The following is a 57671-nucleotide window of genomic DNA, read 5'->3' as shown; positions in this document are numbered from 1 at the left end:
ACCGTTAAGATACCAATTGAGAACTACGAATTTTAGAAAAAGTTTTATAAATATTTTATATCTATGTTAACTTTGTGTTAAATTAAATAGTTGTAATAATTGTATAACAATTGAGAAAAATATCCTTATAGCCTTGGGCTTGAGGATGTTTTTTTATTTTAAAATGCCTTAAGTGAGAATAAAATAAGATAGTTATGTTAACTTTTATTAACATAACTATAATAAAAGGTTAACTTTATTAGGATATTATGAAACTATACTAAATTTACATCATTGAAGAGTAAGAGGAGGGCTTAAATAATGAAAAAAGTAAGCTTGAGGGCTATAATGGCTGCACTAGCAATAGTAACTATAAGCACAGCTTTTACAGCCTGTGGAAATAATGAAAGCATAGGGAATACTGAAACCTCTGGATTAATTACGTTAGCAGGATCTACTGCACTTCAACCATTAGCAGATCAATCTGGAAGAAAATTCAGTGAAAAGTATCCTAATGCCTTAATTAATGTTCAAGGAGGAGGTAGTGGTACTGGAATAAGATTAGTTTATGAAGGGACTGCTGAAATAGGAAATTCTGATGTATATGCTGAAAAAAAGTTAGATAAGGAAAAGGCAAAGGAACTAGTTGATCACAAAGTGTGCGCAATAGGCTTTGCTGTAGTTGTAAGCAATGATGTAAAAATTGATTCTTTAACTAAGTCTCAAATACAAGATATATTTTCGGGAAAGATTACTAATTGGAAAGAAGTGGGAGGAGAAAATCAGAAAATTGAGGTTTTTCATAGATCAAAGGGTTCAGGAACTAGAGCAGCATTTAAAGATACCGTTATGGGCGGAATTGAGGAAAATGATGCCGTTGGACAAATTCAGGATTCTAACGGAGCTGTTGAAAAATCAATGGAGTCTACAAAGGGATCTATAAGTTATTTAGCTCTGTCAGCATTAACCAGTGATACAGCTAAGAAAAATATAAGGACCTTAAAAATTGAAGGAATAGAAGCAACTAAGGAAAAAATAACTACTGGTGAATATCCCTTCTGGTCTTATGAGCATATGTACACAAAAGGAGAAGCTAAAGACTTAACAAAGACATTTTTAGATTATATGGTAAGTGATGAAAATAAACCTATAGTTGAAAAAATGGGATATATTCCAATTAGTGATATGAAAATTAAGTAATTTAATTTAAAGCTAGAAAGCGTAATGGTTAAAATTATTCTTTCATATTAAGATAAAAAATATTAAGAGGTTGATGATATGGAAAAAAGGAAATTTTCACATAAATTAAAAACTGAATATCTAGGTAGAGGTTTTGTAACATGTTGCGGATTACTAATTGTATTTTTAACACTCGCTATTTTAATTTTTTTAAGTTCGAAAGGATTAAGTACTTTTATAAAGGACGGCTATTCTTTGAGAGAGTTTCTTTTTTCATCTCAGTGGCAGCCAGATAATAAAAATCCTAAATTAGGAGCATTGATATTTATAGCAGGATCTACTTTTGTTTCTATAGGTGCTGTAGTTATAAGTGCACCGATAGCTATAGCGTTAGCAATTTTTATGCACTATATTTCACCAAGGTTAGGAGAAAAAGTGGTACAGCCAGCATTAGAATTGTTTGTGGGAATACCTTCTGTAGTATACGGTTGGATTGGACTAAGTGTGTTACTGCCATTTTTAAAAGGTATATTTGGGGGAACCGGTTTTAGTTTAATAGCTGGTATTTTAGTTTTAAGTGTTATGATATTGCCAACAATTGCCAGTATTTCTGCAGATGCAGTTAAAATTATACCCAAAAGCTATGTAGAGGCTTCTTATGGACTAGGTGCTACAAGATGGCAGACCATAAGTAAAGTAATAGTACCAGCTGCTAAAAGTGGAATTTTAACAGGAGTAGTCTTGGGGCTTGCAAGGGCTTTCGGAGAAGCCTTGGCAGTACAGATGGTTATAGGAAACTCTATAAAGTTTCCTAAGAGTTTATATGATTCAACATCCACATTAACTAGTATCTTAACTATGGATATGGGAAATACTTTTACAGGAACTATGTGGAATAATGCGTTATGGTCCTTGGCCTTACTATTATTAATTATATCATTTGTATTTATTATAATACTAAGGTCTATCGAAAAAAGAGGTGAGATTAAATAATGAATGCTAGATTAAAAGATAAGGTTTGGACTGGTGTTTTATATGCGGTGTCTTGTTTTGTAGTACTACTCCTGGTGTCTTTAATAGGATATATATTGATAAAGGGAGGTAATTTTTTAAGTCCATCCTTTTTATTTGGTAATCCTAAGATTGGAGAAGCTGGTGGAGGAATTGCACCACAACTTTTTAATTCTTTTTATATGTTGATTGTATCACTGATTATTTCAATCCCCTTAGGCGTAGGAGCTGGAATATACTTAGCAGAGTATGCGAAAGAAGGAGTTGTATTAAATACAATAAGGCTATGCATAGAGACAATGGCATCATTACCATCTATAGTAGTAGGTCTCTTTGGCCTTTTAGTGTTTGTTAATATGACAAAATGGGGATTTACTCTTATTTCAGGAGCGTTAGCCATAACTGTGCTAAATCTACCTTCACTAACACGTGTAAGTGAAAATGCCATAAGAGCAGCAGCAAAATCTGTTAAGGAAGCTAGTTTGGGACTTGGAGCTACTCAATGGCAAACAATAAGAAAAGTAATACTTCCTTCTGCAATTCCACAAATTCTAACAGGAGTTATATTAGCTGCAGGAAGAATATTTGGGGAAGCAGCAGCTCTACTTTATACTGCTGGGATGAGTGCTCCTATGCTTCGTTTTAACGATCCTAGTTTAGTTACAAAATCATCAGCATTTAGCTTGTTTAGACCAGCTGAAACACTTTCAGTATATATTTGGAAACTGAATTCTGAGAGTATGGTTCCAGACGCATCTATAATAGCTAATAAAGCATCAGCAGTACTTGTGGTTATGGTTTTAATATTCAATGTTTCAGCTAGAATATTAGGTAAAAAAATATACGAATCCTATACAGGTAAGAAGTAAGGAGGACATTAAATGGGTATAATACAAACAAAGGATCTTGATTTATACTATGGAACCACACAGGCTTTGAAGAAGATAAATCTGGATATACAAAAAAATGCAGTTACAGCATTGATAGGACCTTCTGGTTGTGGTAAGTCTACATTCTTAAGAACTTTAAACAGAATGAATGATTTGATTGAAGGCGTAAAAATAGAAGGAGAGGTTCTCTTCGAAGGAAAAAACATATATAAGGATTATGATGAGATTGAGCTTAGAAAAAGGGTAGGAATGGTATTTCAAAAGCCTAATCCCTTCCCTATGTCTATATATGATAACATAGCTTATGGACCTAGGGTACATGGTGTGAAGGACAAGAATAAGCTAGATGAATTAGTAGAAAACAGCCTAAAAGGTGCTGCTCTTTGGGATGAGGTAAAGGATAGGTTGAATAAAAGTGCATTAGGAATGTCCGGCGGCCAACAGCAAAGGTTATGTATTGCAAGAACTCTTGCAGTAGAACCAGAAGTATTACTTATGGATGAGCCGACTTCAGCACTAGATCCTATATCTACCTTAAAAGTAGAAGAACTTATGGATGAGCTTAAGAAAAAATATACTATAGTAATAGTAACTCACAATATGCAGCAGGCGGGAAGAATATCAGACTATACAGCCTTCTTTTTAAGTGGAGAAGTAGTGGAGTTTGATAAGACTGAAAGTATTTTCTATAAGCCAAAAGATAAAAGAACAGAAGATTATATAACAGGAAGGTTTGGATAAAAATTCTTTGTTTGGATTAGACTACTTATAGGACTCCTGCTTTCAATGGCAGGAGTCCTATAAGGTAAAAGTTGAATTAATCAGTGCCATCTAAGCAATAATCATAAAAAAATTGGTAAATAGTATAATATTATTAAAGTAGATACTATACTTATATGTGATTAGGTATAACTATCTTTCAAAATAATTAGAAATATGTAATAATGAAGAGAAGAATAATTAAAAAGAGGTGAGTATAATGACAAGAATAGGATTTGACTCCGCTTTAGAGGAACTTCACAACGATTTATTAAGAATGGGCAGTATAGTTGAAAAACAAATTCACCAGTGTATAGAAGCTTTAGTTAAACAGGATGAGGCCTTAGCAGAACAAATAATAAAAAATGATGATTTAGTCGATAAACTTCAAAGAGAAATCGAAGATAAGTGCATTAAACTAATAGCTAAAGAACAACCTCTTGCTATAGACTTGAGAACTATAGTTACTACTTCAAAACTAGTTACTGATTTAGAGAGAATGGCAGATTATGCAGTAGATATAGCCAAAATAACAATAAGGATGAAAAATGAAAAGTATGTTAAGGAATTAATTGATATTCCTAAGATGGCTGAAATAGTTAAGGTTATGATTAGAAAAGCATTGGACGCTCATGTTGCAGGAGATGTAGAAGCAGCTTACGAGGCATGCAAAATGGATGATGAAATAGACCATTTATATAGAAATATCTTTACAGAGATGCTGACATTAATGTCAAAAGGTCAGGAAAATGTCGGTCAAATTACTCAACTACTATTTGTTTCTAAGTATCTTGAAAGAGTAGGAGACCATGTAACAAATATCTGTGAATGGACTATATATCTAGTAACCGGCGAACAAATAGACTTAAATGAATAGAGAAAGTTAATTATATAATAAGCTTAGTAGGGGAAATCGGTATTGAATAAATATCGATTTTTTCTTTGTATAGAATTATATTATGCAAGAGTTTTCAATATAGTAAGATTAAAAAACTTTTAAGTTATACTTAAGTTTATAAAAATATGTTTTGATTTTATTGCTAAAATATTAATATTTTCAGGCGAAAAAAGACAAAAAAGTGCACTTCTAAGAAAATGAGCGACAAAAAAGTCTAATAAAAATTTGTCTTGAAAAGGTTTTCAAGAGGCGAGTTTTGTTAATTTAATGTTTTATTTTTAAAAAATTTATGTTATACTTTATGAGGTCGAAAAAGAATACTTTCAAATTATCAGGAGGGATAAAATGTTTAGTTTGACTCCAAAAGAAGACAAGTTTTTTGAACTTTTTATTGAAACTGCAAATATTGCTTATAAGGCTTCCAATTTATTAGTGGAGTTTTTGAAGGATCTAGATAATGCAGAGGAAAATTTGAAGAAGATTAAAGAGGTGGAGCACGAAGGAGATAAAAAGCAGCATGAGATACTTGAACAGTTAAATAAAACTTTTATAACACCATTTGACAGAGAAGATATCTATGCTATAGCAAAAGACACCGACGATATTATTGATTACATAGAGTCTACAGCAAGCAGATTTGTGATGCTTAATGTAAATCGCTGCACAGAAGAAGCAGAGATGTTAAGTAGACTAATTGTTAAGTCTTGTGAGGAAATAATAGTTCTTATGCAAGAATTAAAAAATATGAAAACAAGTAAGGAATTATCTAAGAAGATAATAGAGATTAATAGAATAGAAGAAGAAGGAGACAAGGTCTCAAGAACTGCTATAAAGGACATCTTCAGAGGAAATATGGATGTGTTGGATATTATAAAATGGAGAGAGATATATCAATATCTTGAAGATACATTAGATGCTTGTGAAGATTTAGCAAATGTCATTGAAGGAGTAGTAATGAAAAATGCTTAGTAGTACTATTATTTTAACAGTTACTATAGTTGTCATTGCTTTAGTCTTTGACCTGATAAACGGCTTTCATGACAGTGCCAATGCAATAGCTTGTTCTGTATCTACAAGAGTTCTAACATTAAAGCAGGCGGTAATTATGTCAGCTGTGTTAAACTTTGCAGGAGCCTTTATGAACGTGAAAGTTGCAAAGACTATTGGAAGTGGAATAGTAGATCCTAATAGTATTACCCAGCAGGTAATAATAGCTGCTTTAGTTGGAGCGATTATATGGAATTTGATAACTTGGTATTTTGGGATTCCAAGTAGTTCTTCTCACGCCCTAATTGGAGGCTTAGTAGGATCAGCTATAATGTTTAAAAAGTCTTTCATTATAGTGAATTGGGCTAGTCTTTTTTCTAAGGTAATATTATGGTTAATATTATCACCGGTAATAGGTTTCTTCATAGGATTTGTATTTATGAATATAATAAATATGTTTCTAAGAAAGACAAGACCTGCAACAGTAACAAAGGTGTTTTCAAAGCTTCAAATAGGCTCAGCAGCACTTATAGCCTTAAATCATGGAGGCAACGATGCACAAAAATCAATGGGTATCATTACTATGGCTTTAGTTAGTGCTGGTTTCTTGCCAGTATTTGCAGTACCAGATTGGGTAAAGATATCTTGTGCACTAGCAATGGCATTAGGTACAAGCATGGGGGGTAAAAAGATTATAAAAACTATGGGATCTAGAATGTCGAAGATAGCTCCAGTCAATGGGTTTACAGCAGAGATGGGAGCATCCTCAGTAATCTTTACCGCGACAATGCTTAATGCTCCAGTAAGTACAACTCATATAATAACAGGTTCAATAATGGGAGTTGGAGCATCAAAAAGACTTTCAGCAGTAAGATGGGCTGTTGCTAAGGAAATTCTTACAGCTTGGGTGATAACTATTCCAGCCTGTGCTTTAATTTCAGCGTTAACCTTAATGTTGATAAATTTAATATAATTTGTACATAGCACCCTTCTGTTACAGAAGGGTTTTGTTTTTACATTGACTAAATAATAGGATTAGGGTAATATTACTAGATGTATAGCTGTAAAAAGGGGTTGAATATATGAAGAATCAAATTGCGGTAGTAAAACCAGGAAGTATTGCAGAAGAAATGGAAATAGAGGTAGGAGACCTTTTATTAAGTATAAATGGAGAACCGGTTAAAGACATAATAGACTATAAGTTTTTAATATCCGATGAATTTGTTAACATTGAAATAGAGAAAAAGAATGGTGAGGTTTGGGAGTTAGAAATAGAGAAGGATTATGATGAAGATTTAGGAGTACAGTTTAAGGAAGCCATATTAGACAGACCTAGAAGCTGCCATAATAAGTGTATATTTTGTTTTATAGATCAGTTACCAGCAGGAATGAGGGAAACTCTTTATTTTAAAGATGATGACTCTAGATTAGCCTTTCTACAAGGAAACTTTGTTACACTAACAAATATGAGCGAAGAAGATATTGAGAGAATAATTAAGTATAAAATCAGTCCAATAAATGTATCTGTTCATACTACGAACCCTGAGCTTAGAATGAGGATGACAAACAATAGGTTTGCTGGCAATGTTTATGAAAGAATAAAAAGAATGGCAGAGGCTGGCATAAAGATAAATTGTCAGGTAGTTTTGTGTCCAGGTATAAATGATGGCGATGAAATCGAAAAAACAATTGAGGATTTATATAAGCTGTATCCTCAGGTAGAGAACTTAGCAGTAGTGCCAGTAGGAGTTACTAAGTTTAGAGAAGGATTATTTAAACTGGACTTATACAATAAGAAAACAGCATCAGAACAACTTGACAGAATTTCTAGACTACAGGATAAATACATAAAAGAAATAGGAAAACCTTTTGTAAGATTATCTGACGAATTTTATGTAGTAGCAGATAGAGAAATTCCAGATGCCAAGTTTTACAGCGGTTTCAAGCAGCTAGAAGATGGTGTGGGAGTAATAAGGATTTTTAGAAATTATATTAAGGAATCACTTTCAGATTTAAAAAGGGAAGTAAAAGGTTCCTTTACAATGTTAACTGGTGCTTTAGCCTATGAAGAAATAGCAAAAGCCGCTGAAGAAATAACGTCAGCAAATCCTAAAATTAAAATAGAAGTGAAAAAGATAATTAATAACTTTTTTGGTGAAACTATAACTGTAGCAGGTCTTATAACTGGCAGTGATATTATAGAGCAATTGAAAGATGAAAAACTGGGAGATTATATCATGATACCGGATTGTATGCTGAGAAAAGGTTACGAGCTGGCATCAAATGACGAAAAAATTTTTTTAGATGATATTACTGTAGAAGGACTGTCAAAGGCCTTAGATAGAAATATTTTAATATGTGATTATACAGGAGAAGATTTAATCCAGATAATCAATGAACATTGTGAGGAGGAATAAATAATGGGAAAACCGATAGTAGCAATAGTTGGAAGACCTAATGTAGGAAAATCTACATTATTTAATAAATTGGCAGGAAGGAGAATATCTATAGTAGAAGATACTCCAGGAGTTACAAGGGATAGAGTATATGCAGAAGCGGAGTGGCTAAAATATAACTTCACTATGATAGACACTGGTGGTATTGAGCCTGAAAGTGAAGATGTAATAATTTCTCAAATGCGCAGGCAGGCTCAAATCGCTATCGAAACAGCTAGTGTAATTGTGTTTATAGTAGATGGTAAGGAAGGACTTGCAGCTGCAGACAGAGAAGTAGCTCAGATGCTTAGGAAAAGTAAAAAGCCAATTGTACTAGTAGTTAACAAAATAGATAGTCTAAAAGATGAAGATAATGCTTATGAATTCTATAACTTAGGAATTGGTGATCCTATTACAATATCTGCTGCTCAAGGACTTGGTCTTGGAGATATGTTAGATAGAGTAGTATCTCATTTTGATGAAATATTAGATGAAGAAGAAGAAGAAGACCTTATAAAAATAGCCTTTGTAGGAAAGCCTAATGTAGGAAAATCTTCTCTTATCAACAAACTTCTAGGAGAAGATAGAGTAATAGTAAGTGATGTACCTGGTACAACAAGAGATGCTATTGATAGCTACTTAGAAACAGAAGAGGGTAAGTTTTTACTAATAGATACCGCTGGACTCAGAAGAAAAAGTAAGGTTAAAGAAGAAATTGAAAGGTATAGTGTTATAAGAACCTATGCAGCTATAGAAAGAGCTGACGTATGTATATTAATGCTGGATGCAACCCAAGGCATAACAGATCAGGATGAAAAGATAATAGGATATGCTCATGAAATAAATAAAGCTATTATGGTTATAGTTAATAAGTGGGATTTGATTGAAAAGGATACTAAAACCATGAATGAGTTTACTAAGTCCATTGGAAGGAGCTTATCCTTTATGTCCTATGCACCATACCTATTTATTTCAGCAAAGACTGGTCAAAGAATACATAAGGTACTGGATATGGTAAAGGAGTGCCATGGCAGTTATACAAAGAGAGTAAAAACTGGTGTATTAAACGATGTGATTAGTAAGGCTGTAATGATGAAGGAGCCACCAGTTGTAGCTAATAGAAGATTAAAAATATACTATGTTACTCAAACAGGAGTAAAGCCTCCAACTTTTGTATTCTTCGTTAATGATCCTCAAAACCTTCATTTTTCCTATGAGAGATATCTAGAAAATCAGCTAAGAGAAAACTTTGAGTTTAAAGGTACAGGTATCAAATTGGAGTTTAGAGAAAGGAAGGAATAGTTATGTGTTCTAAAATAGCCTTTTTAGGTGGAGGAAGTTTTGGAACAGCTCTAGCAATAATGCTTGCTAAAAAAGGGATTGAAGTTAAAATTTGGGACAGAAAACAACAGGTAGTAGATGATATTAATATAAAAAGAGAAAATATAAAATATCTGCACGGCGCTGTGGTGCCGGCAGGTATAACAGCATCTACGGATATAGAACAAGTAGTAAAAGATAGTGAGTATATTGTGCTAGCAGTTCCGTCTCATGTAATAAGAAGAATTTCTAGTGACATTAAGAAATTTACTAGCAGTAATCAGATAATAGTAAGTATAGCTAAGGGTATCGAGCAGGAAAGCGGTAAAAGGCTTTCAGAGGTGATTAAAGAAGAACTTGCAGATAACCCTGTGGTAATACTTTCTGGTCCTAGTCATGCTGAAGAAGTAGCTCAGGATATACCAACAACAGTAGTAGTAGCTTCGGAGAATTTAGAAGCTGCAGAGAAGGTTCAGGATTTATTTATGACAAATAAATTTAGAGTCTATACTAATGAGGATTTAGTCGGTGTTGAAATAGGTGGAGCTGTTAAAAATATTATTGCTTTAGCTGCAGGAATATCTGACGGTATAGGGTATGGTGATAATACTAAGGCTGCCCTTATGACTAGAGGTATAAGTGAAATTGTAAGAATAGGAATAAAATTAGGTGGCAAAATAGAAACTTTTGCAGGACTTACTGGAATAGGAGACTTAATTGTTACTTGTACGAGTATGCATAGCAGGAATAGAAGAGCAGGTATACTGATTGGTAAAGGGGCTACAGCAGAAGAAGCAACGAAAGAAATAGGTATGGTAGTAGAGGGAATAAAGGCATGTAAAGCATTTTATGGCTTAAAAGAAAGACTTGGAATATCTATGCCTATAACAGATGTTTTATATAAGGTGCTTTTTGAAGATAAGGACCCCAAGTACGGTGTATATGAACTTATGACTAGAGATAAGAAAGACGAAGCATATTAATTTTTTTTTCTAATAGTAATAAATTACCCCCACTGAAAATATATATATACTGTTAACATTAAGATTATTGGGGGTAATATTTTGGAGAACTTTGATATATACCAAGATATAGCAGAGAGAACACAGGGCGATATATATGTAGGAGTAGTTGGTCCAGTAAGAACTGGAAAGTCTACTTTCATTAAGAGATTTATGGAGCTTATGGTAATACCTAACATTGAGAATACTTATAAAAAGCAGAGGGCAAAGGATGAGTTACCTCAAAGTTCATCAGGAAAATCTATTCATACTACTGAGCCTAAGTTTGTACCTAATGAGGCAATAGAAATAAATCTAAATGAAAATACTAGATTCAAAGTGAGATTAGTAGACTGTGTTGGATATATTGTTAAAAGTGCCCTAGGATACATGGAAGGCGAACAAGCCAAAATGGTTACTACACCTTGGTATGATTATGAAATACCTTTTGAACAAGCAGCAGAGCTTGGAACTAAGAAGGTTATAAATGAACACTCAACTATAGGTCTTTTAGTAACTACAGATGGATCTGTAACAGATATAAGTAGAGATGACTATGTTGAGGCTGAAGAGAGAGTGGTAAGTGAACTTAAAGCTATAAATAAGCCATTTATAATTATACTAAACTCACAAAACCCTGGTAGCCCTGAAACCACAGCTCTAAAGAGAGAGTTAGAAGAAAAATATGATGTGCCTGTCCAAGAAATGAACGTACTTAATATGAAGCAGGAAGATATTACTGGAGTTTTTCAAAGAGTTCTTAAAGAATTCCCGATCAAGGAAATAAACATTGATATGCCTGAGTGGATAGAAAAATTAGAATGTTCCCATTGGCTAAAACTAGATTTTATTAACCTTGTTAAGGATATGTGTAAGAACATATATAAAGTTAGAGACATAGGTAAATCTTTAGAGGGATTTAAGGATGTAGAGTTTATTGGGGTTTCTAATATTGATGAAATTAATATGGGAGAGGGTACCGCAAGAATTAATCTAAGACCTAAATCAGATTTATTCTATAAAATATTAAGTGAAGTTTGTGATGCTGAGGTCTCCGGTGAAAGTGATTTACTGAACATAGTTAAAGAAATGCATAAGGCTAAGATTGAATATGATAAGGTAGCTATTGCGCTGAGGGATGTAAGAGAAACTGGATATGGTTTGGTAGCACCTCAACTTTCAGAAATGAAATTAGAGGAACCTGAGATTGTAAAACAAGGTAGCAGAACGGGCATTAAGCTAAAAGCTAGCGCTCCTTCACTTCACTTCATAAGAGCGGATATTGAAACAGAGGTTTCTCCTATAATGGGCACAGAAAGAGAAAGCGAAGAGATGGTTAAATCCCTTCTTGAACAGTTTGAAAGTGACCCATCAAAGATATGGCAGAGCAATATGTTTGGTAAATCCTTAGAAATATTGGTAAAAGAGGGACTTCAAAATAAGTTGTACAAGATGCCTGAGGATGTACAGCTTAAGATACAGAAGACCCTTCAAAAGATAATAAATGAAGGCAACGGTGGATTAATCTGTATTATATTATAAGTTAATAATTACTGATATAATATAATCACCATAAAGCCTGTGAGCCATTAGGTTCACAGGCTTTATGGTGTGAAAAAATGCAGGAAAAGGCAATTTCAATAGAAAATAAGAATAAATTTAATAAAAACCATGAAAAATGATGGATATTAGATTATAATAGAAGAATAGGAAATTAAGGAGGAATATTAATGAAAAAAGTTGCAGTGGTCTTTAATGGTGGGACCATATCTATGAAAGTTGACCCAAGAGTTCAAGCAGCAGTGCCAAGCTTAAGTGGAGAAGAAATAATGGCTATGGTAACTGGAATAGAAAAATATGCAGAAATAGAATCACATAATTTTTCTAATGTGCCAAGTCCTCATGTTACTCCTTTAGACATGATGGATTTGTCTAAATACATAAAAGACTTGTTAAAAAGAGATGACATAGTAGGGGTAGTAGTAACACATGGTACAGATTCACTAGAGGAAACTGCCTACCTATTAGATTTAACTATAAAAAGTGAGAAACCAGTAGTGGTTACAGGTGCTATGAGAAGTAGCTCCGAGTTAGGTTATGATGGACCAGCAAATCTTTCGGCCTCAATTTGTACAGCTATATCAGATGAAGCACGAGGCAAAGGTGTTTTGGTATGTATGAACGGGGAATTAAATTCTGCTTCAGAAGTTACGAAGGCCAACTCAATGAGCCTAAGTGCATTTCAGAGCCCTTCCTTTGGACCAGTAGGTATTGTAGATAATAATCAGGTTATTTTTTATAGAGAGAGTTTAAACAGACAGTACATAAACACAGAAAACATAGAAACCAAGGTATCACTGGTAAAGTGTGTTTCTGGAATGGATTCAAAGTTTATAGATTTTTGTATAACTGAGGGAGATAGAGGAATAGTAATTGAAGGTATGGGTAGAGGTAACGTACCTCCAGCCATGGTAGAGAGTATTAGGGTTGCAGTTGACAAAGGTATGGCAGTTGTATTAGTGTCACGATGCTATGAGGGTAGAGTTCTAGACACTTATGGATATACTGGTGGTGGCAAGAACCTAAGAAACCTAGGAGTTATATTTGGAGATAACTTACCAGGACAGAAGGCTAGAATTAAATTAATGCTGGCACTAGCGCATACGGATAATCTAGGTGAGGTTAAAGAAATTTTCGAAAAGGGATTATATTTAGTTTAAATGGGTATCATTATTGTATAATTTTTATTATAAACTAAATACTAAATTAATAATATATTTGTAATATTTCTGTAAATGCATTTATTCTTTGTACTTATGCTATAATCTTTATATTATAGTTGAATAACAGAGTTTAAGCCTATGTTTAGTAATTGTAAATTTATCTTGAAATTATTATTAATATTTATGTATAATTAGTATGAATTGACAAGGCAACATGGAAGGATGAAATAATAATGATTAAAAGTATGACAGGTTTTGGAAGGGGAAGTATAGAACAAAATGGGCGTAGTTTTACAGTAGAAATAAAAAGTGTTAATCATAGATACTGTGATTTAAATGTTAAAATGCCAAAAAGCTTAATGGCTCTTGAAGACAGGATAAGAAAGACAGTTCAAGAGAAAGTAAGCAGAGGAAAAGTTGATGTATTTATTATTCAGAATAACTATGAAAAGCAAGGAGCTAAAGCAGTATTAGACGAAAAGCTTGCAGATAGTTATGTTCAATGCTTGAATAAAATAAAAGATAAGTATGAGATTAAAGATAATATTTCAATTTCGCTTATTACTAGGTTTCCAGACGTAATAACTTTAAAGCAGGAAGATGATGACATAGAAGAAATGTGGAAAATTCTATCTAACCCCTTAGAAGAAGCGGTTCAAATGCTTGTAGAAATGAGAGAAAAAGAAGGGGTAAAGCTCCAAAACAATATACTTTCAAAGTGTGACTATATTAAGAATTTACTGGATAAAATAGAAGAGAAGTCTCCTTTAGTAGCAAAAGAACATAAAGCAAAGCTTACAGAAAGACTTGGAGAGTTACTTGGGGATTTTCAAATTGATGAAAGCAGAGTGGCAATGGAAGTGGCTATGTTTGCTGATAAATCCTGTATAGATGAAGAGATAGTTAGATTGAATAGCCATATAATTCAATTGAAAGAAACCTCTGGCTTAAATGAACCTGTGGGTAGAAAACTTGATTTTATTGTTCAAGAAATGAATAGAGAAGCTAATACAATTGCCTCAAAGGCAAATAATTTAGAAATTACAAATTTTGTTTTAAATATAAAAAATGAAATTGAAAAAATTAGAGAACAAATACAAAACATTGAGTAAGAGCTAGGAGGAAATATATGAGTATCAAATTAATAAACATTGGCTTTGGAAATATTGTTTCAGCAAATAGATTAGTTGCTATAGTTAGTCCAGAATCCGCTCCAATAAAAAGGATAATTCAAGAAGCAAGAGACAGGGGAATGCTTATAGACGCTACATATGGTAGAAGAACAAGAGCTGTTATTATAACAGATAGTGACCATGTAATACTTTCAGCAGTGCAGCCTGAAACTGTAGCACATAGATTATCTTCTAAGGAAGAGGAAGATGAAGTTGAGGTAGATGAATAATGCAAAAGAAAGGTCTTTTAATAGTAATATCAGGACCTTCAGGAGCCGGAAAAGGTACTATATGTAAAGCGTTATTGGAACAAAATGATTTTTGGCTTTCTGTATCTTCAACTACAAGACAGCCAAGAAAAGGAGAGATAGAAGGAACTAACTACTATTTCTTAAGCAGAGAACAATTTGAAGATAGAATTGCTAAAGAGGATTTTTTAGAGTATGCAGAAGTATATGGAAACTACTATGGCACACCAAAATCTAAAGCCTTAGAAGCTATAGAAAAAGGTCAGGATGTAGTGCTTGAAATAGATATTCAAGGTGCTCTAAAAGTTAAAGATACTTATCCAGAAGGAGTATTTATTTTTATACTTCCTCCTTCTATGGAAGAACTAAAAAAGAGAATTATAAATAGGGGAAGTGAAACCCCAGAGTCTCTGATGACAAGATTTAAATCGGCTTACAAGGAGATAAATTACATATCAAAATATAACTACGCAGTTGTGAATGACACTGTGGAGGAAGCTGTTCAAAAAATTGAAAGTATAATTGTAGCTGAAAGATGCAGAGTAGATAGAGTGAAAGAGAAAATATTAGATTCAAAGGAGGGCATTATTCATGAACAACTCTATGATTAATCCATCTATAGTAGATTTGCTAACAAAAGTAGAAAACAGATATACATTAGTTACTATGACAGCTAAAAGAGCTAGACAGATAATTGAGGGAGAGGAGCCTTTAGTAAGAGTAACTTCAACAAAACCTGTTACAATAGCAACAAATGAAGTAAATCAAGGAGCAATTACTTACGAAACTGTAAAAGAAGGTATTAAATAATGGTAAAAGAAAAGAAGACTGTTGTAGTAGGAGTTACTGGGGGAATTGCTGTTTATAAGGCTTTAGATGTAATAAGCAGATTAAAAAAGAAGAATTTTGAGATAAATGTTATAATGACAGAATCTGCTGCAAAGTTTGTAACTCCTCTAAGTTTTCAGAGTTTGAGTCAAAACATTGTTAATTCAGATATGTTTGCTGAGCCAAGAGCTTGGGAAATACAACATATTTCTCTTGCTAAGAAGGCAGACTTAGTGCTGATAGTTCCTGCTACAGCCAATATTATAGGGAAGGTTGCAAATGGAATAGCAGATGATTTGTTATCAACTACTATTATGGCAACTAAAGCCCCTGTAATTTTTGCTCCTGCAATGAATACAAATATGTATAGTAATGCTATTGTTCAAGAGAATATCCATAAGCTTGTCAAGTTTGGATACAACTTTATAAATCCTGCCAGTGGAAGATTAGCCTGTGGAGATGAGGGCGAAGGAAAACTTGCAGATACAGAATCTATAGCTGAATATGTAGAAAGTATGCTATATGATAAAAAGGATTTAAAGGGAAAAAAGGTTTTAGTAACAGCTGGGCCAACAATTGCAGCAATTGATCCTGTAAGATTTATAACCAATAGATCTTCTGGAAGAATGGGATATGCCATAGCAGAGGAAGCTAGAGATAGGGGAGCTGAAGTGTTACTCATATCTGGTACTTCAAAACTTAAAGCACCGTTAGGGGTAAAAGTAGTTAATGTTAGCACTAACGAAGATATGTTAAGAGAAGTCTTAAAACACTATGTTGATCAAGATATAGTAGTTAAAGCCGCTGCGGTAGCTGACTATAAACCAAAACAGTATTCAGATAAGAAGATAAAGAAAGCAAATGATGATCTTAACTTAGAACTAACTAAAGATAATGATATCCTTAAAAAATTAGGTGAATTAAAAAAAGAACAAATACTTGTAGGTTTTGCTGCAGAAAGTAATGATTTAATTGATAATGCGCAGAAAAAACTTAAAAATAAAAACCTTGACTATATTGTAGCAAATGATATTACCAGTTCTGATACAGGCTTTGCTTCAGAAGATAACAAAGTTACCATACTTTGTAGAGATGGTAGAAATCTTCCTTTAGAAAAGATGTCAAAGAGACAAGTAGCAAGAAAACTATTTGATATAATAAATGAAAAATAGATTTGATAGAGAGGGGCTGGAACTTACACTTTTGTAAGAGAATGCCTCTCTTATTTAGTATGTTATTAAAGGGTGATTAAGTGTATAAATACGCTGGAATAATAGTAAATAATACATCAATACAATTAGATAAGCCATTTACGTACAGATTACCGGTTAGTATGTATGGCAAAATAGATATTGGATATAGGGTGAAGGTTCCCTTTGGAATGGGAAACAAAAAAATAGACGGATTTATAGTAGAGCTATATGATGAGTATAAAGGTACAGGAAGAATTAAGGAAATAGCAGAAGTATGCGAGGAGTTTCCGTTGTTTACAGATAGGGATTTAATACTCATAAGAGAGATGAGAGAGAAGTACCTCTGCACATATCTTGACTGTATTAAGGTTTTCATTCCAACTGGTGTTTTTAAAGGAATGAAAAATAAAAGAGAAAGCCTTGTATACTGTGGAAATATGCCAGAAGGTAAGTTTAGTAAAGAAATTTATAAAAACATATATGAAATAGTAAAAAATAATGAAGGTATCTTTACTAAGAGCGGATTAAGTAGAGAATTTAATTTATCTTTATCTTCAATAAATACTATGATTAAAAATCAAATACTTTTAGTACAGGATAAAGTTATAAATAGATATAATGAAAGAATATATGCTCAATACTTACCTAAAAATTTAAACAAGGAACAACAGGCAGCTGTAACCAGAGTATTAAGTTCAAAAAAAAGAACATTCTTATTACATGGAATTACCGGTAGTGGAAAAACTGAGATATACATGCATCTAGTAAGTGAAATGATAAATCAGGATAAAGAAGCAATTATATTAGTGCCAGAAATTGCCCTTACACCTCAAATGGTTGAAAGATTTAAGGGAAGATTTGGAAAAGATATAAGTGTATTTCATAGTAAGTTATCCGATGGTGAAAGATATGATGAGTGGCTTAGGATAAAAATGGGTAAAGTAAAGGTAGCTATAGGGGCTAGATCTGCAGTTTTCTTACCTTTTAATAATCTAGGATTAATAGTTATAGATGAAGAACATGAGGGAAGCTATAAATCAGATAGTAATCCTAAATATCATGCTAGGGAAATTAGTGAGTTAAAGTGCTCCATAAGTGGCTGCAAGCTGGTTTTAGGTTCTGCTACCCCGTCTATGGAAACTTACTATAGAAGTAGAAAAGATGAGATAGAGTTAATCACTTTAACAAATAGAGCTGATAACGCTGAATTGCCAGAAGTAGAGATAGTAGATATGAGAGAGGAGCTTTTAAACAACAATAAATCTATTTTCAGTAAAAAACTGCAGGAGGCTATTGAGGATAGGTTAAAGAAGAAAGAGCAGATAATACTCTTTTTAAATAGAAGGGGATTTTCAACTTTTGTTTCCTGTAGAAAATGCGGATATGTATTTAAATGTAATAACTGTGATATATCACTTACATACCATAGTGAAGGTAAAAAGTTAATGTGCCACTACTGTGGAGAAAAGCAGGCAGTGCCTAATAAATGTACCAAGTGTGGCAGTAAGTATGTTAAATATTTTGGAGTGGGAACAGAAAAGATAGAGCAGGAAATTAAGAACTATTTTCCATCAGCAAGAACTTTAAGAATGGACTTTGATACTACAAGAGGAAAAAATTCCTATGAACAGATATATAATACTTTTAGGGATGAAAAGGCAGACATATTAATAGGGACTCAGATGGTGGCTAAGGGTCTTGATTTCAAAAATGTTACTTTAGTAGGGGTTATTGCAGCGGATTTGTCTTTAAATCTTCCGGATTTTCGCTCTGCAGAGAGAACATTTCAGCTTATAACCCAGGTTTCAGGGAGGGCTGGAAGAGGAGAGAAAAAGGGAGTAGTCGTTGTTCAGACTTATAATCCAGAAAACTTCAGTATTAGATACGCTGCTTCTAATGATTATGAAAGCTTTTACACAGAAGAAATAGAACTAAGAGAGAATATGGAGTATCCGCCTTTCTCCGATATCCTTCTTATAAATATGAGCAGTAAAAATGAGAATTTATTAATAAAAAGTATACAAAATGTTGGTATATTTTTAAAAAATAGACTAGAAGAAAATGATAAAATTAATATGTTAGGCCCATGTCCCTGTGAAATCTCAAAAATTAAGGAGTTATACAGGTGGCAAATTATTTTTAAAGGAAAAATAGATAAAGAGTTTGGTGAAAATATAAGAAAAACAGTTTATGAATTACTAAAAGATGTTTATAATGATATAAGGGTGAGTATTGATGTAAACCCAAATAGTTTATTGTAAATAATTAGATTGTCTTAGAAAAATTTGGAGGTAGATATTATGGCTTTAAGAAATATAAGAGAATACGGAGATGAACTATTAAGAAAGAAAAGTAGAAAAGTTGATGTTATAGATGAAAGAATAATAACCTTATTAAGGGATATGGAAGAGACTATGTATGCTGCAGATGGAGTGGGTCTTGCTGCTCCGCAGGTAGGGGTACTTAAGAGAGTAGTAGTTATAGATGTAGGTCAGGGAATAATTAAATTAATAAATCCTGAAATTATAGAAACAGAAGGTAGTGAGATTGATACAGAAGGATGTTTAAGTGTTCCTGGTGAACAAGGAGAGGTGGAACGACCTTATAAGGTTAAGGTAAGAGCTTTAAATGAAAAGGGAGAGGAAATTGAGATAGAAGGAGAGGGTCTTTTAGCAAGAGCTTTTTGTCATGAAATAGACCACTTAGATGGTGTATTATTTGTTGATAAGACCATAACCAATGAAGGAGGAAAATAAAATATGAATATAGTATTTATGGGTACTCCTGATTTTGCAGTACCTTCCTTAAAGAGGCTTATTGAAGAATTTGGAGTAACCGCTGTATTTACTCAGCCAGATAGACCAAAGGGCAGAGGAAAAAAGCTATCTATATCTCCCGTAAAGGAGGTAGCAGTAGCACATGATATACCTGTATATCAACCAGAAAAACTAAAAAATGATCAAGATGCACTGCAAAAATTGAAGAACATAGAGCCGGACTTTATTATTGTTGTAGCTTACGGTCAGATACTTACTAAAGAAGTACTAGATATGCCTAAGTATGGATGTATTAATCTCCATGGTTCCTTACTTCCTAAATATAGAGGGGCAGCGCCGGTAAATTGGGCTATTATAAATGGAGATAAGGAAAGTGGAAACACAACTATGTTTATGGATGTGGGACTTGATACAGGAGATATGCTTCTGAAAAGCAGAGTAGAAATCACTGAGGATATGACTGCAGGAGAGCTTTATGATATTCTAAAGGAAGATGGAGCACAACTGTTGGTAGACACAATTAGTGGTCTAAGGGATGGAAGTATCCAAAGAGAAAAGCAGGGTGAAATGCCTACGGATTACGCTAAAATGCTGGATAAAGAGATGGCAAGAATAGACTGGAACTTAAGTAGTGTTAAGATAAAGGATTTCATAAGAGGTTTAAACCCATGGCCTATTGCGCACACACAAATTGAAGAGCAAAACATGAAGATATATGAAGCGGTAGTTTTAGATGAGAAGTCACAAGAAGAACCGGGAACTATAGTAGATGTATCTAAAGAGGGGATAAAGGTTAGTTGCGGAGAAGGAGTGCTATTACTAAAAACTGTACAGTTTCCAGGTGGAAGGCCAATGGCTGTAAGTGAGTATATTAAAGGACATGAAATTAAAAAAGCTGTGATATTAGGGGAATAATTTTAAGGATGCTGAAATGGAAATAAGAGATTTTAGGATATTCAGTATGATTTTAAAGTTAAAGAAAGGCACTTTTATAGTGTAAAACTAATTAGTATTTACTTTGTAATTGGAGGTGTAATAATGTATTTTGATAGTAGTTTTATAATATTAATTCCTGCACTTATTATTGCAGCTTGGGCCCAGTTTAAAGTGTCTTCAACTTTTGAAAAGTATTCTAAAGTTGGAAGTAGTGGAGGATATACAGGAGCACAAGTGGCAAGAATATTATTAGACAGTTATGGACTATATGATATACCTGTAGAGCTTACACCTGGCAGACTTTCAGATCATTATGATCCTACAAGAAGGGTTATGAGACTTTCGGAAGAGGTGTATTATGGAAACTCCGTGGCTTCTATTGGAGTAGCAGCACATGAAACCGGCCATGCAATTCAGCATAAAGAACGTTATGCACCGTTGGTTATAAGAAATTCCATAGTTCCAGTTGCGAACTTTGGATCAAATGCCTCTTGGATACTATTTTTATTGGGAATGGTTTTTGGATTGAAAGGGCTAGTAAGTATAGGAATACTTCTTTTTACAGCAGCGGTAGTTTTTCAGATCATAACTCTACCAGTAGAATTTAACGCATCCAATAGGGCGCTTAAAATATTAGAGTCTAAAGGAATACTTTATGGTAGTGAGCTTGGAGGAGCTAAGTCAGTTTTAAGTGCAGCAGCAATGACTTATGTAGCAGCAGCTTTAACAGCAGTAGCTCAATTATTAAGATTAATATTTATAAGCAGAAGTGATGATTAATGTAAATTATTTTAAAGATGAGGTAATAGAATGAACAATGCTAGAAAAACTGCAGTAAAGGTACTGGGAGAAGTATTTAATAAAAATGCTTACTCAAATATAGTATTAGGTAGAGAGCTAAATAAATCTGATTTAAATGATAAAGATAAGGGGCTAGTTACGGAAATAGTATATGGGACGATAAAGTACAAATATACTATTGACACTATACTAAACTATTTTATAAAAAGTAATTTAGAAAAATTAGAAATAGATGTTCTAAATATACTTAGGATATCTATCTATCAAATGTTATATTTAGATAAGATTCCGGAATTTGCAGTAGTAAATGAAGCGGTAGAATTAACTAAGATAAAATCTCCTAAAGCAGCAAAGCTTGTAAATGGAGTTTTAAGGAACTATTTAAGAAACAAAGATATAGATTATCATAATAAAAACAGCAAATTAGAAGAACTAAGTTTTAAATATTCATTTCCTAAATGGATGGTTAAACTTTTTTTAGAGAGCTATGGCATAGAAGAAGTACAAAAGATACTTAGTGGATTAAATATGGTTCCAGCAGTTACAGTGAGAATAAATGCTTTGAGAACAGACTACGAAGAAGCCTGGAAGAAACTTGCGGATAATGGATATGATATAGAAGAAGGGAAAGTATGTCCAGAAGCTATTCAGATAATAAAAGGAAGAAACATTGAAGATAATCCTCTATTTAAAGATGGATTAATAACTGTTCAGGACGAAAGTGCAATGATGGTTGCTCCATCTATGGATTTAGAAGAAAATATGATTGTTTTAGACCTGTGCAGTGCACCTGGTGGTAAAGCTTGTCATGCAGCAGAAATAATGAATAACACTGGGAAAATACTGGCTTTTGATATTCATGAAAACAAGTTATCTCTAATTAGAGATAATGCTGAAAGATTAGGAATAAAGAATATTAGTTGTGCTGTACTTGATGCTGCTAAGTATTCCAGTAAATACAAAGATGGAGCAGATAGAGTACTAATAGATGTACCTTGCTCTGGTATGGGAATAATAAGGAAAAAGCCGGAAATCAAGTGGACTAAGGATAAGGAAGATATTAGAGGTTTAGTTAAGATTCAAAGAGATATTATGTTAAATGCTGCTAAGTATGTTAAAGAAGGTGGAAAACTTATTTATTCCACTTGCACACTAAATAAAGAGGAGAACGAAGAAAATATAAGATGGTTTTTAAAGAAATGTCCAGATTTTAAAGTAGAACCACTTTATTTTGGTAATTTGGATAATTTAATTTACCATAAAGAAGGAGTAGTAACTATTCTTCCAGATAAAAATATGGATGGATTTTTTATTGCTAAAATGATAAAACATGGGCAGGTGTAATCAGTGTACAATATTTTAGATTTTAGTCTTGATAAGCTAAAGCAATGGATGAAAGATAATAAAGAGAGTGAGTTTAGAGCAAAGCAAATTTTTGATTGGATATACAAGAAGAATATCTGGAACTTTGAGGATATGAGCAATATTCCTAAAAATATAAGGGAAAAGCTTAATAACTCCTTTTATATAGAAATACCTCAGGTAGTAGATGTATATAAATCTAATTTAGATGACACTTTTAAATTCCTTTTTAAATATAGAGATGGTAACATTATTGAATCTGTAGTTATGAAATATAAACACGGAAATTCTATATGTGTTTCCACTCAAATTGGCTGTAGAATGGGCTGTAAATTTTGTGCTTCTACATTAGGTGGAATGATAAGAAATTTAACTAGCGGAGAAATATTAGCTCAGGTTTTAAAAGCTCAGCAGGAAATAGAAGATAGAATATCAAATATTGTGTTAATGGGAAGTGGTGAACCTTTAGACAATTATGATAATGTAATGGAGTTTTTAGATATAGTAAGAGCTGAATATAGTGTTAATGTAGGACAGAGACATATAACCTTATCTACCTGTGGAATTGTTCCTAGAATTAAGGAGTTAGCTGATAAAAATCTTCAGATAACCTTGGCGATATCTCTTCATGCACCAAATGATGATCTAAGAAGGAATATGATGCCTATTGCCTATAAATATTCTATAAATGAAGTTATGGATGCTTGCAGGTATTATATTAATACTACGAAAAGAAGAGTAACCTTTGAATATGCCCTGGTAAGAAACGTAAATGATAATAATGAATGTGCCAAGCAACTAATAGATTTACTAAAAGGTCTATTATGTCATGTTAATTTAATACCTGTAAATGAGGTAAAGGAAAATAATTTTAAAAAGTCTTCCTCTGATAACATTAAGAAATTTTATAATATGTTAATAGAGGCCGGTATTGAAACTACTATAAGACGAGAAATGGGTTCGGATATTAGTGCTGCTTGTGGGCAACTAAGAAGAAGCTATTTAGAATCAAAAAATGATTTAAAAGGGGTGTAGATTATGGTGGGGATCCTATCGGATATAGGGAATATAAGAAAAATTAACGAGGACTTCGTAGATTTCTATAGGAATGATAAATTTAGCATCTATGTTGTAGCTGATGGAATGGGGGGACATAATGCCGGAGAAGTTGCTAGTAAACTAGCTGTAGAGACTATTATTTCTTTTATTAAATCATTGGATAATATCGATGATATGGAAGATGTTCTGAAAAAAAGCATCCAATCTGCAAATGATAAAATTTTTGAATTAGCTAAAAATAACGAAGCATTAGGCGGAATGGGGACAACTATAACTGCCTGTTTAGTAAAGAGCAAACAAATGATTACAGCAAACGTAGGGGATAGTAGTTGTTACATTGTAAAATACGATGGCATAACAAAGATAACAAAAGACCATTCCCTAGTACAACAGTTAATTGACGAGGGCAGTATAACAGAAGAGGAAGCAGCTAATCATCCAAATAAAAATATAATAACTAGAGCATTAGGCACTAATCTTTCTGTAGAAATAGATACCTTTAAAGTGGATTTATCCGATGTTAAAAAGGTAATAATGTGCACTGATGGTTTATCTAATGGAGTAAGTACAAGTGAAATGTATGATATAATAATGAATGATGATAACAGTAATGCCTGCAGAAGATTAGTAGAACTTAGTAAGATAAAAGGTGGCAGAGATAACATATCAGTTATTGTATTTGAAGGAGAGTGTGAAGATGATAGGAACCATGCTAGGAAATAGGTATGAGTTATTAGAGAAGATTGGAGAAGGTGGGATGGCTTTAGTATATAAGGCTAAGTGCCACCTGTTAAATAGATACGTTGCTGTAAAGATACTAAAAGAGCAGTACAGTGATGACAAGGAATTTGTGGAAAAATTTAAAAGAGAAGCTACTGCGGCGGCTAGTCTTTCAGACAATAATATAGTAAATATCTATGATGTAGGTACCCAAGGAGATGTTAACTATATAGTAATGGAGTATGTTAAAGGCAAAACTCTAAAGCAGATAATTAGAGAAGCAGGTAGGGTAGAGCCAAGTAAAGCAGTAGATTTTGCTATTCAAATAGCTAAAGCTCTTGAGTGTGCTCATAAGAATAACATTATACATAGAGATATAAAGCCTCATAATATACTTGTAACGGAAGAAGGTTTGATTAAAGTTACAGACTTTGGAATAGCTAAGGCATCAAATTCAGTAACAATAACTAATTCAAGCAAGATAATGGGATCAGCTCATTATTTTTCTCCTGAACAGGCAAGAGGAAGTTTTGTTGATGTAAGAACTGATATATATTCTTTAGGAATAGTAATATATGAAATGGCTACAGGAAGGGTTCCTTATGATGCTGATAGTCCAGTATCAGTAGCTTTAAAACATATACAAGAGCCTGTAGTTCCTCCGAAACAAATTAATGGAAATATTCCTGAAAGCTTAAATAAGTTAATATTAAAGGCTGTAGAAAAGGAACCTATAAAGAGATACCAAACAATAAAGGATATGCTTTTGGATTTAAGAAAAATTGAAAGTAATAGAGAATTCAAAATCTCTACAAATGATTTTGACGACGATATGACAAGAATAATGGATCCTATAGTAATAGATGACAACTATAGCAAAGAAAACAAGAATGCTGAAAATCCAAAAAAACCTAAAAGAGGTATAGATTCTAGAAAAAGAAGAACCATTATGGGAGCAGCTATAGCTATATTAATTATCGTGATAGGTGCAGTTTCAGGTTATTTTGCTTACAGTAAATTAGGAGGCTCTAATGGAGAAACAGTTGTACCTAATATAGTTGGTATGAAGCAAGAAGACGCTAAAAGACTAGTAGAAGAGAAAAAGCTAAAATTTGTAGCTGTTGTTAAAGAAAAAAGTGACAAACCAGAAGGAACTGTCCTTAGAACTTATCCGGAAGAAGGTACCAAAGTAAAGGTGAATTCAGAGGTTAGAGTTAACATAAGTGGAGGTCAGGATACTTTAGGAGTTCCAAACCTAGTAGGGGTGGATTTAGAGACTGCTAAGGATATAATAACCAGCAGCGGATTAAAGCTTGGTAATGTAGCGTATAAATATAGTGACACAGTGACAATAAACTCTATAATAAGCCAAAGTCCAGAACCAGACTCAAATGCAAATTCAGACACTAAAGTAAGCTTGGTGGTAAGTAGGGGACCAGAGGTTAAGTATATAGCAGTACCTGATGTCAGCGGAAAGAACATAGAAGAAGGAGCATCAGCAGTGGCTAATGCTGGGCTTAAAGTATCTAGAAATCCAGTTAACACTACAGATAAAGCATTAGACGGAAAAATCACCAGTCAGAGTGTAGGAGCTGGTCAGCAAGTAAAGGAAGGCACAACAATTAACTTAAGTTATTATAAATATACTGAGCCAGTTAAAAAACCAGAGGATAACACACAAAAGGGAGATAATAATAATCAGCAGCCTGGAGATACTAATGGTAAACCAGACGGAGGAAATCAACAAGGAGGAGACAAAGGACAAAATAACGGAGGCTCTGGAACAGGTGGAACTAACACAGAAGGTCAACAGGGCGGTGAAAGTAATAATACTACTGACAAAAAACAAAGCACTGTGAAATCAGGCCAATAACATTATTTAGTTTCAGATGAAGGTTTTTCATCTGAAACTAAATATTACCCAAAATTAAGTATATGCAAAATTGTTTATTGAGCATAGTAAGCTAAAAGGTGAATTTTATGTAGAGGAATATTTGAAGGAATAGGGACGGTAAATAAAGTTTTAATTTATATAGGAGGAAATATGCAGGGAACTATAGTAAAGGGTATAGCTGGATTCTATTACATAAAGACTGATGAAGGAGTAGTTGAGTGCAAAGCTAGAGGAAAGTTTAGGCTTGATGAACTTACTCCAATGGTAGGGGATAAAGTAGAAATTACAGTGAAGAATGGAAAGGGAGTAATTGACAAAATCCATTCAAGAATTAATGAATTAATTAGGCCGGCAGTTGCAAACGTTACTCAAGCTTTAGTGGTATTTGCTTTAAAAAATCCTGATGTAAATCTAGATTTGTTAAATAAATTTTTAATAAACTGTGAGTTTAATAATCTTAAAGCAGTAGTGTGTTTTAATAAGTTAGATTTAGTTTCCTATGAGGAAAAAAGTGAAATAATAGAAATGGTAAATAAGTCTGGATATGAAATATTACTTTTAAAAGCAAAGGAAGGCTATGGCATAGATGAGATTAGGGAAAAGCTTAGGGATAACGTTACAGTTCTTTGTGGTCCATCAGGAGCTGGAAAATCTACAATTTTAAATTCAATAGCTGGAAGAGAACTTATGGAAACCGGTGAAATAAGTGAAAAACTTAAGAGAGGAAAACATACTACAAGGCATAGTGAGCTTATAGATATAGGAGATGGTTTTGTAGTTGATACACCTGGTTTTTCCTCTTTTGATATCGATTTTATATCAAAGGAAGACTTACAACATTGCTTTCCTGAGTTTGAGGATTATATAAATAAGTGTAAGTTTAGGGGATGTCTTCACTATAAAGAACCTAACTGTGCTGTAAAGCAAGGTGTAGAAGAAGGTAATATAAATAATAATAGGTATGAATTTTATATAAAAACACTGGAAGAAATCATAGCCAATAAGAATAAACAATGGTAAAATTATTTAAAAGATTAAATGATAGATGTCATGTTTATTTAATGTGATGGAATCTATTACTAAGGAGGAAAAAATTATGATAAAGATAGCACCTTCAATATTATCTGCAGATTTTTGCAAACTAGGAGAAGAGGTTAGAGATTTGGAAAAGCATGGTGCAGACCTCATTCACATAGATGTTATGGATGGAATGTTTGTACCTAATATATCCTTTGGGTTGCCTATAATAAAGAGTATAAGAAAAGTGACAAAGCTTCCTTTTGATGTACATCTGATGATAGAAGACCCTTCTAGATATATCGAGGATTTTGTAAAGGCTGGAGCTGATATAATAACTATACATTATGAAGCAGATAGACATATTGATAGAACTATAAACTATATAAAAAGCTTTGGGGTAAAGGCTGCAATAGCTTTAAATCCAGCTACACCTGTAGACAATATAAAGCACTTAATACCTGTTTTAGACATGGTTCTTATAATGTCTGTTAACCCTGGATTTGGTGGTCAAAAATATATAAAATATTGCTCTGAAAAAATTAGAGAAATAAAAGAGCTTAGTGATAAATTAAATCCAAGTCTTATGATAGAAGTTGATGGTGGCGTAGGTAAGGATAACATTAAGGAAGTAGCACAATGTGGCGCTAATGTAATAGTCGCTGGTTCAGCTGTGTTTAAAGACGGAAGGATAGAGGAAAACATAGAGGCACTAAGAAGGGAAGTTTAGTATGAAAATAGTTATTGTATCTGGTGGAACGCCTCCTTCTTATGAGTTACTAAAAAAAGAGTTGAAAAACAGTGACTATTTAATTTGTGCAGATAGTGGTGGTAACTGTTTATACAAATACAATATAGTTCCTGATTATATTATGGGAGACTTTGATTCTATAGACTCAGATGCATTGGACTTTTTTTCAAAGGAGAAGAACTGTTCTATAGAGAGGTTTTCCAAGTATAAGGATTGCACTGACACAGAACTTGTATTAAATAAGGCCATTGAAATTGGGGGAAGAGAAGTTGTATTGTTAGGATGCACTGGTAGCCGAATAGATCATTTGATGGGCAACATTGGTATGTTGTTAAAGTGCTTGAAATTAGGAATAAAAGCATCCATAAAAGATAACTATAATTCTATATATATAACAGATAAGCCTATTAGGATAAAGGGTATAAAGGGAGAGGTGTTTTCACTTCAAGCTTATAGTGATTGCGTTAGTTCCCTAAATATCAGTGGGGCGAGATACAAGCTTGTTGATTACAATCTAACCTTAGGGGATCCACGAACAGTATCAAATGAATTTTTAGATGACTATGTAGAAATCAACTTTAAAAGTGGAATCTTACTCATATTTTATAGTAAAGATTAACTACTAATAATAAAATATTTTAATTATTAAGAGTGTTAGGATTTTAAAATTCTAGCATCTTTTTTATAAAGAAATGCACAAAATTTATGGTACTATCATAAACTATTAATATATTTTTGGTTTTTACAAATTTACTACTGTGCAGGGGTAAGATTTTTACTCTTCTATAAGTATATGTTATAATGTATTTAGGTAACGTTTACATATGATTTTTAGTAAAAACAAAAATAATATGGTAAAAATATAGGGGTTTTTATGGGGGATATAAAAGTGTTTAATTATTATAAGAGAATTGCTCAGTATGCTAATGATTTAGAGAATGATGGAAAGGTTAGTAAGGCTAATCAGATAAGAGAGATACTTAAGAATGAGAACAGATGTATTCTTTGTGGTAGCAAAATGATATTTAGTAATGGGTTTTGGAGCTGTAACAATTGTATAATAGGTAATTGTGCTAAAATTGAACAACAACAGGACTGCAACTAAACTTAATTTTGTCACAAGTTGGTATTTGTCTGATAACTGCAAGAATAAAATTGAAAAATTAACAGGGTAATAAGAATTAAAATATTAATATAGTGAAAAATATATTTATGAAAAGAGGTGATATATATGCCAACAAAAGCAGAAATTAAGAGTAGAAATGATAATAAAGGAAAAAATTCTAAGACTGCTAATCCTATTACTAAGGACGTAGATCCAAATATGAGAAAACCAGTTAGGGGACTTCCTGAAGTTTAATATATACTTACAAAATTAAAGAGCCACCCAAGGCTCTTTTTTAGGTATTTATAAATAAAATATAAGTAGCATTCACTATTTATAAAATCTCTCATATTATAATCTTGAAGGGAAGGAGGTAGAGAATATGAAAATAGCTGTAGATATAGGTCATAACTGTGCTCCAGATACAGGTGCCGTTGCTATAGGAAACGAAAATGTTATGGTTATGGATGTAGGAAGAAGAGTTATTTCTAAACTTAGGGCTTTAGGTCATAATGTGTTACTTGTTACACCTACTGATTGCTCTAGTGTTTCAAATAGTCTGTGGCAAAGAGTTAGCAGTGCTAATGGTTGGGGAGCTGAATTATATGTCAGTCTTCATGAAAATGCAGGAGGAGGCCATGGAGTAGAGGTATGGATTGGTAGTGAAAGAAGTCGTGCAATTGCTCAAAATATAGTCAATAATATAGCAGCATTAGGTTTTAGAAACAGAGGAGTAAAAGTACAGGGTAAAGATGGACCGCATTTATACGTGTTGAATAATACTATAATGCCTGCACTTTTAGTGGAAGGTGCTTTCGTAGATTCTGCGGAAGATATGCGAAGATTTAATGCAGAGGATATGGCTAATGCTATTGTACAAGGAATAACTGGACAAACCATATCTGGAGTAAGTTTGTCAACAGAGCCTTCGACTCCAGCAACTGCTGGGGGCGGTACAACTTTCTCTACCACCGATGAGAGTACAAGAAGACTTCAGGAATATCTTAATAGCTTAGTTAATGCAGGGATTACTGTGGATGGGATATATGGCTCGGCTACTAGAGCTGCAGTAGTACGTTTTCAAAACATCATGGGATTGACAGCAGATGGTATAGCTGGATCTAATACTTGGAATGCTATAAAAGCAGTATTGGCTAGGCCGCTAAGTAGAGTTGGAAGTAGAGGCTATGCAGTAAGATGGATACAGTGGCGCGTAGGAGCCGCTGTAGATGGCATATTTGGGAATGGCACAAGACAAAAGGTAGAGGTGTTTCAAGGAAATCGTGGACTGAATCCAGACGGAATAGTGGGAAACCTAACTTGGCAGCAGATGTTTAAATAAAAATGCAAATAGGAAACAAGCATTTAGTTTTCTAAATGTTTGTTTCCTATATACTTTTTTGTAACTAAATAAATAAATCAAGCATATAATATTATAAAGCAATTTTGGGGGATAATAGTGTGTCTAGAAGAGGTGAAAAAAGAAAGGCAAGAAAACTAGGGCTAATGGCTGCATCTATTGGAATAGGAATAGTGATAACAGTTATTATCCCTCTTTGGGGATGGATAGTAGCTGTAGGTGGAGCATTAATCTATTTTGGATGGTATTTAATAGGGCATAATAAATAAAGGGGGGAATTTAATGAAAATTATTGCTTTTAAGCTTCCAGGATTTTTATCTAACTTTATAAAATTCTTTAGGAGAAAGAAATAACATAAAAGAAAATAATCCGCCACTATTTTAATAGTGGCGGATTATTAAGTATAAAAAGAAATAAAAATGCAATTGTTAATCAACTGCATTTTTTATTCCTTTTTATTATATAGCACGTTGAACCTTACCGGAACGTAGGCATCTTGTACAAACATGTATAGTTTTTGGTGTTCCTTCAACTATAGCTTTAACTTTTCTTATGTTTGGAGCCCAAGTTCTTTTGGATTGACGGTGTGAGTGGCTGTATTGAACGCCAAATACAACACCTTTATTACATACTTCGCACTTTCTTGACACTGAAAACACCTCCTTACCAAATTGTGAAGATAAAATCTTCTCAATTCAAACATTTATTATTTTACCACAGAATACATAATTCGCGCAAGTATATAATAAAATAAAAATAGTAAAAATAACATTATAAATAATATATTTCCTTGAATTAATAGGTTATTTAATATAAAATATGTTATATGGTGTTATAGTAAGGAGGGTTTTATATGATAGGTAATATTACCAATGAAAATGGTTATATTAATTTTTCAGAGGAAGTAGTAGCTAATATAGTTGGTATTTCTACTATGGAATGTTATGGCGTTGTAGGTATGGCATCAAAAAATGCTAAGGATGGGCTTTGGGAATTAATAAGAGGCGAAAATTTAAGTAAAGGTGTAAAAGTTCGTTCAAAAGATAACGAATTATTTATAGAATTATATATAATGGTTGAGTACGGAACAAAAATATCTGTAATAGCAAATAATATCATTCAGAAGATAAGATATAATTTAGAAAACTATACAGGACTTAAAGTTTCTAGTATCACAGTAAATGTTCAAGGTGTTAGAGTCTAGGAGGTAGTACAAAAAAATGGAATACTTAAAGATAGATGGGCAGAGCTTTTACAATATGGTTGTAAATGCTAGCAATAAACTAGAAGAACAGAAAGAGTATGTAAATTCCTTAAATGTTTTTCCGGTTCCAGATGGAGATACAGGGACTAATATGTCTATGACCTTTAGAACTGCAGTATCTGAGATAGAAGGAATGAATACTGCAGAAGTAGGGGATATTGCAAAAAAATTAGCTAAGGGAGCTCTTATGGGTGCAAGAGGTAATTCTGGAGTAATACTCTCACAGATATTTAGAGGAATTGCAAAGGGCTTAGAAGGCAAAAAAGAGGTAGAGGCAGAAGATTTTGCCAACAGTTTAATGGAAGGTTCAAAATCAGCTTATAAGGCTGTAATGAGACCAACGGAAGGTACAATTTTAACTATCATAAGGGCAGCAGGAGAAAGCGCTATTAAATCTACCCACACTGATGTAGCTGAACTTTTAGAAGAAGTTTGTCAGTATAGTAAGTCTATTTTAAATAAGACCCCCGAAATGTTACCTGTTTTAAAGAAAGCAAAAGTGGTAGATGCAGGTGGTATGGGATTATTAATAATATTACAGGGAATGTATGAGGCGTTAAAAGAAAATATGGAATTAGTCCATATTAAGGAAGCTAAGGAGCCTATAGCAGAATCTGCCGCTAAAAATCTTGGAGAACAGGATATAACTTATGGATATTGTACTGAATTTTTTATCCGCTCAAGTAATTCAGATATAGATAGATTTAAGAATGAGCTAGAAACCATGGGTGACTCTATGGTAGTGGTAAATGATGAAGACATCATAAAAGTACATATCCATACAGATGATCCAGGTTGGGTTCTATCACAGGCTATAAAGCTAGGTGAACTTTCCAGAATAAAAATCGATAATATGAGAGAGCAACATAGACATGTATTAGATATAGATAAGAAGCCATATAGAGAGGAAAAGGCAGTTGATAGTGAAAGTGAAGACATAAATACTGAAACTAGTGAAGTGCCTAAAAAATATGCCTTTATATCAGTGGCTATGGGAGAAGGAATTAAAAATATATTTGAGGATTTAGGGGTTGATTTCGTAATTGAAGGCGGCCAAACAATGAATCCAAGTACACAAGATATATTACAGTGTATAAATAAGATAAATGCAGAGAATATATTTGTGTTACCAAATAATAAAAATATAATTATGGCTGCTAACCAAGCAGCAGAGTTGTCAGATAAAAATGTAAAGGTAATAGGTACAAAAACAATTCCTCAAGGGATTACAGCAGTGACTGCTTTCAATCCAGACTTAGCACTACAAGATAATATACATGCTATGGAACAGGGGATTAACGCGGTTACCAGTGGTTCAGTAACTTATGCAGTAAGAGATACTGAAATGGATGGAAATAATATAAGCGAGGGAGATATTCTTGGACTTATAGAAGGAAAAATCCAGGAAGTAGGAGAGGATATGTTTGCCGTATGTGAAAACATTATTCATTCAGCAGTTACTGAAGATAGCGAGCTGATAACTATATTCTATGGAAAAGATTGTGATGAAGAAAAAGTTAATGAATTTGTGAAGAAACTTGAAGAAAAGTATCCAGATGCAGATGTGCAATGCTATAACGGTGAACAGCCTTTATATTACTTTATAGTTTCTGTTGAATAAAAAAGCCTATAAGGCTTTTTTATTTTATTGCAGAACCGAACTGATGTGTTGTATATTAGGATAGAAGCTATAATTAGGTTTTACCTTCATTGTTAATCAAGTAGTACATCAATTTAATTACAAAATACGAGGTGAGCGAATGAATATATACAGCAGTATAAGGGATTTAAGGGGTGTTGGTCCCAAGACAGCAGAAACTTTAGAAAAATGCTGTATTTTTAGCATAATAGATTTACTTTTGTATTTTCCAAGGGACTATGAAATGATTTCCGCTTGTGACTCTTTGCAGGGAGATAAAAATTATGGCAAAGTTATAATCAAGTGTGAAGTTGTAAGGATAGAAAAAGATATTAGAACTAAAACTGGAAAGGTACTTACTACTATAGTTTTTAGTGATGGAAATAGTGAGTTTAAAGGAAAATGGTTTAATCAACCTTATATAAAGAATTATTATAGGTTAAATAAGGAATATACCTTAATGGGTAAGCTTCAGGAGTTTAGAGGTGAAATTATACTTTCCAATCCTACATTAGTGAAAGAAAAAGTTAACATCTCCACTGAGGAGAAGATAATCCCAAAATATCCTTTAAGGTCAGGGATAACAAATAATCTAATGATAAAATTAATAAGTCAAGTTCTTCAGGAGGTTGAAATAGAAGAAAATCTTCCTATGTGGATTATAAATAAGTATAAATTATGCAGCTTAGATAGAGCTATGAGAATTATACATAGTCCTAAAAGTTCTGAAGAATTACATGAAGCAAGTAAAAGATTAAAGTTTCAGGAACTCTTTACATATTCTTTAAAAATATTAATGCTTAAAGATTATTTGAATAAGAATAAAAACGGGATTTCTTTTAAAATCCATGAGGAATTGAAAATGTTAAAAGAACAGTTGCCTTATGCCTTAACAAAGGCACAAAGTAGGGTGGTAAGGCAAATACTGGTAGACCAGAAAAAAGAAATACCTATGAACAGATTAGTCCAGGGGGATGTAGGAAGTGGCAAGACTATTGTTGCCCTTATATCCATATTTAACGTGATAAAAAACGGGTATCAAGGAGTAATGATGGCACCTACAGAAATATTGGCTACTCAGCATTACTTAGAAGCTGAAAAACTCTTCAAAGATTTTAATATTAACATTAGACTTTTATGTGGAAGCACTACTGTGAAAAACAAAGAAAAAATAAAACAGGGATTAAAGGATGGAGAGATAGATTTAGTAATAGGTACTCATGCACTTATAGAAGATGACGTAGAATTCATGAATTTAGGAATGGTTATAACTGACGAGCAGCATAGATTTGGTGTAGCTCAGAGAAGCAGATTAAGCAATAAGGGTAAAAATATAGATACACTAGTGATGACTGCAACACCTATACCTAGAACCTTGAGCCTCTATCTTTATGGAGATTTGGATGTATCTATTATAGATGAGCTACCACCTGGAAGACAGATAATTGACACCTATTATATAAATAAAGCTGGTAAGGATAGAGTTTATAATTTTGCATTAGAAGAGATAAAGAAGGGAAGACAGGTCTATGTAGTTTGTCCTCTGGTTGAAGAAAATGAAGAACTAAAATTAAGTTCTGTAGAAAATTTATATAGCGAATTAAAGGAGAAATACTTTCAAGACACGGAAATTGAGATATTACATGGTAAAATGTTACCTAAACTGAAGGATGAAATTATGAATAGATTTAAAAGGGGCGAGACCAAAATTATAGTGTCTACTACTGTTATAGAAGTGGGGATAAATGTGCCTAATGCTACTTTAATGATAATAGAAAACGCAGAGAGGTTCGGATTAGCACAACTTCATCAATTAAGAGGGAGAGTAGGAAGGGGAAAGCATAAGTCTTACTGTATCTTAGTTGCTGACGTTAAAAACGACATAATAAGAAGAAGAATGGAGATAATGAAGAGTAGTAATGATGGATTCTTTATTGCGGAACAGGATTTAAAAATTAGAGGTTCTGGAGAAATATTTGGAGTGAGACAGCATGGGGACAGTAGTTTGATTTTATCAGATGTGATAGATGATATAGAATTATTAAAGCTGGCAAATCTTGAAGCCAAAAGACTTATTGAAAGTAATGCAGAAAATGACATAAAAGTTAAGGAAGAAATTCTAAGGAAGATTGAACAGAGTTCAAGATTTATTTGTTTCAATTAAATAGTAACTATAGGAATCAGTTGCTGTATACTAATGCAAACTATATGTGTTTTTAAATATTTCAAACAAAATGCATAGTAAAATAGGACTATACTAGAGTTACTTTGGTATATATAAAATAATTTTGTATAATGAGGACATATGTGTTAAAATATTAAGGAAAAATCGCTATAATTTAGGAGGAGAAGCTATGAGAATTATTGCAGGTCTTGCCAAAGGCAGAAAACTTTTGTCACCAATTGGAGCAGGAACTACGAGACCTACTTTAGATAGAATAAAAGAATCGATGTTTAGTATAATACAAAATAGAGTATATGGTTCTAGAACTTTAGATGTTTTTGCAGGAACAGGAAGCTTAGGTCTAGAGGCTGCAAGCAGAGGGGCTAGGGAATGTTATTTAGTAGACAAAAGCCCTCAAACTTATCCTTTTCTTGCTAAAAACATAGAAAATCTAAAATTTGGACATATATGTAAGAGTTTAAATATGGATTCATATAAGGCTCTGGAGGACTTAGGAAGAAAAGGCTTAGTTTTTGATATAATTTTTCTTGATCCTCCTTACTTAAAAAATATGATTCCACCAGCAGTGGAAATTATAGAAAGAGAAGAATTGCTAGATAAGGAAGGGATTATTGTAACTAAAATTGATTCTCAAGAGGAGTTATATGAAGGTACAGATAACATAATTCTTTTCGATTATAGAAAATATGGTAATACAACGGTGTGCTTTTACAAGTACAAGGAGGACTAGCAAATATGAGAAAAGCTGTATATCCAGGAAGTTTTGACCCAGTAACAAATGGACACTTAGATATAATAGAGAGATCTGCTAAAGTATTTGATGAATTAGTGGTAGGTGTGCTTGTTAACCCTGATAAGAAAGGTCTTTTTTCTATAGAAGAGAGAGTTGAATTGATAGAAAGAGTAGTTAAGCATATTCCTAATGTAAAAGTTGAAAGCTTTAGTGGTCTTTTAATAAACTTTATGAAGGAAAAAAAGGCTAAGGTTATTATAAAAGGGCTGAGAGCAGTTGCGGATTTTGAATATGAGTTTCAAATGTCTTTAATGAATAAGAAACTAGATTCTGAAGTAGAAACTGTTTTTATGATGACTAGTGCAAAAAATTCTTATTTAAGCTCCTCTTCTGTAAAACAGGTTGCTATGTTTGGGGGATGTATTAAGGACTTAGTTCCTGATGAAATAATATCTGATATTACAAAAAAGGTTAATAACCTTTAGGGGGAAATGCTATGGATGCTATTAAACTATTAGAATATCTTAGGGAAATTCTGGACACATCTGCAAAAGTTCCTATGACAGCAAAGGTTGTTGTAGATAAAAAAGAAGTAATGGAAATAGTTCATAAGATAATAAAGTCTCTTCCTGATGAACTGAAAAAAGCTCAATGGGTAGTAGAGGAGAAGGAAAGAATATTAAGTGAAGCTATTCAAGAAGCGGAAAATCTAAAGAAGGAAAGCTTAAGCTTATTAAAGAAACAAATAGAAAATCATGATATTACAAAAGAAGCAAATATGAGATCGGAAGAGATAATATCCTCTGCACAAAGAAGTGCAAAGGATATCAGGTTAGGAGCTAGAGATTATGCAAGTGAAATTCTAAATCAGTTAGACAGAGAGCTTACAGACAAAAGTAAACAAATGCTACTAAGCCTTAAAAACGATATGCAGGGATTTCTAGCTGATCTAGAATCAGATGTTAATATAAGAACAGATTTAATAAGAAAAAATATTAAAGAGTTAAGAGACATGAAATAGATTTTTAAGTTTAAAAAATATCCATGGTAAAACTAAAACAATAAAGGTTATTAAAAAAATATTTTCTATAGTAGCAGCAGGAGTGTGGTTATATACAAATGTCTCTTTAGAATAATATAAGGTAGATAAGTGATAAAATAAAAGGCTAATTAATGAGCAAAATAGTCCTTGTACTATTTTTCTTAAAGTATACTTTTTCATAGATATATCGAATTTATAGGTAAAGGAATAAACCTGCGAAATAATTGATAATCCACTAAAGGTAAATAAAAAGCTTACTATAGCTATTTTGGTATATATAGATGCATTTGAGGAGGAGATTAAATTACAACCATTTGTCATCTCTATTATTCCTAAGATAGAGCCTTCTATAATACTTTTAGGTACACTTATAATATTAGCCAGTTGCTGTACAAGTACACTAAATAACTGATTATTCTTAAGTATATCGATTATAACTGAATATGCAGTTACAAAGCCACCTATTGATAAGCAAGTTTTAATAGAGTTTTCGACACTACCTTTAAGTACGTTTCCAATATTCATATTAGAGTAAATATGATTTCTTTTGGGAACGTCTTTTTTGTTTGTTATATTTGAAGGTATTAGAAAACTCATAGCTATACAGGAAATTAAGTTGGATAAAAGTAATATGTATCCTATATGGGAGCTTTTTAACATGGATATACCTACTGAACCCAACATAAATAACGGACTAGCGTTAGAAGCAATATTAAGAAGCCTTTCAAAGGTTTTTAAATCTATAACATTTCTTTCATATAAATCACTGGCATACTTAGCTCCTAAGGGATATCCACATAACACACTTATTATTAAAACAAAACTGCAGCTTTTAGGCAGTCTAAGAGGCTTGCATATGGCGCTGCCTAAAAGTCTAGAATATATGTAAACTCCATCATAAGACAGTATAATGTTAGACACCACCAAAAATGAAAATAAAGAAGGAAAAACCTTATAGAAAAAAAGAAGAGCTCCATTTACAGCAGCATCTATACAAATCTTTGGTGCAGCTAATATTTGCAATATAAGCAGAGAACAAACAATTGTAATAAAGATATTTTTATTCTTTAGCAGATAGGCTAGTAGTATAATAATTATTAACACTATCAAGTAAAATATAATTTTCAATTCCAATCACCTACTTCTTAAATTGAGAATTAAGAGTTAAAAGCCCAAAATAAATTTCAATTAAGAACTTCATAACTCTTAATTCTATAGACGTAAAATTAATTTACTAAAATTATATTGTGAAAGTAGGTTACTTATTCTAGTTTAATTTTGTCTCATAAAATTAATTTAAGTTTTTGTAAATAGGAAAAAACTAACGATTTATTAACTAGTGATAATAGGACTTGTTAAGTAGTCAGAATTAGGATGAATACTATTATTTAGCAGGCTATAAAATCTTGTTGCTAGTATATCTAGCTTAAGAGTATCATCAAGAGTTTTAGGTAATTTTGTGTATATAGGAATTGAGGATTTTCGTTTTGCTTCTTTTAGTATCTTTAAACCAGTACTATTGAAACCTAACACCCTAGCATAGGGGCAAGGTCTCTTTCTTAAAAGAGCAGTATCAAAGTTTTCAAACCCTACAAAGTATTGACACAGAATTCTGCTGATTCTAGTGTAGGTATATCTTTTGCTTTTTACCAAGCTTATTAGTTCCTCATAACTATTAGCAGTTTCTAAAAATTTTACTATTCTATTATCTATTCCCTCTGAAACATCAGGAAGGTTTTTTATAAGGTTTCTGTGCAAAATAGTCTTGTATTTTATGTAAGGAAGCATAGAGTCCTCAGAAACAAAGTTATAATTATTTTTAAGTAAAAATAAAAGCGAATCATATACCTTTTCAGGTAAATGATTTTGTAAACCAGATAGACTTTTATTTTCTTTTATATATTTTCTAATTGAGGAAGCACTTGAAAAAGTATCACTTAAAGCTGTACTTGTATATGAACCTCCTTGTCTTTTGATAGAGAAAGGTTCTATATTACTATTTAGCTTTAGAATGCTTTTACAGTATTCTATACCTAGAATATTGTTAGAAGAAGATAAGATTTGCTGTAAGTCTGACAAATCTTTATTATCGGAAAGCTGAAGAAATTGAATTAATGCCCTGCTTCTAGCAACTGGAAAGGATAAACCTAAGTTTAACTGATCCTTTAAAATTATTCTATACTCCTCTGGCTCTGATAATAGTATACTAGCAATTTGAGATAGTCCAGCTGCATCACCATATTCACTGCCAAAACATATGCAATTAGTTATACCTAAACTATCTAATAGAGATATACCTCCATAGGCAAAGATTTCAGCTGAAGATAAACTATAGATGGTAGGAAGCTCTATAACTAAGTCCACTCCATTGAGTAAAGCAGATTTAGCTCTATTCCATTTATCCACCATAGCAGGGATTCCCCTCTGCATAAAACTTCCGCTCATTACAGCGATGATTCCATCGCAGTTTGTGATTTCTTTTGTCTTTTCAAGATGATATAAATGTCCCTTATGAAAAGGATTATACTCTACTATAACACCTGTAACCTTCAATTCATTTCCTCCTCAGTGTGCGAAATTTTTTATTGAATTTATAACTATACATAAATCAATTATATGTTTTATTTTAAATTATATCTATATTCTAATCAGATAAAAGGCTTATAGTCAGTATTTTAAGTTAATAGAAAAAATTAATAAAAATTAGATAAATATTCCTTAATAAAAAAAAATTTCAAGAAAAATTATAAATTCTACATTTTTTTATTGAAAAATACATAAAAAAAGGATTATATTATAAGTGTATGCAATTTTAGTTTAATTTTATTGCGAAGGGAGAAACAAAGATGGAATTAATGGAACAAATCTGGAAAAAGGCGCAAGCGGATAAAAAAAGAATAGTTTTGCCAGAAGCAGAAGAGGAAAGAAATCTTCAAGCTTGCGGAAAGATAATGGAGAATGGACTTGCAAAGGTAGTACTTGTAGGAAGCGAGAAGGTAATTAGAGAAAAAGCAGCAGTTCTCGGAGTTAACCTAGAGGGAGTAGAAATACAGGACCCAGAAACTTCAGAAAAAACAGCTGTGTATGCTAATGAGTTTTACGAATTAAGAAAGAAAAAAGGAATGACTCTAGAAAAGGCAGATAAAATTGTCAGAGATCCATTATACTTTGGAACAATGATGGTTAAGCTAGGAGACGGAGATGGCTTAGTTTCAGGAGCTATACATACTACTGGTGACTTGCTAAGACCAGGACTTCAAATAGTTAAAACTGCACCTGGGATATCAGTGGTTTCAAGCACGTTTATAATGAATGTACCAAACTCAGAGTACGGTGACAATGGATTACTTCTTTTTGCAGACTGTGCAGTTAACCCAAATCCAACAGCAGAAGAGTTAGCTTCAATCGCAATAAGCACAGCTGAGACTGCTAAGACTCTTTGTGGAATGGAACCAAAGGTTGCCATGTTATCCTTCTCAACTATGGGTAGTGCAAGTCATGAATTAGTTGATAAAGTAACAAAAGCAACTGAGCTTGCTAAGTCAATGAGACCAGATTTAGACATAGACGGAGAGCTACAACTAGATGCTGCAATAGTTAAAAAGGTAGCAGACTTAAAAGCTCCAAATAGCAAAGTTGCAGGAAAGGCAAATGTTTTAGTATTCCCAGATCTTCAAGCTGGAAATATTGGATATAAGCTAGTTCAAAGATTTGCAAAAGCTGAGGCAATAGGACCAGTATGCCAGGGATTTGCTAAGCCAATTAATGATTTGTCAAGAGGTTGTAGTGCAGATGACATAGTAAATGTTGTAGCTGTAACTGCAGTTCAAGCACAAGCTCAAGGAAAATAATAAATAAATTTATTTAAAAAGCTAAAGTTTAAGCGTATCGAAGGGAGAATAACAATGAAAGTATTAGTAATAAATTGCGGAAGTTCATCACTAAAGTACCAATTAATGAACATGGAAAATGAGAGTGTATTAGCAAAAGGTCTTGTAGAAAGAATAGGAATAGAGGGTTCAGTGTTAACTCATAAGGTTAATGGTGAAAAAGTTGTAATAGAGCAGCCAATGAAAGATCATAAAGTAGCTATAGGATTAGTACTTGATGCTCTTGTTGATAAGAAACATGGAGTAATAAACGACATGTCAGAAATATCAGCAGTAGGACATAGAGTTGTTCATGGCGGAGAAAAATATGCAGGTTCAGTTTTAATTGACGAAAAGGTTATGGAAGCATTAGAAGAATGCGTAAAATTAGCTCCATTACATAACCCTCCAAACATAATAGGAATAAATGCTTGTAAAGAATTAATGCCAACTACACCAATGGTTGGAGTATTTGACACAGCATTCCACCAAACTTTACCAGAAGAAGCATATATGTATGCTTTACCATATGAATTATATACTGAGTATGGTGTAAGAAAATATGGATTCCACGGTACTTCACACAGATTCGTTTCAATGACAGCAGCAAAAATGATGGGCAAAAAACCTGAAGATGTAAAAATGATAACTTGTCATTTAGGAAATGGAGCGAGTTTAGCTGCAATCGATGGCGGAAAATCAGTTGACACTACAATGGGTTTCACTCCTCTTGCAGGTGTAGTTATGGGAACTAGATGTGGTGATATAGATCCTGCTATAGTACCTTTCTTAGTAAAAGAAGCTAATATGAGCATTGAAGAAGTAGACACTTTAATGAACAAAAAATCTGGTGTTCTTGGACTATCTGGATTAAGCAGTGACTTTAGAGACTTAGAAAATGCTGCTGAAAAAGGAGATAAAAAAGCACAACTTGCTTTAGATGTATTTGACTACAGAGTAAGAACTACTATAGGTAGTTATGTAGCAGCTTTAAACGGAACAGATGCTATAATATTCACAGCTGGTCTTGGTGAAAATTCAGCAGCACATAGAGCTACAATCTGCGAAGGCTTAAGCTATTTAGGAATTAAGATTGATGCAGAAAAGAATGCTTTAAGAGGAGAAGCTGTAGAAATAAGTACTCCAGATTCAAAGGTAAAAGTATTTGTTATACCAACAGACGAAGAACTTATGATAGCAAGAGATACAGAGGAAATAGTTAGCAACAGAAAATAATAAAAATTTTCATTAACTGACAAAAAATAAATAAATCTTGACTTTTAATGCTCATCTCTATATAATAAATTGTGGCTAATATATAGAGGTGAGCATTATGAAATTAGATGTATCTGAGTTATTAAAAAAAGAGAGAAGTCAAAAAGAATTACATCTTGAAATTAATGAAGAAAAATTATATGATGGTAGTGACTACATTAACTTATTAGAACCTATTAAGTTGGATGGAACACTTAGTAAAGTAGGAGATATTCTCACAGTAGATTGTACTATACATACTGTGCTAGAACTTACTTGTTCTAGATGTGTTGAGAAATTTAGTTATCCTATTGATATGACTATTGAGGAAAGACTTACTACCAATGATAAGGCAAATAAGGATGATGACCTCATCTTTATAAATAGTGATACTATAGATATCACAGAAATAATAGAAAATAACATTATATTAACACTGCCAATCCAGGGGCTTTGTAAAGAAGATTGCAAAGGCTTGTGCCATAAATGTGGTACAGACTTAAATCTTTCTACATGTCATTGCAATGACGATGATGTTGATCCAAGGTTGGCAAAGTTGAAAGATTTGTTTTTGACTGATTAAGGAGGTGTTTTACTGTGGGAAATCCAGCGAGAAGATTTTCAAAAGCAAGAAGAGATTCAAGAAGAGCACAAACTTTTAAATTAAGTTTACCAGGAATAGTTGAATGTCCTCAGTGTCATGAAATGAAGCTTGCTCACAGAGTGTGCAAGAGTTGTGGATATTATAAGGGCAAAGAAGTTGTTTCAACTGAAAAATAACTAAAAGAAAGTCATATGACTTTCTTTTTTTGTAATTAAAAAGGATGTGAAAAGATGATAGTTGCAGTAGATGGTATGGGGGGAGATTTTGCGCCAGTTGCTGTAGTGGATGGTTGTGTTCAAGCGGTAAAAGAAAGTGACATTCATATCATTATTACAGGGGCAGAAGAACTGATTAAAAAAGAGTTAAGCAAGTATGAATATCCAAAGGACAGGATAAGCATAATACATGCAGAGGAAGTAATAAGTACAAATGAGCCACCAGTTATGGCAGTAAGACGTAAGAAAAACTCTAGCTTAGTTAAAGCGCTTCAACTTGTGAAGGAAGGAAAAGCAGATGCAGTGATTTCTGCAGGAAGTACTGGAGCATTGATGACTGGAGCTACACTTATAATTGGAAGAATAAAAGGGATAGATAGGGTAGCATTGGCGCCTATAATGCCAGGAAAGAATGGGGCATTTATGGTTATAGATGCTGGAGCGAATGTAGACTGTAAACCTCAATATTTAATACAATTTGCCTTAATGGGAAAAATATATTTTGAGAATGTTTTAGATGTAAAAAATCCAACAGTAGGTTTAGTGAACATTGGTGCGGAGGAAGAGAAGGGAAATGAGCTTACAAAGAACGCCTATAAGCTCCTGAAAGAAACAAATTTCAATTTTGTAGGCAATGTAGAGCCTAGGGAAGTGTCTAATGGTGATGTAAAGGTATTAGTTTGTGACGGCTTTGTTGGTAATACCATATTAAAAATGTATGAAGGTGTAGCCTTAAATGTATTTAATATGTTAAAAGAAGAAATAATGAAATCATTTACCTCTAAAATAGGAGCTATTTTATTGAAACCAGTTTTTAAAAGCCTAAAGAAAAAATTTGATTACTCCGAGTATGGTGGTTCAGCATTTTTAGGGGCAAAGGGAATTTGTATTAAAGCTCATGGTAGTTCCGACAGTAAGGCTATTAAAAATGCTATAAAGCAAGCTGAAAATTGTTATGATAATAAAATAATAGATAAAATTAAAAAAGAACTAGAAGATATGGAAGAAGAACCATAAAAAGTAAATGTATTAATATAAAATAATTAAGTATAATAAATTTAGCAGTATTTGTATTGACGGTATAAAAGTTATGTAATATTATTTATGTAGAAAGCTTTTAGGAGGTGAGACTATTATGTTTGAAAAAGTTCAAAGTATAGTATCTGAGCAACTTGGTATTGGCGTAGAAGAAATAACTATGGAAGCATCCTTTATAGATGATTTAGGTGCTGATTCACTTGATATAGTTGAATTAATCATGGCTCTAGAAACAGAGTTTGATTTTGAAATACCAGATGAAGATGCTGAGAAGATAACTACTGTTGCAGACGTAGTTGAGTACATAAAGACTCATGTAGAAGAATAATTAGTTAAAGTCCCGTTATATACGGGACTTTATAAATTTATTAAAGAATTTTAAAATAAACAAATAAATAGAAGATAAGTATTTAATACTATTAAAGTGTAGTCTATCCTTGAGTTTGTTTAAAAACTAAAAGCAAGCTGAAGAATAAACTTCAAAAGGAGTAAGGTTTATCTATGACAGAAGAAATTGTATTTATGGAATTACAAGATAGATTGAAAATATGTTTTAAGAATAAGGAATTATTAAGGGTAGCTTTAACCCATAGTTCTTATGCAAATGGAAGAAAAAATATAAAGTTTAATGAAAGATTAGAGTTTCTTGGGGATTCAGTCCTGCAACTTACTATCTCTGAATATCTATTTTCGAATTATGGAAATAAATCAGAGGGAGAACTAACAAAGAGAAGGGCATTAATCGTTTGTGAAAATTCTCTTCATGAAATAGCAAAACGATGGGGAATAGGAAAGTATATAAAGATGAGCAAAGGCGAAGAGTTAACTGGTGGAAGAGAAAGGGTCTCTATACTTGCTGACTGTGTTGAGGCTATAATAGCAGCGATTTATATAGATAGTGGATTTGAAAACGCCAAAAAGTTCATTATAGAAAATTTTAAAGATACTATAGAAAAAGCTATAAAAAATAAAATAGTACTTGATTATAAAACTAAACTTCAGGAAATAATGCAGCAAAATGGAGAAATAAATATTAATTATTCTCTAATTAAATTCGAAGGACCACCGCATAGAAGAAAGTTTTATACACAGGTTTCAGTAGATGATAAAATTTTAGGAAATGGTATGGGATACAGTAAAAAGGAATCGGAGCAAAATGCAGCTCAAGAAGCACTGAAAGGTTTGGAGGAAAAGGATGAGTAAAAATCACTACATAATACCTATATTTGTATCACATGAAGGTTGTCCTCATAATTGTGTGTTTTGTAATCAGAACACTATAACAGGCAGTGAGGATAAAGTAAACTCAGAATTTACTAGAAAAACCATAGAAGAGTATTTAGAGACAATAAATAATGATAAGGCTGTAGTAGAGGTGTCTTTTTTTGGTGGAACCTTTACTGCTATAAATATTGAAAGGCAGAAAGAACTGTTAGCTGTAGCTAAGGAGTTTAAAGATAAGGGAGAGATAGATTTAATTCACTTATCTACAAGGCCGGATTATATAGATGATGAAATATTAGCTAACTTAAAGAATTATTCTGTAGATGTCATTGAACTAGGAGTTCAATCTTTAGATGAAGAGGTTTTAAGAAAGTCTGGAAGAGGACATTCGGAAGAGGATGTAATAAAGGCTTCTTCGCTTATCAAACAATATGGATTTACATTAGGTCACCAAATCATGCTTGGACTTCCTGGTGATACCTTTGAAAAAGATATCGAAACAACGAAGAAATCCATAGAAATGAAACCAGATATATACAGAATATATCCTGCCTTGGTTATTAAGGATACTCCTATGGAAATAATGTATAGAGCAGGGACATATAAACCTTATAATTTATATGAGGCTGTAGAAATTACAAAAATAGTGTACTCCATGCTTACTGCAAATAACATAAAAGTTATAAGAATAGGGCTTCAACCAACAGAAGAAATAAACAGTGGCAAAGAACTTATTGCTGGGCCATTCCATCCAGCTTTCAGAGAATTAGTGGAGGGAAGCTTATATAGCGAGCTTATATTACAACATGTCCCAGAAAATTACAATGGAATTCTAAGGATAAAAATTAACGGTAGAGAGTTATCAAAGCTATATGCAGATAAAAAGAAATTTTTTAATGACATGAAAAAACAATTAAAGACAGTAAGTATTCACGTTGTTCAAGATAATTCTGTAGATAGGGGAGAGATATCCTTGGTTCTTGAGGAAAAAGAGAAAAAAATGTCACTTACTAAATATATGATAACAAGGTATAAAGAAGGAAATCTTAGTGTTTTATAGAATTATATCCCTGTAAATATAACAACATTTGTAGGGAGGAATTATACATGGAAGTATTAAAGGTATCAGCTCAATCTCAACCAAAATCGGTAGCAGGAGCTTTGGCTGCAGTACTAAGAGATAATGATTCAGCAGAGGTTCAAGCAGTGGGAGCAGGTGCGGTTAACCAAGCTGTAAAGGCTATTGCTATTACCAGAGGATTTGTAGCACCGAATGGCATTGATTTAGTTGTTGTGCCAGCCTTTTCAGAAATAACCATTGAAGGCGAAGAGAGAACAGCTATAAAATTTATTGTTGAACCGAGATAACTTAAATTTGATAGAAAAACCCTGTGGCTAGCAGGGTTTTTTATTTTACAATTGATATTTTAATAATTATAATATAAACTATATAGTGCTGTATTAATAATAGGTAAATTAATTTTAAAGGGGTGTTTTTTATGAAAAAGAAGACTAGGGAAAAGATGAAAAAATTATTAGTTTTCTTTGTTGCATTCATATTCATTTTTAGCTTGCTTCCAATGTTATTTGGAAGATAAGGAGTGTACTTTTTATGTTTCTAAAATTTATTGAAATAAGAGGATTTAAATCTTTTGCAGATAAAACAGAACTAGTATTTAAAAATGGGGTTACTTCAATAGTAGGACCTAATGGAAGTGGGAAAAGTAATATTTCTGATGCAGTTAGATGGGTTCTTGGTGAGCAAAGTGTAAAGAGTTTAAGGGGAGGCAAAATGGAAGATGTAATCTTTGCAGGTACTCAATTTAGAAAACCTGTAGGACTTTGCCAAGTATCTCTTACGCTAGATAACGAAGATAAAAAGCTGCCTTTGGATTATACGGATATTACCATTTCTAGAAGACTATATCGCTCTGGAGAAAGTGAATATTATATAAACAATACTCAGTGTAGATTAAAAGATATTCACGAGCTTTTCATGGACACAGGTATAGGAAAAGAGGGGTATTCTATTATAGGTCAAGGAAAGATTGAGGCAGTTCTTAGTGGAAGACCAGAGGAAAGAAGAAGTCTTTTAGAGGAAGCTGCTGGTATAGTAAAGTTTAAATGGAGAAAAGAAGAGGCGGAGAAAAGGTTACAGAATACGGAGGCGAATTTAGTTAGAATAGATGACATACTAAGTACGTATCAAGAAAGAATTGAGCCTTTACGTATTGAGAATGAAAAAGCTAAGCGTTTTATAAAATTGTCAGAGGAACTCAAGAATAAAGAAGTAAATATAATTATTCATTCTATCGAAAAACTTCAAAAAAAAATAGAAGAAATTGAAGGATCAATTAGAGGAATGAATTTAAATGCCGATGAATTAAATAGCAGTCTTTTAAAACTGAAAGATGACATTCGAAACTGGAGTGAAGAAATAGAAAATCTGAATGCTAAGAATACTAATAATAGAAAAGAATATTATGATAGCAAATCTAGAAAGCAAGCCATAGAGTCTGAAACTAAGCTTTTAAATGAAAGATTAGCAAACCTTAATAGTATAATAGAAAAGAATTTGATAGAGTTAAAAGAAGTTGAGAGTAAAACAGATATCTTTTTATCTGATGAGGCTTTACAGGTTGAAGAAATTTCAAGCTTAAAAGCTAAGCAAACTGAAATAGATAAACAAATAAATGAATTAGTAACTGAAATAGAATCAATGGAAGCTTCCATTTTAGATAAAAGTAATTTGATAAAAAAATTAAAGGATGATCAAATAGAATATTTAAGTATTGCATCAAACCTAAAAAATAATATTGCTATTTTAAATAATGATATAGAGACAATTAAAGATAAAATAAGTAGTATAAGAAATTCCTGCGAAAGCTATTTGCATTCAATAAAAATTAATTCTAGTACTAAAGAAATACTTACAAAGCAGATAGAGGAAATAACAGGAAAGGTTGCTGAATTTGAAAGCAGAATCAAAAGCAATAAACAGCAAATTAATAGATTAAATGTTGATCTATCCGAGAGAGAAAAGGAGATTAAGGCTTTAAATAATCTTCACAGCAAATTAGAAGCAAATCATAATATGTTAGTTAACCTTGATAAACAATATGAAGGCTATAATAGAGCGGTAAAAGTCTTAATGGGAGATGTAATTAAAGGGAAGGCTTCTGTGGACAAAAATAGTTGTTTTGTTTTAGGTGAAATAATTAAGGTGGAAAAGAAATTTGAAACTGCAATTGAAATAGCATTAGGAGGGGCTATATCTGATGTCATAACTAAAGATGAGGATGTAGCTAAAGTACTTATTAAATATTTAAAGAGTAATAATATTGGTAGAGCCACTTTTTTACCTCTTACAATAGTTAAAGGCAAAAAAGTTTCGGGGGAAACGGAACTGAAAAAAATAGAAGGATACATAGGTGTTGCTAGCACATTAATAGGATATGAAGAGAGGTTTACCAATGCCGTTGAATACATATTAGGTAGAACTATTATTTGTAATGATATGGACAGTGCTCTTAAGATAGCAAAAAAAAGCAATTATAGCTTTAAGATTGTTACTTTATCTGGTGAGGTAGTAAATCCTGGTGGTTCACTTACAGGAGGAAGTCTTCAACATAGAAGTACCAATATTATTGGAAGAAAAAGAGAAATAGAGGATATAAAATTAAAATTAAAAGAAACGGAAGAAAATTTAATTAGAGTGACATCCAGTGGACAAAAGCTTGCAAAGGATATCAAATTGTTAGATGAAGAAAATTTAAATTTAAAAGATGAAGTTTATTTTCAAAACATAGAAACAACTAAGGTAAAAGGAAAAATAAACGCCATTGATACAGAAAGTGGAAAACTAAAGGAGAGTTTGCTGGTTTCAAATAAGGAAATAGAGCTGTTAAGTGATAAACTAAAAGAAAGCGTAAAAGAGTTATCTATAAAAGAAAAAGAATTAGAGGAGATTAAGAAAAATCAGAGTGGTAATGATGAATTAATTATTAACCTAGAGCAAGAATTAAAAGAAAAAAGTGATACAATTATTGATGGGAAAGAGAGACTTACTCATTATAAGATTAAGAAGGCTCAAATAGATGAAAACGTAATAAACAAAACTTCTGTATTGGAGAAAATTAAAGGCGACATTAATGACTTAAAGCTAAAGCAAAGGAAAATAGCAGATGAGAATAAGAAGTCAGATAGAAGTATAGAGGAATATGGTAAACAAATTATTATAAATAATGGGGAAGTAGAGAATATAGAAACCTATATTCTGAAGTTAGAAGAAACAATTAAGAATCAGGATATAGAGATAATAAAGATAAAAGAAAAGGTTAGTATACATAGTAAAAGGGTAGAAGACTTACAATTATTAATTAATAAAAAAGAAGAAGAATTACATAAAACTCAACTTGCTTTAGCAAAACATACTTCTGAAAAAGAGTCTTTATATTCAAAGTTAAACGATGAGTTAGAAATCACCTATGCTGAAGCTTTAGAGCATAAAAGAGAGATAGAAAATATCGATACTTATAAAAAAGATATTTTAAGTTTGAAAAATAGCATATCTGCTTTAGGTGTAGTAAATCTAGGAGCTATTGAGGAATTTAAAGAACTTATAGAGAAGGTAGGCTTTATGACCACTCAAAGAGAAGACTTAATAAATGCTAAGGAAGAGCTTTTAAGTTTAATAAATGAAATGACAGATAAAATGAAAATAGTATTTAATGAAAACTTTAACAAACTAAGAAAAAACTTTGATGAAACCTTTAAAGAATTATTTAAAGGAGGAAGTGCAGACTTGATTTTATCTGAAGGAGACGAACTTACAGGAAACATAGATATAACAGTGCAACCTCCAGGAAAGAAGCTTCAAAACATTAACTTGATGTCCGGTGGAGAAAAAGGACTTTCTGCCATTGCATTGCTTTTTGCAATTCTAAAGATGAAGCCTACGCCTTTCTGCATACTAGATGAGATAGAAGCAGCTCTAGATGATGCAAATGTAGTTAAATATGCAGAGTTTTTAAAGAAATTTTCAGAGAATATACAATTTATCGTGATAACTCATAGAAAAGGAACTATGGAAGCCAGTGATATATTATATGGCGTTACCATGGAGGAAAAGGGGATATCTAAGATAGTTTCTGTGGACCTAAGCAGAGAAGCTTCTTAGAGATATAAACCTATAATAACTGAAAGTCTAATAATTGACAGTATTAACTATATAATATATATGGACTAGAGGAAAACAGGGAATTAGTAATTGGAGATTAAAAAGAAAACTTTTATTTTTAATTCTTAGTTATCTAATTGCAGTTAAATATTGGAGGTATACATATGTTTGGTGGATTTTTTAATAAACTAAAAGAAGGATTAACTAAAACTAAGAATAATCTAACAGAAAAAATAGCAGATGTATTAAGTGGAGCTATGACAATAGATGATGACTTATACGAAGAGCTAGAAGAGATATTAATCACTGCTGATATAGGTGTTGAAACTACACTGGAAATTATAGATAAACTTAAAGTAAAGATAAGAGAAAATAAAGTAAAGGATCCAGCTTTGGTTAGAGATTACCTTAAAGAAGTTATTATAGAAATATTAGGAGAAGAGCAAGGTTCTATAAAGCCAAAAACTACTCCAGAAGTGGTATTGGTCATAGGTGTAAATGGAGTGGGTAAAACTACATCCATAGGAAAAATATCATCAAAGCTAAAAGATGAAGGCTATAAGGTTCTAATGGCAGCAGCAGACACTTTTAGAGCAGCGGCAATTGACCAGCTTGAGGTGTGGAGCAATAGAGCTGGAGTAGATATCATAAGACATCAGGAAGGTTCTGACCCAGCGGCAGTTGTTTTTGATGCTGTTCAAGCTGCAAAAGCTAGAAAAACAGATATACTTATATGTGACACTGCAGGAAGACTTCACAACAAGAAAAATTTGATGGATGAGCTAGGGAAAATAAATAGAGTCATTGATAGAGAGTTTAATGAGGCTCATAGGGAAACTTTGCTAGTATTAGATGCCACTACAGGTCAAAATGCAGTTCAACAGGCTAAGCAATTTATGGAAGTGTGTCCTATTGATGGAATAATTCTTACAAAACTAGATGGAACAGCAAAGGGTGGAATAGTAATTTCTATAAAGCATAGTCTCAATATACCTGTTAAGTTGATAGGCGTAGGGGAAGGAATTGAGGATCTACAAGAATTTAACCCTAGAGAATTTGCAGAAGCGTTATTTTAGGAAATCAGTTGGATTTTTAAGGGGCTTAGGTTATCTTAATCTAAGCCTGCTAAACTGCATAGTTGGTAGTGGATATCAGTAGTGAAAAAATAATTTTATGTGTTAAGTAAAAATACTTGACAGCCCTTTTAATCTTTGATATTATATATTTCGTTGAGTAAATTATGTGTCCTTTGATACATAATTGATTTAAAAAAGTTAAGGGAGTGGAAATGTAACTTTAAGGTTACAGAGTATCTCATGGAAGAAAGAATTAAGCTTTCAGTACTTTTAGATCTTTATGGTGAGTTGTTAACAGAAAAACAAAGAGATATTATGAATCTCTATTACAATGACGACTTATCGCTATCGGAAATATCAGAGATTACAAGTACCAGTAGACAGGCGGTACACGATATTATAAAAAGATGTAATAAGCTCATGATACAGTACGAAGAAAAGCTTCATCTAATGGAAGCTAAGATAAGAATAGAGGAAATAAAAAAAGATATTTTAAAGAAGATAGATTTGTTAAGTATTCAAGATGATGATAATATAAAAATATTGAGTGAAATAAAAAAATACATAAGTGATAGTATTTAGGAGGAATAACATGGCTTTTGAAGGATTAGCTTCTAAGCTTCAAGAAACCTTAAAAAAGCTCAGAGGTAAGGGTAAACTTTCTGAGAAAGATATTAAAGATGCTATGAGAGAAGTAAAACTTGCGCTTTTAGAAGCAGATGTTAACTATAAGGTAGTAAAAGACTTCATTAAGACTGTCAGCGAAAAATGTCTTGGAGAAGAAGTTCTTCAAAGTTTAACTCCAGGACAGCATGTTATAAAGATAGTAAATGAAGAACTTACTAGCCTAATGGGAAGTAACGAAAGCACCATTCAGTACTCTTCTAGCGGAATAACTATTATAATGTTAGTAGGGTTGCAGGGTGCAGGAAAGACAACTATGGCAGGAAAGCTTGCTCTTCAACTTAGAAAGAAGAACAAGAAACCTTTACTTGCAGCCTGTGATATATATAGACCAGCTGCTATAAAACAGCTTCAAGTAGTTGGAAAACAAATAGATGTACCGGTATTTACCATGGGAGATAAAGTATCTCCAGTAGATATATCTAAGGGTGCAGTAGAATATGCTAAAAACAATGGTTTAAATGTAGTAATAGTTGATACTGCTGGTAGACTTCATATAGATGAAGAATTAATGAATGAATTAAAAGATGTTAAAGACAGTGTTAAGCCAGACGAAATATTACTGGTAGTAGATTCAATGACTGGTCAGGATGCAGTTAATGTTGCAAATAGCTTTAATGATCAACTTGATATAAGCGGTGTAATACTTACAAAGCTTGATGGTGACACAAGGGGCGGAGCAGCACTTTCTATAAGAGCAATGACTGGTAAGCCTATAAAGTTTATAGGTATAGGCGAAAAAATGAGTGACTTTGAAGTGTTTCACCCAGATAGAATGTCCTCAAGGATATTAGGTATGGGGGATGTGCTTTCACTAATAGAAAAGGCTCAGCAAAGTATAGATGAAGACGAAGCTAAAAAAATCGGAAGTAGAATGCTCAGTCAAGAATTTAATCTTGAGGATTTTTTAGCATCAATGCAGCAAATGAAGAAATTAGGACCTCTTAATAAGCTAATAGAGATGATGCCTGGGGCCAATATGAAGGAACTCCAAGGAGTAGACTTAAGTTCTAGTGAGAAAGAGTTAGCTAAAATTGAGGCAATAATTAATTCTATGACTATAAAAGAAAGAAGGAATCCCTCTCTTATAAGTAGTTCGCCTTCAAGAAAGAAAAGAATTGCCCAAGGTTCAGGAACTACAGTTCAACAGGTTAATAAGCTTCTGAAGGACTTTGAGAATATGAAAAAGATGATGAAGCAGATGAAGGGAATGCAGAAGGGATTTAATAAAAAAGGACTCTTTGGTAAATTACCTTTTTAAAGGTTTAATATAAAGCTAAATAAGTAATTAACATAAGATAAAAAGTGTTTTACTATTAAAAGGAGGTGAAACAGATGGCAGTAAAAATGAGATTAAGAAGAATGGGTGCTAAGAAAGCTCCTTTCTACAGAATAGTTGTAGCAGATTCAAGATCACCAAGAGATGGTAGATTTGTAGAAGAAATAGGTTACTATAACCCATTAACTGAACCAGCTACTATTAAGTTTGATGAAGAAAAAGTTAATACATGGTTACAAAATGGTGCTCAACCAACAGACATCGTTAAGAAGCTTTTATCAAGAGCTGGATTAAAGTAGTCACTGGGGGTATAATAAATGAAAGAATTAGTTGAAATTATAGCTAAGTCACTAGTTGATAACCCAGACATGGTTCAAGTTAATGAAATTGCTGGAGAGCAATCTATAATTCTTGAACTAAAAGTTGCACCAGAAGATATGGGAAAAGTAATAGGAAAACAGGGAAGAATAGCTAAAGCTATAAGAACTGTTGTAAAGGCAGCAGCTATAAAAGAAAATAAGAGAGTTGTTGTTGAAATAATATAAGAGTTAGGTGCACCTAACTCTTTTATTTTACAAAAAAATAATCGATAGTAAGTTTGTTGAAAATAATTTTTAGTTTAAAGAATTAATAATATAATAAGGGTAAATATAGATAAAGAGAAAATATGTAATCAGGAGGAAATATCCTATGAAGCAGTTTTTGGCTGTTGGTCAGATAATAAACACTCATGGAATTAAAGGGGAGCTTAAAGTATATCCTTTGACAGATGACATAAAAAGATTTAGAAAGCTTAAAAAGGTTTACATAGATGGGGTAGAAAAGGATGTAGTATGGTGTAAACTGCAAGCAGATAAAGTTATACTAAAAATAGAGGGAATAGACTCTATGGATGATGCAGTTAAATATAAACAAAAGTATCTGGAGGTTTCTAGAGAAGATGCGGTTAAACTTCCAGAAGGGAGCTATTTTGTTGCAGATATAATAGGTTGTGAAGTAATAGATGAAAATGATACAGTTCTTGGAAAGGTTTATGACGTAATCAAGACTCATAGTAATGATGTGTACTGGATTAAAGAACCAAAGGAACTTTTGATTCCAGCCTTAAAAGACATTATAATTAGCATGGATATTGAAGATAGAAGAATAGTTATAAAGCCGGTGGAAGTATGGCAGGCATAGGGATGAAAATTGATATACTAACACTCTTTCCAGATATGTTTAAGATATTTGACCAAAGCATAATAGGGAAAGCTCAAGAAAAATCTATTATAGAGGTAAATACCTTTAATATTCGTGACTATACATTAAATAAACATAAAAAGGTTGATGATTATCCTTACGGTGGAGGTGCAGGAATGGTAATGGCACCTCAGCCTATAGTAGACTGTATAAGAACTGTTAAAAAAAACAATAAGGGTAAGGTGATTTTTTTAGGGCCTAGAGGAAAGACTTTTAATCAAAATATGGCAAGAGAACTTTCAGAGGAATCAGAATTAATTTTCCTATGTGGTCATTATGAGGGGATAGATGAAAGAGTATATTCCTATATTGACATGGAGATATCACTAGGAGACTTTGTTCTTACAGGAGGAGAAATGGCTTGCATACCTATAGTAGATAGTATATGCAGAATGGTGCCAGGAGTCCTCTCAAGCAGTGAAAGCTATACAGAAGAATCTTTTTATAATGGAGTCCTGGAATATCCTCAATATACTAGGCCTGAGGATTTCGAGGGAAAGAGAGTTCCGGAGATTTTAACCTCCGGCCATCATGAAAATATAAGAAAATGGAGAAGACTTCAATCCTTAAAATTAACCAAAGATAGAAGACCAGATTTATTTGCTAAACTAGAATTTTCGAAAGAAGATAGAAAATTGTTGAATAGTGATAAATTTAAGGATTATTAAAGGATTTACAGGAAAAAATTAAATTTAATATTGAAATATATATGTATGTATGATAGAATATTCTTCGTGCTACACAGGCGTTCCGCTGTCTGCAATTATGCTGGGCATGAGCGTCGAATAATTTTTAGGAGGTAATGCACAATGTTAGAAATAATAAGACAAATAGAAGCAGAACAAATCAGAAATGACTTACCAGTATTTAATGTAGGAGATACTGTAAAAGTTCACGTAAGAATTAAAGAAGGTAACAGAGAAAGAGTACAGGTTTTTGAAGGAATAGTTTTAAAAAGACAAAACGGTGGTTTAAGAGAAACTTTCACTGTAAGAAGAGTTGCTTACAACGTTGGAGTTGAAAGAACATTCCCTGTTAACTCTCCTAGCATTGAAAAGATAGAAGTAGTTAGAAGAGGTAAGGTAAGAAGAGCTAAGCTATTCTACTTAAGAGATAGAGTTGGTAAAGCTGCAAAAGTAAAAGAATTAATATAATACAAAAGATGGGGCTTTATAAAGTCCCTTTTTTGTATATTAAGGTGGTGGAGGATTTTGCTTAAAGAGTTAATTGAGTTAGGGAAATCGATGATTATAGCTATTATTGCGGCATTTTTAATTATAACCTTTGTCTTTGAAACTGTAAGTGTGGATGGACACTCTATGGATCCTACTTTAAGTCATAAAGATAGGTTGATTGTAGAGAAGGTTAGTTATTATTTTAGGGCTCCTAAGGCTGGAGATATAGTAGTAATTAAATACCCTGCAAATCCAAAAGAAAAGTTCATTAAAAGAGTTGTTGCAGTAGGGGGAGACAAAGTTAGAATCGAAGGAGATAAATTATATATAAACAACGTGCCAAAAGATGAGCCTTATATACTTGAAGCTAATATGAGAGATTTTAATGAGGTAACTGTGCCTGAAAATACGGTTTTTGTTTTAGGCGATAATAGAAATAATAGTAGAGATAGTAGATTTTCCGATGTTGGATTTGTAAGTTACAAAATGGTAGTTGGCAGAGCTGCTCTTAGGATATATCCGTTCAGCAGATTTGGAAAGTTAACTTCTTTTAACGATATAAATGACCTTAGTGTCTTCGCAAATAATAGCTAATTAGAAAGGATATGATAATATGGCTATAAATTGGTTTCCAGGACATATGGCAAAAACTAGGAGAGAAATAAAAGAAAATTTAAAACTTGTAGATGCTATAATAGAAATAAGAGATGCAAGAATTGTAAGATCTAGTAAAAATCCAGATGTAGACGATATATGTGGGAACAAGCCAAGAATAATACTGCTGAACAAAAGTGACTTAAGTGAAGAGAAGGTTACTAGAGAGTGGATTAAAAATTTATCTAAAGATAACATTAGATTAATAGGCGTGAATTGTTTAACTGGAGAAGGGTTAAAAGGTATAAGACCTTTAATGAACGATCTTTTAAAAGAAAAACATGGAAGAATGAAAGAGAAGGGTATTGTAAATATAACAGATAGAGTTATGGTTATAGGTATACCCAATGTAGGAAAATCTACATTTATAAATAAAATGGCTAAAAATAACATAGCTAAAACTGGAGATAGACCAGGAGTTACTAAAAGCAAACAGTGGATAAAGACCAAAATTGGTATGGAACTAATGGATACACCAGGAATTTTATGGCCAAAACTAGAAAGTGAGGAAACTCAACTGAACCTAGCTTTCACTGGAGCAATAAAAGATGAAATTATGGATATTGAGGAACTTGCTTTAAAGCTTATAGAAAGACTTCAAAATGAATACCCTGATAGATTAATGGGAAGATATAAGCTTACGGAGTTAAGTGAAGATCCACTAGAAAATATGAATAATATAGGTAGGAAAAGAGGGGCTGTTATATCTGGAGGTCAAATTGACTACAATAGAGTGGCTGTACTACTTTTAGATGAATTTAGAGGTGGAAAGTTAGGTAATATATCATTAGAGAGACCAGAGTAGATCAAGTGGAGAAGCAAGATGGATATAGATATTGTAAAAAAAGATACTAACTTTAGTGAAATAGAAGATAATTTATTTAAGGGGACTGCTAAATTAAATTTTAG

Annotated in this window: 63 protein-coding genes (2 of these 63 cut by a window edge); 60 read left to right on the top strand and 3 right to left on the bottom strand. The window is 32.6% G+C overall.

Annotated elements, in window-relative coordinates:
- From pnpS to N4T77_RS09665, 33 genes are all read left to right on the top strand, one after another.
- Nucleotides 1-36, top strand: the final stretch of a protein-coding gene (pnpS, locus tag N4T77_RS09825; RefSeq protein ID WP_261671610.1) for a two-component system histidine kinase PnpS. Its footprint begins 1677 nt before the window's first position; the window shows 36 of its 1713 coding nt (coding positions 1678-1713); its start codon lies beyond the left edge, outside the window; its stop codon occupies nucleotides 34-36.
- Between the two features lie 264 nt (nucleotides 37-300).
- A complete protein-coding gene (locus tag N4T77_RS09820) occupies nucleotides 301-1179 on the top strand; it encodes a phosphate ABC transporter substrate-binding protein (RefSeq protein ID WP_261671609.1) in 879 nt (292 codons plus the stop codon).
- Between the two features lie 78 nt (nucleotides 1180-1257).
- The gene (gene pstC, locus N4T77_RS09815) at nucleotides 1258-2151 is read left to right on the top strand and encodes a phosphate ABC transporter permease subunit PstC (RefSeq protein WP_261671608.1); all 894 of its coding nucleotides are present in this window, start codon (nucleotides 1258-1260) and stop codon (nucleotides 2149-2151) included.
- Complete coding sequence (gene pstA, locus N4T77_RS09810; RefSeq protein WP_261671607.1) at nucleotides 2151-3038, top strand: phosphate ABC transporter permease PstA; 888 nt, start codon at nucleotides 2151-2153, stop codon at nucleotides 3036-3038. Before pstC ends, pstA begins: the two co-directional genes overlap by 1 nt.
- Before the next feature lie 12 nt (nucleotides 3039-3050).
- Complete coding sequence (pstB, locus tag N4T77_RS09805; protein WP_261671606.1) at nucleotides 3051-3800, top strand: phosphate ABC transporter ATP-binding protein PstB; 750 nt, start codon at nucleotides 3051-3053, stop codon at nucleotides 3798-3800.
- A gap of 238 nt (nucleotides 3801-4038) precedes the next feature.
- Complete coding sequence (phoU, locus tag N4T77_RS09800) at nucleotides 4039-4695, top strand: phosphate signaling complex protein PhoU (protein ID WP_261671605.1); 657 nt, start codon at nucleotides 4039-4041, stop codon at nucleotides 4693-4695.
- 366 nt (nucleotides 4696-5061) lie between these two features.
- A complete protein-coding gene (locus N4T77_RS09795) occupies nucleotides 5062-5685 on the top strand; it encodes a DUF47 domain-containing protein (RefSeq protein WP_261671604.1) in 624 nt (207 codons plus the stop codon).
- Entirely contained in the window at nucleotides 5678-6676 is a 999-nt protein-coding gene (locus N4T77_RS09790; RefSeq protein WP_261671603.1) for an inorganic phosphate transporter, read from the top strand. The genes N4T77_RS09795 and N4T77_RS09790 overlap by 8 nt, the downstream gene beginning before the upstream one ends.
- Nucleotides 6677-6785: 109 nt before the next feature.
- Nucleotides 6786-8120: a DUF512 domain-containing protein gene (locus N4T77_RS09785; protein ID WP_261671602.1), complete on the top strand. Its 1335-nt coding sequence runs from the start codon at nucleotides 6786-6788 to the stop codon at nucleotides 8118-8120.
- 3 nt (nucleotides 8121-8123) lie between these two features.
- On the top strand, nucleotides 8124-9440 hold the full coding sequence (gene der / locus N4T77_RS09780) for a ribosome biogenesis GTPase Der (protein ID WP_261671601.1): 1317 nt from the start codon (nucleotides 8124-8126) through the stop codon (nucleotides 9438-9440).
- Nucleotides 9441-9442: 2 nt separating this feature from the next.
- Complete coding sequence (locus tag N4T77_RS09775) at nucleotides 9443-10441, top strand: NAD(P)H-dependent glycerol-3-phosphate dehydrogenase (RefSeq protein WP_261671600.1); 999 nt, start codon at nucleotides 9443-9445, stop codon at nucleotides 10439-10441.
- Nucleotides 10442-10522: 81 nt separating this feature from the next.
- Nucleotides 10523-12001 (top strand): stage IV sporulation protein A, encoded by a 1479-nt coding sequence (spoIVA, locus tag N4T77_RS09770; RefSeq protein WP_261671599.1) that lies wholly within the window; start codon nucleotides 10523-10525, stop codon nucleotides 11999-12001.
- 188 nt (nucleotides 12002-12189) lie between these two features.
- Nucleotides 12190-13179 carry an asparaginase gene (locus tag N4T77_RS09765; protein ID WP_261671598.1) on the top strand — a complete coding sequence of 330 codons (990 nt, stop codon included), beginning with the start codon at nucleotides 12190-12192 and terminating at the stop codon, nucleotides 13177-13179.
- A 236-nt stretch (nucleotides 13180-13415) separates the two neighbouring features.
- Nucleotides 13416-14294, top strand: a complete 879-nt coding sequence (locus N4T77_RS09760; RefSeq protein WP_261671597.1) for a YicC/YloC family endoribonuclease — start codon at nucleotides 13416-13418, stop codon at nucleotides 14292-14294.
- 17 nt (nucleotides 14295-14311) lie between these two features.
- The gene (gene remA / locus N4T77_RS09755) at nucleotides 14312-14584 is read left to right on the top strand and encodes an extracellular matrix/biofilm regulator RemA (protein WP_261671596.1); all 273 of its coding nucleotides are present in this window, start codon (nucleotides 14312-14314) and stop codon (nucleotides 14582-14584) included.
- Nucleotides 14584-15213 carry a guanylate kinase gene (gene gmk / locus N4T77_RS09750; protein WP_261671595.1) on the top strand — a complete coding sequence of 210 codons (630 nt, stop codon included), beginning with the start codon at nucleotides 14584-14586 and terminating at the stop codon, nucleotides 15211-15213. Before remA ends, gmk begins: the two co-directional genes overlap by 1 nt.
- A complete protein-coding gene (gene rpoZ, locus N4T77_RS09745) occupies nucleotides 15194-15412 on the top strand; it encodes a DNA-directed RNA polymerase subunit omega (RefSeq protein WP_261671594.1) in 219 nt (72 codons plus the stop codon). Before gmk ends, rpoZ begins: the two co-directional genes overlap by 20 nt.
- Nucleotides 15412-16602, top strand: coding sequence for a bifunctional phosphopantothenoylcysteine decarboxylase/phosphopantothenate--cysteine ligase CoaBC (gene coaBC / locus N4T77_RS09740; protein WP_261671593.1), 1191 nt, complete (start codon nucleotides 15412-15414; stop codon nucleotides 16600-16602). The genes rpoZ and coaBC overlap by 1 nt, the downstream gene beginning before the upstream one ends.
- Before the next feature lie 80 nt (nucleotides 16603-16682).
- Nucleotides 16683-18884 (top strand): primosomal protein N', encoded by a 2202-nt coding sequence (gene priA, locus N4T77_RS09735; RefSeq protein WP_261671592.1) that lies wholly within the window; start codon nucleotides 16683-16685, stop codon nucleotides 18882-18884.
- Between the two features lie 39 nt (nucleotides 18885-18923).
- Complete coding sequence (def, locus tag N4T77_RS09730; RefSeq protein WP_261671591.1) at nucleotides 18924-19379, top strand: peptide deformylase; 456 nt, start codon at nucleotides 18924-18926, stop codon at nucleotides 19377-19379.
- Between the two features lie 3 nt (nucleotides 19380-19382).
- Nucleotides 19383-20315 carry a methionyl-tRNA formyltransferase gene (gene fmt / locus N4T77_RS09725; protein ID WP_261671590.1) on the top strand — a complete coding sequence of 311 codons (933 nt, stop codon included), beginning with the start codon at nucleotides 19383-19385 and terminating at the stop codon, nucleotides 20313-20315.
- A gap of 123 nt (nucleotides 20316-20438) precedes the next feature.
- A complete protein-coding gene (locus N4T77_RS09720; RefSeq protein WP_261671589.1) occupies nucleotides 20439-21116 on the top strand; it encodes a zinc metallopeptidase in 678 nt (225 codons plus the stop codon).
- 30 nt (nucleotides 21117-21146) lie between these two features.
- Nucleotides 21147-22481 (top strand): 16S rRNA (cytosine(967)-C(5))-methyltransferase RsmB, encoded by a 1335-nt coding sequence (rsmB, locus tag N4T77_RS09715; protein WP_261671588.1) that lies wholly within the window; start codon nucleotides 21147-21149, stop codon nucleotides 22479-22481.
- Nucleotides 22482-22484: 3 nt separating this feature from the next.
- Complete coding sequence (rlmN, locus tag N4T77_RS09710; protein WP_261671587.1) at nucleotides 22485-23534, top strand: 23S rRNA (adenine(2503)-C(2))-methyltransferase RlmN; 1050 nt, start codon at nucleotides 22485-22487, stop codon at nucleotides 23532-23534.
- 3 nt (nucleotides 23535-23537) lie between these two features.
- The gene (locus N4T77_RS09705) at nucleotides 23538-24281 is read left to right on the top strand and encodes a Stp1/IreP family PP2C-type Ser/Thr phosphatase (RefSeq protein WP_261671586.1); all 744 of its coding nucleotides are present in this window, start codon (nucleotides 23538-23540) and stop codon (nucleotides 24279-24281) included.
- Nucleotides 24256-26151, top strand: a complete 1896-nt coding sequence (pknB, locus tag N4T77_RS09700) for a Stk1 family PASTA domain-containing Ser/Thr kinase (RefSeq protein WP_261671585.1) — start codon at nucleotides 24256-24258, stop codon at nucleotides 26149-26151. The genes N4T77_RS09705 and pknB overlap by 26 nt, the downstream gene beginning before the upstream one ends.
- 171 nt (nucleotides 26152-26322) lie before the next feature.
- Complete coding sequence (gene rsgA / locus N4T77_RS09695; protein ID WP_261671584.1) at nucleotides 26323-27192, top strand: ribosome small subunit-dependent GTPase A; 870 nt, start codon at nucleotides 26323-26325, stop codon at nucleotides 27190-27192.
- A 76-nt stretch (nucleotides 27193-27268) separates the two neighbouring features.
- Nucleotides 27269-27919 carry a ribulose-phosphate 3-epimerase gene (rpe, locus tag N4T77_RS09690; RefSeq protein WP_261671583.1) on the top strand — a complete coding sequence of 217 codons (651 nt, stop codon included), beginning with the start codon at nucleotides 27269-27271 and terminating at the stop codon, nucleotides 27917-27919.
- Nucleotide 27920: 1 nt separating this feature from the next.
- Nucleotides 27921-28559: a thiamine diphosphokinase gene (locus tag N4T77_RS09685; protein ID WP_261671582.1), complete on the top strand. Its 639-nt coding sequence runs from the start codon at nucleotides 27921-27923 to the stop codon at nucleotides 28557-28559.
- Between the two features lie 270 nt (nucleotides 28560-28829).
- Nucleotides 28830-29045: a hypothetical protein gene (locus N4T77_RS09680; protein WP_261671581.1), complete on the top strand. Its 216-nt coding sequence runs from the start codon at nucleotides 28830-28832 to the stop codon at nucleotides 29043-29045.
- A 126-nt stretch (nucleotides 29046-29171) separates the two neighbouring features.
- Complete coding sequence (locus tag N4T77_RS09675; RefSeq protein WP_261671580.1) at nucleotides 29172-29300, top strand: hypothetical protein; 129 nt, start codon at nucleotides 29172-29174, stop codon at nucleotides 29298-29300.
- 127 nt (nucleotides 29301-29427) lie between these two features.
- Nucleotides 29428-30387, top strand: a complete 960-nt coding sequence (locus N4T77_RS09670; protein ID WP_261671579.1) for a peptidoglycan-binding protein — start codon at nucleotides 29428-29430, stop codon at nucleotides 30385-30387.
- 119 nt (nucleotides 30388-30506) lie between these two features.
- The gene (locus N4T77_RS09665) at nucleotides 30507-30674 is read left to right on the top strand and encodes a hypothetical protein (protein WP_261671697.1); all 168 of its coding nucleotides are present in this window, start codon (nucleotides 30507-30509) and stop codon (nucleotides 30672-30674) included.
- A 190-nt stretch (nucleotides 30675-30864) separates the two neighbouring features.
- Here the strand turns inward: N4T77_RS09665 and rpmB are convergent, their stop codons facing one another.
- A complete protein-coding gene (rpmB, locus tag N4T77_RS09660) occupies nucleotides 30865-31056 on the bottom strand; it encodes a 50S ribosomal protein L28 (RefSeq protein ID WP_261671578.1) in 192 nt (63 codons plus the stop codon).
- Nucleotides 31057-31259: 203 nt separating this feature from the next.
- Here rpmB and N4T77_RS09655 point away from each other — a divergent pair, with 203 nt between their 5' ends.
- The 6 genes from N4T77_RS09655 (at nucleotide 31260) to N4T77_RS09630 (ending at nucleotide 37248) form a co-directional block, all read left to right on the top strand.
- Nucleotides 31260-31610: an Asp23/Gls24 family envelope stress response protein gene (locus N4T77_RS09655; RefSeq protein ID WP_261671577.1), complete on the top strand. Its 351-nt coding sequence runs from the start codon at nucleotides 31260-31262 to the stop codon at nucleotides 31608-31610.
- Nucleotides 31611-31626: 16 nt separating this feature from the next.
- Complete coding sequence (locus N4T77_RS09650; protein WP_261671576.1) at nucleotides 31627-33291, top strand: DAK2 domain-containing protein; 1665 nt, start codon at nucleotides 31627-31629, stop codon at nucleotides 33289-33291.
- Between the two features lie 139 nt (nucleotides 33292-33430).
- On the top strand, nucleotides 33431-35473 hold the full coding sequence (gene recG, locus N4T77_RS09645; protein ID WP_261671575.1) for an ATP-dependent DNA helicase RecG: 2043 nt from the start codon (nucleotides 33431-33433) through the stop codon (nucleotides 35471-35473).
- A 190-nt stretch (nucleotides 35474-35663) separates the two neighbouring features.
- Nucleotides 35664-36224, top strand: a complete 561-nt coding sequence (gene rsmD / locus N4T77_RS09640) for a 16S rRNA (guanine(966)-N(2))-methyltransferase RsmD (protein ID WP_261671574.1) — start codon at nucleotides 35664-35666, stop codon at nucleotides 36222-36224.
- 5 nt (nucleotides 36225-36229) lie between these two features.
- Nucleotides 36230-36712 (top strand): pantetheine-phosphate adenylyltransferase, encoded by a 483-nt coding sequence (gene coaD / locus N4T77_RS09635; protein WP_261671573.1) that lies wholly within the window; start codon nucleotides 36230-36232, stop codon nucleotides 36710-36712.
- Nucleotides 36713-36723: 11 nt separating this feature from the next.
- Nucleotides 36724-37248: an ATPase gene (locus tag N4T77_RS09630; RefSeq protein WP_261671572.1), complete on the top strand. Its 525-nt coding sequence runs from the start codon at nucleotides 36724-36726 to the stop codon at nucleotides 37246-37248.
- On the opposite strand, the gene ylbJ is transcribed toward N4T77_RS09630, so the two are convergent.
- Together ylbJ and N4T77_RS09620 are read right to left on the bottom strand one after the other, a co-directional pair.
- The gene (gene ylbJ, locus N4T77_RS09625) at nucleotides 37231-38373 is read right to left on the bottom strand and encodes a sporulation integral membrane protein YlbJ (RefSeq protein WP_315903165.1); all 1143 of its coding nucleotides are present in this window, start codon (nucleotides 38371-38373) and stop codon (nucleotides 37231-37233) included. The genes N4T77_RS09630 and ylbJ overlap by 18 nt on opposite strands.
- A 228-nt stretch (nucleotides 38374-38601) precedes the next feature.
- The gene (locus N4T77_RS09620; RefSeq protein WP_261671570.1) at nucleotides 38602-39822 is read right to left on the bottom strand and encodes a nucleotidyltransferase; all 1221 of its coding nucleotides are present in this window, start codon (nucleotides 39820-39822) and stop codon (nucleotides 38602-38604) included.
- Nucleotides 39823-40115: 293 nt separating this feature from the next.
- Here N4T77_RS09620 and pta point away from each other — a divergent pair, with 293 nt between their 5' ends.
- The 21 genes from pta to N4T77_RS09515 all read left to right on the top strand — a co-directional run.
- Nucleotides 40116-41120 (top strand): phosphate acetyltransferase, encoded by a 1005-nt coding sequence (gene pta / locus N4T77_RS09615; RefSeq protein WP_261671569.1) that lies wholly within the window; start codon nucleotides 40116-40118, stop codon nucleotides 41118-41120.
- Nucleotides 41121-41174: 54 nt separating this feature from the next.
- Nucleotides 41175-42374, top strand: a complete 1200-nt coding sequence (locus N4T77_RS09610; RefSeq protein ID WP_261671568.1) for an acetate kinase — start codon at nucleotides 41175-41177, stop codon at nucleotides 42372-42374.
- A gap of 97 nt (nucleotides 42375-42471) precedes the next feature.
- On the top strand, nucleotides 42472-42975 hold the full coding sequence (locus N4T77_RS09605) for a DUF177 domain-containing protein (protein ID WP_261671567.1): 504 nt from the start codon (nucleotides 42472-42474) through the stop codon (nucleotides 42973-42975).
- Between the two features lie 14 nt (nucleotides 42976-42989).
- On the top strand, nucleotides 42990-43172 hold the full coding sequence (gene rpmF, locus N4T77_RS09600) for a 50S ribosomal protein L32 (protein WP_261671566.1): 183 nt from the start codon (nucleotides 42990-42992) through the stop codon (nucleotides 43170-43172).
- Between the two features lie 54 nt (nucleotides 43173-43226).
- Nucleotides 43227-44228 (top strand): phosphate acyltransferase PlsX, encoded by a 1002-nt coding sequence (plsX, locus tag N4T77_RS09595; protein WP_261671565.1) that lies wholly within the window; start codon nucleotides 43227-43229, stop codon nucleotides 44226-44228.
- 115 nt (nucleotides 44229-44343) lie between these two features.
- Complete coding sequence (gene acpP / locus N4T77_RS09590; protein ID WP_315903166.1) at nucleotides 44344-44577, top strand: acyl carrier protein; 234 nt, start codon at nucleotides 44344-44346, stop codon at nucleotides 44575-44577.
- A gap of 173 nt (nucleotides 44578-44750) precedes the next feature.
- Nucleotides 44751-45452 (top strand): ribonuclease III, encoded by a 702-nt coding sequence (gene rnc / locus N4T77_RS09585; protein ID WP_261671563.1) that lies wholly within the window; start codon nucleotides 44751-44753, stop codon nucleotides 45450-45452.
- On the top strand, nucleotides 45445-46533 hold the full coding sequence (locus tag N4T77_RS09580) for an elongator complex protein 3 (RefSeq protein ID WP_261671562.1): 1089 nt from the start codon (nucleotides 45445-45447) through the stop codon (nucleotides 46531-46533). The genes rnc and N4T77_RS09580 overlap by 8 nt, the downstream gene beginning before the upstream one ends.
- Before the next feature lie 47 nt (nucleotides 46534-46580).
- Entirely contained in the window at nucleotides 46581-46841 is a 261-nt protein-coding gene (locus N4T77_RS09575) for a stage V sporulation protein S (RefSeq protein WP_261671561.1), read from the top strand.
- A 244-nt stretch (nucleotides 46842-47085) separates the two neighbouring features.
- On the top strand, nucleotides 47086-50652 hold the full coding sequence (smc, locus tag N4T77_RS09570) for a chromosome segregation protein SMC (protein ID WP_261671560.1): 3567 nt from the start codon (nucleotides 47086-47088) through the stop codon (nucleotides 50650-50652).
- A 164-nt stretch (nucleotides 50653-50816) separates the two neighbouring features.
- Nucleotides 50817-51728: a signal recognition particle-docking protein FtsY gene (gene ftsY, locus N4T77_RS09565; protein WP_261671559.1), complete on the top strand. Its 912-nt coding sequence runs from the start codon at nucleotides 50817-50819 to the stop codon at nucleotides 51726-51728.
- A gap of 240 nt (nucleotides 51729-51968) precedes the next feature.
- The gene (locus N4T77_RS09560; protein WP_261671558.1) at nucleotides 51969-52310 is read left to right on the top strand and encodes a putative DNA-binding protein; all 342 of its coding nucleotides are present in this window, start codon (nucleotides 51969-51971) and stop codon (nucleotides 52308-52310) included.
- Nucleotides 52311-52320: 10 nt separating this feature from the next.
- Nucleotides 52321-53673 carry a signal recognition particle protein gene (gene ffh, locus N4T77_RS09555; RefSeq protein WP_261671557.1) on the top strand — a complete coding sequence of 451 codons (1353 nt, stop codon included), beginning with the start codon at nucleotides 52321-52323 and terminating at the stop codon, nucleotides 53671-53673.
- Nucleotides 53674-53747: 74 nt separating this feature from the next.
- Complete coding sequence (gene rpsP, locus N4T77_RS09550; protein ID WP_261671556.1) at nucleotides 53748-53990, top strand: 30S ribosomal protein S16; 243 nt, start codon at nucleotides 53748-53750, stop codon at nucleotides 53988-53990.
- 18 nt (nucleotides 53991-54008) lie between these two features.
- Nucleotides 54009-54236 (top strand): KH domain-containing protein, encoded by a 228-nt coding sequence (locus tag N4T77_RS09545; RefSeq protein ID WP_261671555.1) that lies wholly within the window; start codon nucleotides 54009-54011, stop codon nucleotides 54234-54236.
- A gap of 145 nt (nucleotides 54237-54381) precedes the next feature.
- Nucleotides 54382-54873, top strand: a complete 492-nt coding sequence (gene rimM, locus N4T77_RS09540; RefSeq protein WP_261671554.1) for a ribosome maturation factor RimM — start codon at nucleotides 54382-54384, stop codon at nucleotides 54871-54873.
- On the top strand, nucleotides 54870-55601 hold the full coding sequence (gene trmD, locus N4T77_RS09535) for a tRNA (guanosine(37)-N1)-methyltransferase TrmD (protein WP_261671695.1): 732 nt from the start codon (nucleotides 54870-54872) through the stop codon (nucleotides 55599-55601). Before rimM ends, trmD begins: the two co-directional genes overlap by 4 nt.
- A 141-nt stretch (nucleotides 55602-55742) precedes the next feature.
- The gene (gene rplS, locus N4T77_RS09530) at nucleotides 55743-56087 is read left to right on the top strand and encodes a 50S ribosomal protein L19 (RefSeq protein ID WP_261671553.1); all 345 of its coding nucleotides are present in this window, start codon (nucleotides 55743-55745) and stop codon (nucleotides 56085-56087) included.
- Between the two features lie 57 nt (nucleotides 56088-56144).
- Entirely contained in the window at nucleotides 56145-56702 is a 558-nt protein-coding gene (gene lepB, locus N4T77_RS09525; protein WP_261671552.1) for a signal peptidase I, read from the top strand.
- Between the two features lie 19 nt (nucleotides 56703-56721).
- Complete coding sequence (gene ylqF / locus N4T77_RS09520; protein ID WP_261671550.1) at nucleotides 56722-57567, top strand: ribosome biogenesis GTPase YlqF; 846 nt, start codon at nucleotides 56722-56724, stop codon at nucleotides 57565-57567.
- A gap of 18 nt (nucleotides 57568-57585) precedes the next feature.
- Nucleotides 57586-57671, top strand: the start of a protein-coding gene (locus N4T77_RS09515) for a ribonuclease HII (protein WP_261671549.1). Its footprint extends 778 nt past the window's final position; only the first 86 of its 864 coding nucleotides appear in the window; the start codon lies at nucleotides 57586-57588; its stop codon lies beyond the right edge, outside the window.

This window comes from Clostridium sp. CX1 (genome assembly GCF_025398335.1).
GTDB classification, from domain to species: domain Bacteria; phylum Bacillota; class Clostridia; order Clostridiales; family Clostridiaceae; genus Clostridium_AM; species Clostridium_AM tanneri.
This window is presented reverse-complemented; position numbering and strand designations above follow the sequence as displayed.

Coding starts and splice junctions, on each gene's coding strand:
- rnc (WP_261671563.1), top strand. CDS start 44,751: ATGACAGAAGAAATTGTATTTATGGAATTACAAGATAGATTGAAAATA.
- pstC (WP_261671608.1), top strand. CDS start 1,258: ATGGAAAAAAGGAAATTTTCACATAAATTAAAAACTGAATATCTAGGT.
- rimM (WP_261671554.1), top strand. CDS start 54,382: ATGAAGCAGTTTTTGGCTGTTGGTCAGATAATAAACACTCATGGAATT.
- N4T77_RS09775 (WP_261671600.1), top strand. CDS start 9,443: ATGTGTTCTAAAATAGCCTTTTTAGGTGGAGGAAGTTTTGGAACAGCT.
- N4T77_RS09560 (WP_261671558.1), top strand. CDS start 51,969: ATGGAAGAAAGAATTAAGCTTTCAGTACTTTTAGATCTTTATGGTGAG.
- N4T77_RS09720 (WP_261671589.1), top strand. CDS start 20,439: ATGTATTTTGATAGTAGTTTTATAATATTAATTCCTGCACTTATTATT.
- ftsY (WP_261671559.1), top strand. CDS start 50,817: ATGTTTGGTGGATTTTTTAATAAACTAAAAGAAGGATTAACTAAAACT.
- N4T77_RS09675 (WP_261671580.1), top strand. CDS start 29,172: ATGCCAACAAAAGCAGAAATTAAGAGTAGAAATGATAATAAAGGAAAA.
- N4T77_RS09795 (WP_261671604.1), top strand. CDS start 5,062: ATGTTTAGTTTGACTCCAAAAGAAGACAAGTTTTTTGAACTTTTTATT.
- N4T77_RS09655 (WP_261671577.1), top strand. CDS start 31,260: ATGATAGGTAATATTACCAATGAAAATGGTTATATTAATTTTTCAGAG.
- N4T77_RS09610 (WP_261671568.1), top strand. CDS start 41,175: ATGAAAGTATTAGTAATAAATTGCGGAAGTTCATCACTAAAGTACCAA.
- def (WP_261671591.1), top strand. CDS start 18,924: ATGGCTTTAAGAAATATAAGAGAATACGGAGATGAACTATTAAGAAAG.
- N4T77_RS09545 (WP_261671555.1), top strand. CDS start 54,009: ATGAAAGAATTAGTTGAAATTATAGCTAAGTCACTAGTTGATAACCCA.
- N4T77_RS09820 (WP_261671609.1), top strand. CDS start 301: ATGAAAAAAGTAAGCTTGAGGGCTATAATGGCTGCACTAGCAATAGTA.
- coaD (WP_261671573.1), top strand. CDS start 36,230: ATGAGAAAAGCTGTATATCCAGGAAGTTTTGACCCAGTAACAAATGGA.
- rpsP (WP_261671556.1), top strand. CDS start 53,748: ATGGCAGTAAAAATGAGATTAAGAAGAATGGGTGCTAAGAAAGCTCCT.
- smc (WP_261671560.1), top strand. CDS start 47,086: ATGTTTCTAAAATTTATTGAAATAAGAGGATTTAAATCTTTTGCAGAT.
- N4T77_RS09670 (WP_261671579.1), top strand. CDS start 29,428: ATGAAAATAGCTGTAGATATAGGTCATAACTGTGCTCCAGATACAGGT.
- rpe (WP_261671583.1), top strand. CDS start 27,269: ATGATAAAGATAGCACCTTCAATATTATCTGCAGATTTTTGCAAACTA.
- pstB (WP_261671606.1), top strand. CDS start 3,051: ATGGGTATAATACAAACAAAGGATCTTGATTTATACTATGGAACCACA.
- N4T77_RS09765 (WP_261671598.1), top strand. CDS start 12,190: ATGAAAAAAGTTGCAGTGGTCTTTAATGGTGGGACCATATCTATGAAA.
- fmt (WP_261671590.1), top strand. CDS start 19,383: ATGAATATAGTATTTATGGGTACTCCTGATTTTGCAGTACCTTCCTTA.
- ffh (WP_261671557.1), top strand. CDS start 52,321: ATGGCTTTTGAAGGATTAGCTTCTAAGCTTCAAGAAACCTTAAAAAAG.
- remA (WP_261671596.1), top strand. CDS start 14,312: ATGAGTATCAAATTAATAAACATTGGCTTTGGAAATATTGTTTCAGCA.
- N4T77_RS09630 (WP_261671572.1), top strand. CDS start 36,724: ATGGATGCTATTAAACTATTAGAATATCTTAGGGAAATTCTGGACACA.
- N4T77_RS09760 (WP_261671597.1), top strand. CDS start 13,416: ATGATTAAAAGTATGACAGGTTTTGGAAGGGGAAGTATAGAACAAAAT.
- rsgA (WP_261671584.1), top strand. CDS start 26,323: ATGCAGGGAACTATAGTAAAGGGTATAGCTGGATTCTATTACATAAAG.
- N4T77_RS09650 (WP_261671576.1), top strand. CDS start 31,627: ATGGAATACTTAAAGATAGATGGGCAGAGCTTTTACAATATGGTTGTA.
- N4T77_RS09685 (WP_261671582.1), top strand. CDS start 27,921: ATGAAAATAGTTATTGTATCTGGTGGAACGCCTCCTTCTTATGAGTTA.
- rplS (WP_261671553.1), top strand. CDS start 55,743: ATGTTAGAAATAATAAGACAAATAGAAGCAGAACAAATCAGAAATGAC.
- plsX (WP_261671565.1), top strand. CDS start 43,227: ATGATAGTTGCAGTAGATGGTATGGGGGGAGATTTTGCGCCAGTTGCT.
- phoU (WP_261671605.1), top strand. CDS start 4,039: ATGACAAGAATAGGATTTGACTCCGCTTTAGAGGAACTTCACAACGAT.
- ylqF (WP_261671550.1), top strand. CDS start 56,722: ATGGCTATAAATTGGTTTCCAGGACATATGGCAAAAACTAGGAGAGAA.
- pta (WP_261671569.1), top strand. CDS start 40,116: ATGGAATTAATGGAACAAATCTGGAAAAAGGCGCAAGCGGATAAAAAA.
- N4T77_RS09790 (WP_261671603.1), top strand. CDS start 5,678: ATGCTTAGTAGTACTATTATTTTAACAGTTACTATAGTTGTCATTGCT.
- N4T77_RS09705 (WP_261671586.1), top strand. CDS start 23,538: ATGGTGGGGATCCTATCGGATATAGGGAATATAAGAAAAATTAACGAG.
- pstA (WP_261671607.1), top strand. CDS start 2,151: ATGAATGCTAGATTAAAAGATAAGGTTTGGACTGGTGTTTTATATGCG.
- gmk (WP_261671595.1), top strand. CDS start 14,584: ATGCAAAAGAAAGGTCTTTTAATAGTAATATCAGGACCTTCAGGAGCC.
- N4T77_RS09575 (WP_261671561.1), top strand. CDS start 46,581: ATGGAAGTATTAAAGGTATCAGCTCAATCTCAACCAAAATCGGTAGCA.
- N4T77_RS09580 (WP_261671562.1), top strand. CDS start 45,445: ATGAGTAAAAATCACTACATAATACCTATATTTGTATCACATGAAGGT.
- der (WP_261671601.1), top strand. CDS start 8,124: ATGGGAAAACCGATAGTAGCAATAGTTGGAAGACCTAATGTAGGAAAA.
- N4T77_RS09785 (WP_261671602.1), top strand. CDS start 6,786: ATGAAGAATCAAATTGCGGTAGTAAAACCAGGAAGTATTGCAGAAGAA.
- pknB (WP_261671585.1), top strand. CDS start 24,256: ATGATAGGAACCATGCTAGGAAATAGGTATGAGTTATTAGAGAAGATT.
- coaBC (WP_261671593.1), top strand. CDS start 15,412: ATGGTAAAAGAAAAGAAGACTGTTGTAGTAGGAGTTACTGGGGGAATT.
- recG (WP_261671575.1), top strand. CDS start 33,431: ATGAATATATACAGCAGTATAAGGGATTTAAGGGGTGTTGGTCCCAAG.
- rsmD (WP_261671574.1), top strand. CDS start 35,664: ATGAGAATTATTGCAGGTCTTGCCAAAGGCAGAAAACTTTTGTCACCA.
- N4T77_RS09605 (WP_261671567.1), top strand. CDS start 42,472: ATGAAATTAGATGTATCTGAGTTATTAAAAAAAGAGAGAAGTCAAAAA.
- rpoZ (WP_261671594.1), top strand. CDS start 15,194: ATGAACAACTCTATGATTAATCCATCTATAGTAGATTTGCTAACAAAA.
- rsmB (WP_261671588.1), top strand. CDS start 21,147: ATGAACAATGCTAGAAAAACTGCAGTAAAGGTACTGGGAGAAGTATTT.